This is a genomic window from Sphingomonas humi (assembly GCF_039536725.1).
GTDB classification, from domain to species: Bacteria; Pseudomonadota; Alphaproteobacteria; order Sphingomonadales; family Sphingomonadaceae; genus Sphingomicrobium; species Sphingomicrobium humi.
In genome coordinates, this window is the sequence record NZ_BAAAZD010000002.1 from 892,007 (window position 1) to 948,086 (window position 56,080).

At 67.5% G+C, this 56,080-nt stretch carries 52 protein-coding genes, 3 tRNA genes and 2 other RNA genes (2 of these 57 cut by a window edge); 29 read left to right on the forward strand and 28 right to left on the reverse strand.

Annotated elements, in window-relative coordinates; all coding sequences use genetic code 11:
* Window positions 1-225 carry the beginning of a phage shock protein operon transcriptional activator gene (gene pspF, locus ABD729_RS12315; protein ID WP_344710696.1) on the reverse strand. The gene continues 831 nt to the left of window position 1, outside the view, so the window shows 225 of its 1,056 coding nt (coding positions 1-225); it begins with the start codon at window positions 223-225; the stop codon falls past the left edge of the window.
* Between the two features lie 165 nt (window positions 226-390).
* Here pspF and pspA point away from each other — a divergent pair, with 165 nt between their 5' ends.
* The 8 genes from pspA (at window position 391) to ABD729_RS12355 (ending at window position 3,581) form a co-directional block, all read left to right on the forward strand.
* Window positions 391-1,059, forward strand: a complete 669-nt coding sequence (gene pspA / locus ABD729_RS12320; protein WP_344710698.1) for a phage shock protein PspA — start codon at window positions 391-393, stop codon at window positions 1,057-1,059.
* Window positions 1,060-1,062: 3 nt separating this feature from the next.
* Window positions 1,063-1,386 (forward strand): envelope stress response membrane protein PspB, encoded by a 324-nt coding sequence (gene pspB, locus ABD729_RS12325; RefSeq protein WP_344710700.1) that lies wholly within the window; start codon window positions 1,063-1,065, stop codon window positions 1,384-1,386.
* On the forward strand, window positions 1,386-1,775 hold the full coding sequence (pspC, locus tag ABD729_RS12330) for an envelope stress response membrane protein PspC (RefSeq protein WP_344710702.1): 390 nt from the start codon (window positions 1,386-1,388) through the stop codon (window positions 1,773-1,775). Before pspB ends, pspC begins: the two co-directional genes overlap by 1 nt.
* Before the next feature lie 34 nt (window positions 1,776-1,809).
* A complete protein-coding gene (locus ABD729_RS12335; RefSeq protein ID WP_344710704.1) occupies window positions 1,810-2,097 on the forward strand; it encodes a hypothetical protein in 288 nt (95 codons plus the stop codon).
* Window positions 2,094-2,342 carry a hypothetical protein gene (locus ABD729_RS12340; RefSeq protein WP_344710706.1) on the forward strand — a complete coding sequence of 83 codons (249 nt, stop codon included), beginning with the start codon at window positions 2,094-2,096 and terminating at the stop codon, window positions 2,340-2,342. Before ABD729_RS12335 ends, ABD729_RS12340 begins: the two co-directional genes overlap by 4 nt.
* 40 nt (window positions 2,343-2,382) lie before the next feature.
* Window positions 2,383-2,664, forward strand: a complete 282-nt coding sequence (locus tag ABD729_RS12345) for a hypothetical protein (protein WP_344710708.1) — start codon at window positions 2,383-2,385, stop codon at window positions 2,662-2,664.
* A 66-nt stretch (window positions 2,665-2,730) separates the two neighbouring features.
* The gene (locus ABD729_RS12350) at window positions 2,731-3,141 is read left to right on the forward strand and encodes a SufE family protein (RefSeq protein ID WP_344710710.1); all 411 of its coding nucleotides are present in this window, start codon (window positions 2,731-2,733) and stop codon (window positions 3,139-3,141) included.
* Complete coding sequence (locus ABD729_RS12355; RefSeq protein ID WP_344710712.1) at window positions 3,138-3,581, forward strand: PaaI family thioesterase; 444 nt, start codon at window positions 3,138-3,140, stop codon at window positions 3,579-3,581. Before ABD729_RS12350 ends, ABD729_RS12355 begins: the two co-directional genes overlap by 4 nt.
* Here ABD729_RS12355 and ABD729_RS12360 read toward each other — a convergent pair.
* From ABD729_RS12360 to ABD729_RS12380, 5 genes are all read right to left on the reverse strand, one after another.
* A complete protein-coding gene (locus ABD729_RS12360; protein ID WP_344710713.1) occupies window positions 3,578-4,114 on the reverse strand; it encodes a J domain-containing protein in 537 nt (178 codons plus the stop codon). The genes ABD729_RS12355 and ABD729_RS12360 overlap by 4 nt on opposite strands.
* A 120-nt stretch (window positions 4,115-4,234) precedes the next feature.
* Window positions 4,235-4,614, reverse strand: an RNA gene (rnpB, locus tag ABD729_RS12365) — RNase P RNA component class A.
* 23 nt (window positions 4,615-4,637) lie between these two features.
* A complete protein-coding gene (locus tag ABD729_RS12370) occupies window positions 4,638-6,245 on the reverse strand; it encodes a long-chain fatty acid--CoA ligase (RefSeq protein ID WP_344710714.1) in 1,608 nt (535 codons plus the stop codon).
* Window positions 6,246-6,304: 59 nt separating this feature from the next.
* The gene (locus ABD729_RS12375) at window positions 6,305-6,628 is read right to left on the reverse strand and encodes a YbaB/EbfC family nucleoid-associated protein (RefSeq protein WP_344710716.1); all 324 of its coding nucleotides are present in this window, start codon (window positions 6,626-6,628) and stop codon (window positions 6,305-6,307) included.
* Window positions 6,621-8,303 (reverse strand): DNA polymerase III subunit gamma/tau, encoded by a 1,683-nt coding sequence (locus ABD729_RS12380; RefSeq protein ID WP_344710717.1) that lies wholly within the window; start codon window positions 8,301-8,303, stop codon window positions 6,621-6,623. The genes ABD729_RS12375 and ABD729_RS12380 overlap by 8 nt, the downstream gene beginning before the upstream one ends.
* Before the next feature lie 133 nt (window positions 8,304-8,436).
* Here ABD729_RS12380 and ffs point away from each other — a divergent pair.
* Window positions 8,437-8,534, forward strand: an RNA gene (ffs, locus tag ABD729_RS12385) — signal recognition particle sRNA small type.
* Between the two features lie 18 nt (window positions 8,535-8,552).
* On the opposite strand, the gene ABD729_RS12390 is transcribed toward ffs, so the two are convergent.
* The 3 genes from ABD729_RS12390 to ABD729_RS12400 are packed head-to-tail and all read right to left on the reverse strand — an operon-like array spanning window position 8,553 to window position 11,016.
* Window positions 8,553-8,858, reverse strand: coding sequence for a 2Fe-2S iron-sulfur cluster-binding protein (locus ABD729_RS12390; RefSeq protein WP_344710718.1), 306 nt, complete (start codon window positions 8,856-8,858; stop codon window positions 8,553-8,555).
* On the reverse strand, window positions 8,855-9,946 hold the full coding sequence (locus ABD729_RS12395) for a cysteine desulfurase family protein (protein ID WP_344710720.1): 1,092 nt from the start codon (window positions 9,944-9,946) through the stop codon (window positions 8,855-8,857). Before ABD729_RS12395 ends, ABD729_RS12390 begins: the two co-directional genes overlap by 4 nt.
* Window positions 9,943-11,016, reverse strand: coding sequence for a cysteine desulfurase family protein (locus ABD729_RS12400; protein WP_344710722.1), 1,074 nt, complete (start codon window positions 11,014-11,016; stop codon window positions 9,943-9,945). Before ABD729_RS12400 ends, ABD729_RS12395 begins: the two co-directional genes overlap by 4 nt.
* 82 nt (window positions 11,017-11,098) lie before the next feature.
* Here ABD729_RS12400 and ABD729_RS12405 point away from each other — a divergent pair, with 82 nt between their 5' ends.
* The gene (locus tag ABD729_RS12405) at window positions 11,099-11,740 is read left to right on the forward strand and encodes an alpha/beta hydrolase (RefSeq protein WP_314444770.1); all 642 of its coding nucleotides are present in this window, start codon (window positions 11,099-11,101) and stop codon (window positions 11,738-11,740) included.
* A gap of 4 nt (window positions 11,741-11,744) precedes the next feature.
* Here ABD729_RS12405 and ABD729_RS12410 read toward each other — a convergent pair whose 3' ends face one another.
* Entirely contained in the window at window positions 11,745-11,912 is a 168-nt protein-coding gene (locus tag ABD729_RS12410; protein ID WP_344710725.1) for a hypothetical protein, read from the reverse strand.
* 52 nt (window positions 11,913-11,964) lie between these two features.
* Between ABD729_RS12410 and ABD729_RS12415 the strand changes: the two genes are divergently transcribed.
* Window positions 11,965-12,219, forward strand: a complete 255-nt coding sequence (locus ABD729_RS12415) for a hypothetical protein (RefSeq protein WP_344710727.1) — start codon at window positions 11,965-11,967, stop codon at window positions 12,217-12,219.
* Here ABD729_RS12415 and ABD729_RS12420 read toward each other — a convergent pair.
* Window positions 12,216-13,163: a threonine ammonia-lyase gene (locus tag ABD729_RS12420; protein WP_344710729.1), complete on the reverse strand. Its 948-nt coding sequence runs from the start codon at window positions 13,161-13,163 to the stop codon at window positions 12,216-12,218. The genes ABD729_RS12415 and ABD729_RS12420 overlap by 4 nt on opposite strands.
* A 188-nt stretch (window positions 13,164-13,351) precedes the next feature.
* On the opposite strand from ABD729_RS12420, the gene ABD729_RS12425 reads away from it, so the two are divergent.
* The 3 genes from ABD729_RS12425 (at window position 13,352) to ABD729_RS12435 (ending at window position 16,324) form a co-directional block, all read left to right on the forward strand.
* A complete protein-coding gene (locus tag ABD729_RS12425) occupies window positions 13,352-14,605 on the forward strand; it encodes a type III PLP-dependent enzyme (RefSeq protein ID WP_425564895.1) in 1,254 nt (417 codons plus the stop codon).
* Window positions 14,606-14,765: 160 nt separating this feature from the next.
* Window positions 14,766-15,821: a 1,9-bis(guanidino)-5-aza-nonane synthase gene (locus ABD729_RS12430; RefSeq protein ID WP_344710731.1), complete on the forward strand. Its 1,056-nt coding sequence runs from the start codon at window positions 14,766-14,768 to the stop codon at window positions 15,819-15,821.
* Window positions 15,822-15,889: 68 nt separating this feature from the next.
* Window positions 15,890-16,324, forward strand: a complete 435-nt coding sequence (locus ABD729_RS12435; protein ID WP_344710733.1) for an MAPEG family protein — start codon at window positions 15,890-15,892, stop codon at window positions 16,322-16,324.
* Here the strand turns inward: ABD729_RS12435 and ABD729_RS12440 are convergent.
* From ABD729_RS12440 to ABD729_RS12460, 5 genes are all read right to left on the reverse strand, one after another.
* Window positions 16,321-17,493 (reverse strand): class I SAM-dependent RNA methyltransferase, encoded by a 1,173-nt coding sequence (locus ABD729_RS12440; RefSeq protein WP_344710735.1) that lies wholly within the window; start codon window positions 17,491-17,493, stop codon window positions 16,321-16,323. The genes ABD729_RS12435 and ABD729_RS12440 overlap by 4 nt on opposite strands.
* Window positions 17,490-18,782 (reverse strand): NAD(P)H-hydrate dehydratase, encoded by a 1,293-nt coding sequence (locus tag ABD729_RS12445; RefSeq protein WP_344710737.1) that lies wholly within the window; start codon window positions 18,780-18,782, stop codon window positions 17,490-17,492. The genes ABD729_RS12440 and ABD729_RS12445 overlap by 4 nt, the downstream gene beginning before the upstream one ends.
* Window positions 18,783-18,808: 26 nt before the next feature.
* A complete protein-coding gene (locus ABD729_RS12450) occupies window positions 18,809-19,621 on the reverse strand; it encodes a 4-(cytidine 5'-diphospho)-2-C-methyl-D-erythritol kinase (RefSeq protein WP_344710739.1) in 813 nt (270 codons plus the stop codon).
* Window positions 19,618-21,198 carry a tetratricopeptide repeat protein gene (locus ABD729_RS12455; RefSeq protein WP_344710741.1) on the reverse strand — a complete coding sequence of 527 codons (1,581 nt, stop codon included), beginning with the start codon at window positions 21,196-21,198 and terminating at the stop codon, window positions 19,618-19,620. The genes ABD729_RS12450 and ABD729_RS12455 overlap by 4 nt, the downstream gene beginning before the upstream one ends.
* Before the next feature lie 61 nt (window positions 21,199-21,259).
* Window positions 21,260-22,912: an electron transfer flavoprotein-ubiquinone oxidoreductase gene (locus ABD729_RS12460; RefSeq protein WP_344710743.1), complete on the reverse strand. Its 1,653-nt coding sequence runs from the start codon at window positions 22,910-22,912 to the stop codon at window positions 21,260-21,262.
* Window positions 22,913-22,975: 63 nt separating this feature from the next.
* On the opposite strand from ABD729_RS12460, the gene ABD729_RS12465 reads away from it, so the two are divergent.
* Together ABD729_RS12465 and ABD729_RS12470 are read left to right on the forward strand one after the other, a co-directional pair.
* Window positions 22,976-23,743, forward strand: coding sequence for a uracil-DNA glycosylase family protein (locus ABD729_RS12465; RefSeq protein ID WP_344710745.1), 768 nt, complete (start codon window positions 22,976-22,978; stop codon window positions 23,741-23,743).
* The gene (locus ABD729_RS12470) at window positions 23,740-25,554 is read left to right on the forward strand and encodes a lytic transglycosylase domain-containing protein (RefSeq protein ID WP_344710747.1); all 1,815 of its coding nucleotides are present in this window, start codon (window positions 23,740-23,742) and stop codon (window positions 25,552-25,554) included. The genes ABD729_RS12465 and ABD729_RS12470 overlap by 4 nt, the downstream gene beginning before the upstream one ends.
* Here the strand turns inward: ABD729_RS12470 and ABD729_RS12475 are convergent.
* Entirely contained in the window at window positions 25,551-25,700 is a 150-nt protein-coding gene (locus ABD729_RS12475; protein WP_344710749.1) for a hypothetical protein, read from the reverse strand. The genes ABD729_RS12470 and ABD729_RS12475 overlap by 4 nt on opposite strands.
* Window positions 25,701-25,799: 99 nt before the next feature.
* On the opposite strand from ABD729_RS12475, the gene ABD729_RS12480 reads away from it, so the two are divergent.
* From ABD729_RS12480 to ABD729_RS12495, 4 genes are all read left to right on the forward strand, one after another.
* Window positions 25,800-26,870: a PA0069 family radical SAM protein gene (locus ABD729_RS12480; protein ID WP_344710751.1), complete on the forward strand. Its 1,071-nt coding sequence runs from the start codon at window positions 25,800-25,802 to the stop codon at window positions 26,868-26,870.
* Between the two features lie 177 nt (window positions 26,871-27,047).
* Entirely contained in the window at window positions 27,048-28,439 is a 1,392-nt protein-coding gene (locus ABD729_RS12485) for a M28 family peptidase (protein ID WP_344710753.1), read from the forward strand.
* Window positions 28,436-28,666: a hypothetical protein gene (locus ABD729_RS12490; RefSeq protein WP_344710755.1), complete on the forward strand. Its 231-nt coding sequence runs from the start codon at window positions 28,436-28,438 to the stop codon at window positions 28,664-28,666. Before ABD729_RS12485 ends, ABD729_RS12490 begins: the two co-directional genes overlap by 4 nt.
* Window positions 28,663-28,995 carry a hypothetical protein gene (locus ABD729_RS12495; RefSeq protein WP_344710757.1) on the forward strand — a complete coding sequence of 111 codons (333 nt, stop codon included), beginning with the start codon at window positions 28,663-28,665 and terminating at the stop codon, window positions 28,993-28,995. The genes ABD729_RS12490 and ABD729_RS12495 overlap by 4 nt, the downstream gene beginning before the upstream one ends.
* A 4-nt stretch (window positions 28,996-28,999) precedes the next feature.
* Here the strand turns inward: ABD729_RS12495 and ABD729_RS12500 are convergent.
* A tRNA-Ile gene (locus tag ABD729_RS12500) sits at window positions 29,000-29,074 on the reverse strand.
* Between the two features lie 58 nt (window positions 29,075-29,132).
* Between ABD729_RS12500 and ABD729_RS12505 the strand changes: the two genes are divergently transcribed.
* Window positions 29,133-29,209, forward strand: a tRNA-Pro gene (locus ABD729_RS12505).
* A gap of 6 nt (window positions 29,210-29,215) precedes the next feature.
* On the opposite strand, the gene ABD729_RS12510 is transcribed toward ABD729_RS12505, so the two are convergent.
* Entirely contained in the window at window positions 29,216-30,667 is a 1,452-nt protein-coding gene (locus ABD729_RS12510) for a histidine kinase dimerization/phospho-acceptor domain-containing protein (protein WP_344710759.1), read from the reverse strand.
* Window positions 30,668-30,824: 157 nt separating this feature from the next.
* Between ABD729_RS12510 and ABD729_RS12515 the strand changes: the two genes are divergently transcribed.
* Window positions 30,825-32,000 (forward strand): vWA domain-containing protein, encoded by a 1,176-nt coding sequence (locus tag ABD729_RS12515; protein WP_344710761.1) that lies wholly within the window; start codon window positions 30,825-30,827, stop codon window positions 31,998-32,000.
* Window positions 32,001-32,105: 105 nt separating this feature from the next.
* Here the strand turns inward: ABD729_RS12515 and ABD729_RS12520 are convergent, their stop codons facing one another.
* Together ABD729_RS12520 and ABD729_RS12525 are read right to left on the reverse strand one after the other, a co-directional pair.
* On the reverse strand, window positions 32,106-33,308 hold the full coding sequence (locus tag ABD729_RS12520) for an exo-beta-N-acetylmuramidase NamZ family protein (RefSeq protein WP_344710763.1): 1,203 nt from the start codon (window positions 33,306-33,308) through the stop codon (window positions 32,106-32,108).
* A gap of 10 nt (window positions 33,309-33,318) precedes the next feature.
* On the reverse strand, window positions 33,319-33,855 hold the full coding sequence (locus ABD729_RS12525; protein WP_344710765.1) for a DOMON-like domain-containing protein: 537 nt from the start codon (window positions 33,853-33,855) through the stop codon (window positions 33,319-33,321).
* Between the two features lie 44 nt (window positions 33,856-33,899).
* Here ABD729_RS12525 and tyrS point away from each other — a divergent pair, with 44 nt between their 5' ends.
* Window positions 33,900-35,135, forward strand: coding sequence for a tyrosine--tRNA ligase (gene tyrS, locus ABD729_RS12530; RefSeq protein WP_344710767.1), 1,236 nt, complete (start codon window positions 33,900-33,902; stop codon window positions 35,133-35,135).
* Here tyrS and recG read toward each other — a convergent pair.
* Complete coding sequence (recG, locus tag ABD729_RS12535) at window positions 35,132-37,183, reverse strand: ATP-dependent DNA helicase RecG (protein WP_344710769.1); 2,052 nt, start codon at window positions 37,181-37,183, stop codon at window positions 35,132-35,134. The two genes, tyrS and recG, sit on opposite strands and share 4 nt — an antisense overlap.
* 33 nt (window positions 37,184-37,216) lie before the next feature.
* On the opposite strand from recG, the gene ABD729_RS12540 reads away from it, so the two are divergent.
* Window positions 37,217-37,513: an FAD assembly factor SdhE gene (locus tag ABD729_RS12540; protein WP_344710771.1), complete on the forward strand. Its 297-nt coding sequence runs from the start codon at window positions 37,217-37,219 to the stop codon at window positions 37,511-37,513.
* Window positions 37,510-40,989, forward strand: coding sequence for a transcription-repair coupling factor (gene mfd, locus ABD729_RS12545; RefSeq protein WP_344710773.1), 3,480 nt, complete (start codon window positions 37,510-37,512; stop codon window positions 40,987-40,989). The genes ABD729_RS12540 and mfd overlap by 4 nt, the downstream gene beginning before the upstream one ends.
* Here mfd and ABD729_RS12550 read toward each other — a convergent pair whose 3' ends face one another.
* Window positions 40,990-41,814 carry an EAL domain-containing protein gene (locus tag ABD729_RS12550; RefSeq protein ID WP_344710775.1) on the reverse strand — a complete coding sequence of 275 codons (825 nt, stop codon included), beginning with the start codon at window positions 41,812-41,814 and terminating at the stop codon, window positions 40,990-40,992.
* Window positions 41,815-41,943: 129 nt separating this feature from the next.
* Between ABD729_RS12550 and ABD729_RS12555 the strand changes: the two genes are divergently transcribed.
* From ABD729_RS12555 to ABD729_RS12565, 3 genes are all read left to right on the forward strand, one after another.
* Window positions 41,944-42,759: an NAD kinase gene (locus tag ABD729_RS12555; RefSeq protein ID WP_344710777.1), complete on the forward strand. Its 816-nt coding sequence runs from the start codon at window positions 41,944-41,946 to the stop codon at window positions 42,757-42,759.
* 67 nt (window positions 42,760-42,826) lie between these two features.
* Window positions 42,827-42,901: transfer RNA gene (locus tag ABD729_RS12560), tRNA-Asn, on the forward strand.
* 124 nt (window positions 42,902-43,025) lie between these two features.
* The gene (locus ABD729_RS12565) at window positions 43,026-43,721 is read left to right on the forward strand and encodes a VIT1/CCC1 transporter family protein (RefSeq protein WP_344710779.1); all 696 of its coding nucleotides are present in this window, start codon (window positions 43,026-43,028) and stop codon (window positions 43,719-43,721) included.
* Here the strand turns inward: ABD729_RS12565 and putA are convergent.
* From putA to addA, 4 genes are all read right to left on the reverse strand, one after another.
* Window positions 43,718-46,837 (reverse strand): bifunctional proline dehydrogenase/L-glutamate gamma-semialdehyde dehydrogenase PutA, encoded by a 3,120-nt coding sequence (putA, locus tag ABD729_RS12570; protein WP_344710781.1) that lies wholly within the window; start codon window positions 46,835-46,837, stop codon window positions 43,718-43,720. The genes ABD729_RS12565 and putA overlap by 4 nt on opposite strands.
* Window positions 46,838-46,943: 106 nt before the next feature.
* Window positions 46,944-49,664, reverse strand: a complete 2,721-nt coding sequence (gene secA, locus ABD729_RS12575; RefSeq protein ID WP_344710783.1) for a preprotein translocase subunit SecA — start codon at window positions 49,662-49,664, stop codon at window positions 46,944-46,946.
* A gap of 133 nt (window positions 49,665-49,797) precedes the next feature.
* A complete protein-coding gene (gene trxA, locus ABD729_RS12580; protein WP_344711449.1) occupies window positions 49,798-50,118 on the reverse strand; it encodes a thioredoxin TrxA in 321 nt (106 codons plus the stop codon).
* Window positions 50,112-53,540, reverse strand: a complete 3,429-nt coding sequence (gene addA, locus ABD729_RS12585) for a double-strand break repair helicase AddA (RefSeq protein WP_344710785.1) — start codon at window positions 53,538-53,540, stop codon at window positions 50,112-50,114. Before addA ends, trxA begins: the two co-directional genes overlap by 7 nt.
* A gap of 79 nt (window positions 53,541-53,619) precedes the next feature.
* Between addA and ABD729_RS12590 the strand changes: the two genes are divergently transcribed.
* Window positions 53,620-53,763, forward strand: coding sequence for a hypothetical protein (locus tag ABD729_RS12590; protein ID WP_344710787.1), 144 nt, complete (start codon window positions 53,620-53,622; stop codon window positions 53,761-53,763).
* A gap of 5 nt (window positions 53,764-53,768) precedes the next feature.
* Here ABD729_RS12590 and addB read toward each other — a convergent pair whose 3' ends face one another.
* Window positions 53,769-56,080: the 3' portion of a double-strand break repair protein AddB gene (gene addB / locus ABD729_RS12595; RefSeq protein ID WP_344710789.1), read on the reverse strand. Its footprint extends 613 nt past the window's final position; only the last 2,312 of its 2,925 coding nucleotides appear in the window; the start codon falls outside the window, past its right edge; its stop codon occupies window positions 53,769-53,771.

The following is a 56,080-nucleotide window of genomic DNA, read 5'->3' on the forward strand; positions in this document are numbered from 1 at the left end:
TTCGGCCTCGATCAGATTCTCCGGCAGCGCGGCACAATTCATGGTGACCAGCGGCCCTGCCCAGCGCCCCGACAGGTGGTGGAGGCGCTCGGCGATCAGCTCCTTGCCGGTGCCGCGCTCGCCGATCACCAGGACCGGTCGATTGAGCGGCGCGGCGCGGCTTGCACGCTCGACCGCATCAAGGAACGCGAGGCTCTGGCCGATGAAATTCTGGGTCCGTGCCACGGGCCAGAGTTGGTGTGATTTTCCAAGGCTTGGCAAGTTTTTTCCGATGAGCGGACAAGCGGCGGAAATCGGATTTGCGCGCTTTTCTGGTTTTCGGGAATTTGGCACGGACCGTGCATGGTTGGTGCACAGACAGGGCCCCACTCTCGTGAGGTACGATTACAAATGAGCATCTTTTCCCGCACCCGGGACATCATGGCCGCCAATTTCGCCGAGCTTCTCGATCGGGCCGAAGACCCGTCGCGGATGATCCGCATGATCATCCTCGAGATGGAGGAGACGTTGGTCGAAGTGCGCGCCTCCGCTGCCCGTTCGATCGCCGACGCCAAGGAAATGCGCCGGGCGATGGTTCGCCTCGAAGGGTTGACCGACAGCTGGACCGAAAAGGCCGAACTGGCGCTCTCAAAGGGCCGCGAGGACCTGGCCAAGGCCGCGCTGATCGAACGCCAGAAGGCTGCCGACATGGCCAAGAGCCTCGAGACCGAGGTCGCCGTCATCGACAGCACCCTCAAGGCCTACGAAGCCGATATCGCCAAGCTTCAGGGCAAGCTGCGCGAAGCCCGCGCTCGCCAGAACGCCATTTCGACCCGCATCGAAAGCGCGGTGACCCGTGCCAAGGCGCGCGAGATGCTGAACGGCAGCCGCACCGAGGACGCCTTCAGCCGCTTCGAGCTGCTGGAGCGCCGGGCCGACTTCGCCGAAGGTCGCGCCGAAGCGCTCGGCATGACCGGCCCCAAGAGCCTCGAAGAAGAGATCGCCGACCTGCGCGCCGAAGAGCAGGTCGACAAGGAATTGGAAGCGCTGAAAGCGCGCCTCGCGAACAAGGGAGAGTAAAGCGTGGACTGGGAACCGGTAGTTGCAATCCTCGCGCTGTTCATCGGCCTGCCTTGGCTGATCATGCACTACATCACCCGCTGGAAGACGGCGGCGACGCTGACCGGCGGCGATGAGAAACTGCTGGAGGACCTCCACGATCTCGCCCGCCGGCTCGATGACCGGATGTGCTCGATCGAGCGGATCATGACGGCCGAGAATCCCAATTGGCGCCAGCAGTGCGCGCCCGAGCAGAGCGCGCTTCCGGCCCGTGACAATCTCGACATGGACCTCGACGCCGAATTCGCCCGCCTGGCCGAACGCAGCCGCATCCGGGAGTCGCGCTGATGAGCGTCCAGCCCGCGACCCGCACGCGCTTCTACAAGGACAAGCGCGCCGGTAAGGTGATGGGCGTGTGCGCCGGCATCGCCGACTACACCGGGGTCGATGTCACGGTGGTCCGAATCCTCATGTTCATGGCACTGTGGCTGAGCGGCTTCTCGATCCTTCCGGTCTATTTCATCGCCGGCTGGATCGCCGAGGATCGCCCGCGCGAACTCAGCTATTCCAGCAAGGAGGATCAGCGCTTCTGGCAGCAGGTCCGCGCCTCTCCGGCGCGCACCGCGCGCGAGATCCGCGCCAACCTCAAGGGCATCGACCGCCGCCTCGCCGACGTCGAAAGCTACGTGCTCACCAACAACCGCAGTCTTGCTCGCGAAATCGACGAACTGCGCTAGTATCCCTCTCCGTTTTCAAGAGGTTTTCCGACCCATGTCGCCACTGATGATCCCCATTATCGGGATGATGATCCCGATCATCGCCATCCTTGCCAAGGTCTACATGCGATCGATGGAGATGAAGGAACGGCAGCTGACCGCCATGGGCGAGAACACGGCCGAGAAGGCAGCCCAATATGCCAGCCGCGTCGCCGAGCTTGAACAACGGGTCCGGGTTCTCGAACGCATCGCAACCGATGGCGGGATCCAGACCGCCGCGCAGATCGAAGCGCTCCGCGACAGCCCTGTCAGCTTTTCCGCCGAGCGGGAGAAGGTGCGGTGAATCCTTTTGAATTCGTCCTCATCCTGATGGCGCTGATCTTCGTCTTCCAGATCATCAAGCACAAGATGGGTGTTCGCACCAACGCCAAAGGCGAGGTCCTCGCGCCGGCGGAAGACAGCGTGGAAACCCGCTATCTCCGCGACGAGGTCCGCCAGCTCAAGGAGCGCATCCAGGTGCTCGAGCGGATCACCGTCGAAAAGGAAAACAGCCTGGCCCGCGAAATCGAGGATCTTCGCGGTCGCTGACTTCAGGGGAGCGTAAAATATCGTTTCCGAAGAAGAATTCGTGACTGCGATGGTATTCGCCCTCCTGTTCGGGGCCTGGACCATTTATCTCCTGATCCGCACCTCGGCGCTCAAGCGGCGGCTTCGGCTCCAGTCCGAACGGCTCGCGCAGACCGAAAAGCTGGCCCAGTTCACGCAGGCGCCCACGGCGGCGCTGACCGCCGCGCCGCAGCGCGACGAGGAGATCGTCGAACTTCGCAAGCGCGTGCAGGTGCTCGAACGGATCACCGTCGACCACGAACACAGCCTCTCGCGCGAAATCGAGGAATTGCGCGTCCGCTAGTCACTTTGGCGGGGAAGCTGCGCGCGCTTCTTCCCCGCACGGACGGCATGGCCTATCAGCCGCGCGATGCCCCTGCCCGCCCTTGCCGACATCCGTGACGACTATGAACTGCTCGAAAGCGAGGATCGCTATCGGCTGCTGATCGATCTCGGCCGCGAGCTCGAGGCGATGCCCGACGCGCTGAAGACCGACGCGACAAAGGTGCGGGGCTGCTCGGCAAGCGTATGGGTCTATCCGACGCGGCTGGACGACGGCCGGCTGCATTTCCTCGCCGACAGCAACGCGGCGATCACCAAGGGCATCGTCGCCCTGGTGCTGAGCGCCGTTCAGGACCGCGCGCCCGGAGAAATCGCCGCAACCGACATCGCAGCCGAGCTTGCCCCCTTCGACCTGTCGCGCCAGCTCTCCTCCAACCGGACGCAGGGCATACCCAACATGATCGCGCTGGTGCAGGAAACGGCGCAGCGCCTCGCATGAGCGACTTTCGCGACGGCATCGCCGCACCGTTCGATCCGGGCCTGTTCTTCGCCATGGCCCGCAAGGTCGGTCACGGCCGCGCCCTGGGGCTCGAATATCGCGCGCATGGCGACAATTGGGTCGAGCTTGCCCTTCCCTGGCGGCCTGAACTGGTGAGCTTCCCTGATGACGGCATCATGGCAACGGGCGCGATCGTCAGCCTGGTCGATACCTGTTCCGGCACATCGGTGTGGACCGCGCTCGGCGGCTTCAGGCCGGCGGTGACCCTCGACCTCCGCCTTGACTATCTGCGGCCAGCGGCGCGGGGCGAAACGGTGATCGCCCGCTGCGAATGCTACAAGATCACCCGCAAGGTCGCCTTTGTCCGCGGGGTCGCCCACGGTGGTGACGAAAGCCGCCCGATCGCGCACAGCGCCGCCACCTTCGTCAGCGTCGACTAGGCCGAAGCCGTCTTGCGCTCCTCGGCCTTGCGCAGGACGTCATAGGCCGCCTGGACCGCCTGGAAGCGCTTGGCGGCCTCAGCATCGCCCGGCTTCAGGTCTGGATGGCTTGCCTTCGCCAGGCGGCGATGCGCGGCCTTAATCTCGTCGAAGCTGGCATCGGTCTCGACCTCTAGCACCGCTAGGGCGCGCATCTCCTCGCGGCTGCGGGTGCCGTCGCCAGGACCGGCCCAGGCATAATGCGAGCTTTGCTTGTAGCCGTTGGCGCCGCGCCGCTCGTTCGCCTCGCGCTCGGCCGCTTCTGCCGCGGTGAGATTGGCGAAATAGTCCCAATTCTTATTGTATTCGGCGGCATGGGCTTCGCAGAAGTGCCAGCGTTCGGGGCTGTTCGGGGCCTTGGGCGCGGGCCGGTCGCCCGGATCCATACACCCCTCGCGGTCGCACAGGCGCACCTTCGCCGCATCCCGGCCCTTGTCGGCATAGGAGCGCCAGCGGGGAAAGCCCCAGTCGTTGGAACGGGTGTAACGAGCCATCTTCAGTTATCTAATCTCTACCACGGTCATTGCGAGGAGCGGAGCGGCGAAGCAACCATTGTTGGCGCGCTGCTGCGGATTGCTTCGCTTCGCTCGCCATGACGCTTGAGCGAGCGTGAAAGTGCCAGAGGGCCTGTAAGCCGGGTTCTGTCCTCTGCGGTGAAGCAGATGTGCGACCATTCCTCTCGGCCTGCCGTTACCGGCAGGCTCCAGCGACCAACCCGGGCGACGGGCCGGAACAAGGCCCATATGCCGCCCCTATTCGGTCTTGCACCCGGTGGGGTTTACCATGCCGTTGCCGTTGCCGGCCGCGCGGTGCGCTCTTGCCGCACCCTTTCGCCCTTACCGTTCCGAAGAAACGGCGGTTTGCTTTCTGTGGCACTGTCCCTCGCCCCGCCCGAAGTTGGGACGGCCGGGCGTTACCCGGCACCGTATGTTCCGTGGTGCCCGGACTTTCCTCGGCAGGGACAAATCCCTGACGCGGTCGCCCGGCCCTCTGGCGAAAAGCGCCCTAGCAGAGGCTTCAGCGCCCGACCATCTCTTGCGCGGTCGGCAGCTTGTAATGCTTCCACTGTTCGCGAAGCGTCTTCTTGCTGAGTTTGCCGGTGGCGGTGTGGGGAAGCTCTTCCACGAACTCGATCGCGTCGGGCATCCACCAGCGCGCGACATGCTTGGCAAGGTGCTCGCGGATGGTCTCCTCGTGGACGATGGCGTCGGGGTGCTTCACCACCAGCAGCAGCGGCCGTTCGTCCCACTTGGGATGCGCGATTCCGATCGCCGCCGCTTCGGCCACGCCGGGCACGCCCACCGCCGCATTCTCGAGCTCGATTGAGCTGATCCACTCGCCGCCCGACTTGATCACGTCCTTGGCGCGATCGGTGATCTGCATCGTCCCGTCGGGGTGCAGCGCGGCGACGTCGCCGGTGTCGAACCAGCAGTCGGCGTCGGTCGCCGATTGCTCTTCCTTGAAATAGCGTTCGACGATCCAGTGCCCGCGGGTCTGCAACCGGCCCGAGGCGATGCCGTCGCGGGGCAGCTCATTGCCTTCATCGTCGACGATCCGAAGCTCGACCCCGAACGGGATGCGGCCCTGCCGGCAGGTGAAGTCGATCTGCTCCTCGTCGGTCATGTCGTCCCAATTGGCCGGCGGATTGCCGCAGGTGCCGATCGGGCTCATCTCCGTCATGCCCCAGGCGTGGCCGATCCGAACGCCCTTGCCGCGGAACCACTCGACCATCGCCCGCGGTGCCGCCGATCCCCCGATGGTGACGCTTTCGAGCGAACCGAGCTTGTCCCCGGTCCGCTCGATATGATCGATCATGCCGAGCCAGACCGTCGGGACCCCTGCGCTGTGGGTCACCCCCTCGTCGCGGAACAGGTCGCACAATTGCTTGGGCCGATAGTCGGCCGACAGCACCAGCTTCGCCCCCACCATCGGCGCCGCCCACGGCACGCCCCAGGCATTGGCGTGGAACATCGGCACGATCGGCAGGCAGACCGAGCGGGCACTGAGCTGGAAGACGTCGGGACCCACCTCGACCATGGTGTGGAGCATGGTGGAGCGATGCTCGTAGAGCACGCCCTTGGGATTGCCGGTCGTTCCCGAGGTATAGCAAAGCCCCAGCGGCTCGCGTTCGTCGCCTTCGACCCAGGCGAAATCATCGTCCTCGGCGTCGATCCACTGGCGGAACGCGCCATCGTCCATGCAGACGTAATGTTCGATCGTCTTCCACTGCGGCTTCATCTTCTCGACGACCGGCTCGAACGCCTTGTCATAGAGCAGCACTCGGTCCTCGGCATGGTTCGCGATATAGCCAAGTTGGTCGGGAAACAGCCGCGGGTTGATGGTGTGGAGGATGCCCCCCATCCCGATCGCCCCATACCAGCTGGTCAGGTGATGCTGGTGGTTCATCGCCAGCGTCGCGACCCGGTCGCCGCGATTGATGCCGAGCCTGGACAGCGCCTTGGCCATCCGCCGCGCGTCCTGCGCCACACCGCGCCAGGTGGTCCGGGTGACCGAGCCGTCGGCCCAGGCGCTGACGATCTCGCGTCCGCCATGCTCGCGCTCGGCATGATCGACCAGCCGCATGACCCGCAGCTGGTGGTGCTGCATCGCGCCGAGGTAACTCATCTCATCTCCTCCGTTGGCAAGGAGAGTGACGTCGCCCGGGCACGAGTCAAGCGAACCGCTTAGAACGGCATCTGGAAGCCCGGCGGCATCGGCAGGGTCGAACTCATCTTCTGCATCTCGGCGGCCGCGGCCTGGTCGGCCTTCGAGCGCGCATCGTTGAGCGCCGCGGCGATGAGATCCTCGACCATCGTCTTCTCGGCCGGGACCAGCAGGCTCTCGTCGATCGACACCCCGATGATCCGGCCCTTGGCCGAAGCGCGGATCTTGACGAGGCCGCCGCCCGACTGGCCCTCGACCTCGATCTTGTCGAGATTGTCCTGCGCCTTCTGGAGTTCGGCCTGCGCATTTTGCGCCATCTGCATGATTTCTTCGAGGCTAGGCATGTTGAGCGTCCTTGGGGTTTACGGTTTCAAGCTTGGTTTCGGGAAAGGCGGAAAGCACGGCGGCGACCGAAGGCTCCGCCAGGATCGCATCGCGGGCCCGCTCCTCCTCCATCCGCTCCTGGGCGGCAAGCGAGGGCTCGGCCTCGCCGTCGGACAACGTGACCTGCCAGCTCGCCCCGGTCACCGCGCGAAGGTCGGCTTCGAGCTCGCGCGCGAAATTGGCGCCGAGCGGCTGCAGCGGCTTCAGGGCGATATCGCCCGCAGCAAAGCGGATCAGGCCGACCTGCCCGGTCAACTGCACGGCACGCAGCGGCTTGCCCTTGGCTTCGAGCAGGCTGACGAGATCCCGGAAACTGCCGGGCAGCGAGGAGGTGGCTTGCGGCTGCGGAGCCGGCGCCTCGGCCCGCGGCGCAGCAGGGGGCGGAGCTGCACGCGGCGTGGGCGCGGTGACCGTTCCCTCGCCTTGCCCCTGCAGGCGCGCGATCAGCGCTGCCGGATCGGGCAGGTCGGCGGCATGGACCAGGCGCAGCAGCACCATTGCCGCCGCCTCGTTTGGATCGGGCGCGAGGCTGACGTCGGACAGCCCCTTCAGCAGCAATTGCCAGAGCCGGTGGAGCTGCGACCAGCCGAGGCTGGCGCCAAGCTCCTCGCTCGCCGCGCGTTCCTCGGCGCTTGCCAGCGGATCACCGCCACGCCCGGCCTTTGCCCGCGAGGCGGCATGCAATTGCTCCATCAGGCCGCGCAGCAGCGCCGCCGGATCGATCCCCAGCGCCTGCGCCTCGTCCAGTTCGGCGAGGCTGCCCGACGCATCGCCTGCCAGCAGCAGTGAAAGCAAGCGCCGAATGCGACCGCGGTCGGCCAGCCCCAACATGTCGCGCACCGCCTCGGTCTTCACCTCGCCGCCACCGTGGGCGATCGCCTGGTCGAGCAGCGACAAACCGTCACGCGCCGAGCCCTCGGCCGCCCGCGCGATCATCAGCAGTGCGTCAGGCTCGATCGAGACCTGCTCGATCTCGGTGATCCGACGGAAATGGTCGACCAGCGCTTCGGCCGGGATACGGCGCAGGTCGAAGCGCTGGCAGCGCGACAAAACCGTCACCGGAACCTTGTTGACCTCGGTCGTCGCGAACAGGAACTTGACGTGCGCCGGCGGCTCCTCGAGCGTCTTCAACAACGCGTTGAAGGCGTTCTTCGACAGCATGTGCACTTCGTCGATGATGTAGATCTTGAAGCGCGCGCTGACCGCCGAATAGCGCACTGCCTCGATGATCTCGCGCACGTCGTCGACGCCGGTATGGCTCGCCGCGTCCATCTCGGTGACGTCGATATGCCGCCCCTCGGCGATCGCCCGGCATGGCTCGCACACGCCGCACGGGTCAATCGTCGGGCCGCCCTGCCCGTCGGGGCCGATGCAGTTCAGCGCCTTGGCGACCAGCCGCGCGGTTGAGGTCTTGCCCACCCCGCGCACACCGGTCAGCAGGAAGGCATGGGCGATGCGCCCGGTCGCGATCGCATTGCCGAGCGTGCGTACCATCGCGTCCTGCCCGATCAGCTCGCCGAAGCTCTGCGGACGATATTTGCGCGCCAGCACGCGATAGGGCGAGGCAGCCGCGCTCTTCTCCAGCGGCTGCGCAGGCAGGTCGAGGCCCAATCCAGGCGATTCGTCGTCAGTCATCACGAGGAGTTGTAGGGTTTGCCGCTCGTCATTGCGAGCAGAGCCACGCAATCATAGGCGCGAAGATCAACAGCTTCGCTGCGCCCGCAACCGACGGGGAGTTGCATGACGACGTTCGCCCCGCCATATGCGCCGCGGGAGTCGGGCGGACGGGATTGTCGCCAACCTGGTCAGGTCCGGAAGGAAGCAGCCACAACGATTTCGTCCCGGGTCGTTCCGGCTCCCACCGCCCAAGCCTTGCGGGCCTTCTCAGCCAGGCATCCTCACCGTCATCGTCGCACCGCTCACCCGCAGCTGGCAGGCCAGCCGGCTGGTCCGTTCGACCCCGTGCGCGAGGTCGAGCAGATCCTCTTCCTCCTCGCTGGCCGCCGCCACCCGCGCAAAATCCTCGGGAGAAAGAATGACGTGGCACGTCGAACAGCTGATCGACTTGTCGCACGTTCCCTCGAGCGGCTGGTCGGCCACCTGCGCAACGTCGAGGAGGTTGGCGCCCTCGGCCGCCTCCACTTCCCTATCGAGCGCTCCGTCGCACTTCAGGAATCGTATCAGGGTCATGCCGCAAACCGTTGCTGTGCTTCGCTTGCATCCCGGATCAGGGTGCAAGCCTCCTCTACCTCTTCAGGCGTGGTGTAGCGCCCGAAACCAAGCCGGATGCTCTGCCGCGCCTCCGCCGCGCTCAACCCCAACGCGCGCAGGACGTGGCTCGGCCGCCCCGATCCGCTGGCGCAGGCCGATCCGAGCGAGAAGGCGATCTTACGGCATTCCGCCAGCAGCCGTGCCGCGTCGAGCCCGTCCCGCCGGAGGTTGAGGTTGCCGCGATATCGCTGGCCGGTGCTGCCGTTGATCGTCCAGCCCGGCCCCAGCGCGTCGATCGCCCCATGCCACAATTGATCGACATGCACATGGTCGGCTTCCTGCCGCTCGGCCGCCAGCGCCGCCGCAACGCCGAAGCCGGCACAAAGCATCGGCGACAGCGTTCCCGAACGCAGACCCTGCTCCTGCCCCCCGCCATGGAGCAGCGGGGTGACGGTCACGCCATCGCGAACCCACAGGCCGCCGATCATCTTGGGCCCATGGATCTTGTGCGCGGAACAGGCGATGAAATCGGGTCCGTCCGAGACCGGCATCCGCCCGAAGCCCTGCACCGCATCGCACAGCATCAGCGCGCCGGCCTCGTGGGCGAGCTCGGCAATCGCCCCAACCGGCTGGATGACGCCGATCTCGTTGTTGACGAGCATCACCGCGACCAGCGCCGTCGGGACCCGCAGCGCCGCGCGCAGCCGGTCGAGGTCGAGCAGGCCATCGCGCCCGACCGGCAGCACCTCGACGTCGCGCCCCTCGCCCCTCAGCCATTCGGCGGTGTCGAGCACCGCGGCATGTTCGCTGGCGACCGTGACGATCCGCCCGGACACGCTGCGCAGGGCCATGTTCAGCGCTTCGGTCGCGCCCGAGGTGAAGAGGAAGCGCCCCCCCTGCGGCATCAGCGCCGCCACCTGCCCGCGTGCATGCTCGACGGCCGCCGCTGCCTCGCGCCCGGCCCGGCTGGCGCTGTGCGGATTGGCGAAGCGGTCGAGCCACGGCAGCATCGCCGCTTTCACCTCCGGGGCGAGCGGCGTGGTGGCCTGGTAATCGAGATAAATCATGCCGCGCGTCGCCGTCCGGCAATCACTCCGAACGCGGCGAGGAAGGCATCGATATCGCCCGCCTGGGTCTGAGGCCCGAAGCTCAGCCGCAACGCGCCTGCCGCAAGCGACTCGGGTACGCGCATCGCAGACAGGACCCGGCTGGCCTTCATCTTCCCGCTCGAACAGGCCGAACCGGCGCTGACCGCGATCCCGGCGAGGTCGAGCTGCACCAGCAGGCTGTCCTTCGACGCCCCTTCGAGCGCGATGGCGCTGATCGCCGGTATCCGATCGGCCCCCTCGGCAATGACCGTTCCCCCAGCGGCACGCACACCTGACTCGAGCCGTTCGCGCAACTCGGCAAGGCGAGGCATGGCCGCGCGGTGCGCCCCGCTCGTCAGGGCCGCCGCCATGCCCGCTACCGCCGGAAGGTTCTGCGTGCCCCGCCGATAGCCCTTCTCCTGCCCGCCCGTCGGCGCCAGCGTTGCAAGGTCCCTGACCAGCAACGCGCCGATCCCCGGCGGTCCGCCGAACTTGTGCGCGGAAATGGCGATGAAGTCGGCATCGGGAAGCGCAATCTTGCCCGCCGACTGCGCGCAATCGGCCAGCAGCAACCCGCCGGCCGCCCTCACTCGTTCGGCCACCTCGTCGAGCGGCTGGATGACCCCGGTCTCGTTGTTGACGTGCTGCAGGGCAACCAGCGCCGGCCCGTCCGCCAGCGCCACGTAGAGTGCCCCCATGTCGATCACGCCGTCCTCGCCGACCGGAAGCACCGTCGCTTCCTCGCCCATGTGATAGGGCACGACATCATGCTCGGTCGCGCCGACCACCCGCCGCGGTACCAGCGCGCGGGCTGCGACCATCCCGACCGCCTCGCTCGCACCGCTGGTAAACAGGATGTCGCCCCGCCAGCCGAGCGCGCCCGCAATCTCGCTCCGCGCCCGCTCCAGCGCCGCCTTCGCCGCGCGTCCCTCGCCATGCGGGCTCGACGGATTGGCCCAATGCTCGAGCGCCTGCGCCATCGCCGCGCGGGCTTCGGGCAGCACCGGCGTGGTCGCGGCATGGTCGAGGTAAATTCGGTTGCGGGACACGGATACCTTGGCAATTGCTGTTTGTTGGCTCGGCTCTATATAAGCGCGCCGCCTGCACCCGTCAGCTAAACAAAAGAGACCCATGCCCGAAGTCATCTTTCCGGGGCCGGAAGGCCGCCTCGAAGGCCGTTTCCATCCGGGCCTGCGTCCGCGCGCGCCGGTGGCCCTGATCCTGCACAGCCATCCGCAGGCAGGCGGCACGATGAACAACAAGATCGTGCAGCTGCTCTATCAAACCTTCGTGAAGCGCGGCTTCGCGACCCTGCGGTTCAATTTCCGTGGGACGGGCAAGAGCCAGGGCGTGTTCGACAATGGCATCGGCGAACTGTCCGACGCCGCCAGCGCGCTCGACTGGGTGCAGCAGATCCACCCCGAGGCCGAACAGACCTGGGTCGCCGGCGTCAGCTTCGGCGCCTGGATCGGCATGCAGCTGCTGATGCGCCGCCCGGAGATCAAGGGCTTCATCTCGATCGCCCCGCCGGCCAACATGTACGACTTCGGCTTCCTCGCCCCCTGCCCGTCCTCGGGCATCATTATCCAGGGTGAGCAGGACGAGGTGGTCAGCCCGGCGAGCGTCCAGAAGCTGGTCGACAAGCTGCGCACCCAGCGCCACATTACCATTCATCACGACACGATCCCGGGCGCGAACCACTTCTTCGCCAACGAGCTCGACCTCTTGATGAAGAGCGTCGACGGCTATCTGGACATGCGCCTCGGCCGCTGAGGCGCTACAACACCCAGATCAGCACGTTGGCGACCAGGATCACGGCCACCAGCACCATCATCAGTCCCTGCTTGCGATAGGTGCCGGCCCACGCGAATCGTGCGCCGAACACCATCAGCACGAAGGCCGCCAGCATGACGATGGACATGAGGGTCGATGCGGTCTGGTTCATTATTGCTCCCGAAACGGCTTCTTAACTGCTGCTACACTACATCGGCACCGCCATGATCGGAGCCGACCAGCAGCAAAAGCTCGCCGATGCGTTCGAGCGCATCGAAGGGACCATCCTTCCGTGCATCGCAATGATGCTCGAAACCCTGTTCGATGCGTCGCGCGACCTCGACCAGGCCGATCCGAAGGTGCTGGTGGCGGAACTTCAGACCCTCGCCGCCGAATTGGAAGAGCTGACCCGCAGCGTTGAGCTCTTCTCGCCGACGCACCTCGATCCCGGCAGCTATCGGACAGCCTCGGGGTCCTAAGCCACCCACGCCGCGTGAAGCGCGGGATCGACGTTGCCGCCGGTCACCATCACCACCGTTCCCGGTACCAGTTCGACCTTGCCCGCCAGCACCGCCGCAAGCGCCGCCGCACCGCCCGGCTCGACTTTCAGCTGACATTCCTGCCAGGCAAAGCGCACCGCCGTCCTTACCTCCGCTTCGCTGACCGCAAGCCCGCGCGCGCCGCGTTCCTTCAGCACGCCAAATGTCAGCGGCGATACCAGCGGGGTCTGCAGCGCGTCGCAGGAGGTCGACGGCGCATCCGCCTCGACCGGCACGATATGGCCAAGCTCGAGGCTGCGCCGCATGTCGTCCCAGCCCTCCGGCTCGGCCAGCACGATCCTTGCGTCCGGACAGGCCAGCGCCAGGCCCGCGGCCAGCCCGCCGCCGCCGCAGCAAACCACGATCTGCCGCACCGGCTCGGGACATTGCGCGACGATCTCGAGGCCTGCGGTGCCCTGCCCGGCAATGATGTGCGGGTCATCGAAGCTTGGCACCACCACCGCGCCGCGTTCGGCTGCCAGGGCATGGGAAATCGCGATCCGGTCCTCGCTGCGCCGATCGAAGAAGACGATCTCGGCGCCCTGTGCGCGGGTCCCGTCAACCTTGGGCGCCGGCGCATCGGCCGGCATGACGATCGTTGCCGGAACGCCCAGGCGCTTAGCCGCGATTGCCACCCCTTGCGCATGATTGCCGCTCGAAAAGGCGACCACCCCCGCCCGTCGCTCGTCCTCGCTCAGCAGCGCCAGCCGGTTGCTCGCCCCGCGCAGCTTGAACGACCCGCCGGTCTGCAGCGATTCGCATTTCAGCCACAGGGCGTGACCGTGAAGCCGCACCGGACGAAGCGGCGTTACCTCCACCTGTCCGGAGATCCGCTCGGCGGCCTTCAGCACGTCGTCGCGAGTGGGAAGATTTTCCTTGCTCATCAAAACCTTGGCCAGTGCGTGCCGGGCGTGCGCCGAGCCGCGTCAAATGTGGTCCCCAACGCCTGCAAAAAAGATTGCGTTAAGGTGACCCCCTCCATATATCGCCGCTCTCGCTGCCCCATGGGACTTCCAACCGCAAGGCAGCTGTTCGTCAACTGTCGCCGAAAGGCACTTGGAGGTCCCTTGCATTGGCTGAGCACCCCTTCGCGCTGGGGCTAGCGCCCCTTTCCGATCGCACCGAGTCCTTTGTCGCCTCCGGTGCGTCCGAGATTGCCCGACTGAAGCCGGTCCAGCCGGTGACCTTGCTGCGTCCCCACGCTGCCAAGGCTGCTGCCCGCTTCTTTGTCGAAAAGTTTCCCGGCAAGTCGCTTTATGCGGTCAAGGCGAACCCCTCGCCCGACCTCATTCGCGTGCTGTGGGAAGGCGGAATCACGCACTACGACGTCGCCTCGATCGGCGAAGTCCGGCTGGTCCGTGAAAACCTGCCACAGGCAACGCTCTGCTTCATGCATCCGGTGAAAGCGGTCGAAGCGATCGCCGAAGCCTATCACGATCATGGCGTGCGCACCTTCAGCCTCGACAGCCTCGAGGAACTGGAAAAGATCGTCTCGGCCTGCGCCACCGATGGTGTGGCGGCGAGCGACCTCAACCTCCTGGTCCGCGTCCGCGTCTCGTCCGAGCATTCGAAGCTCAGCCTCGCGTCCAAGTTCGGTGCCGATCCGTCGGAGCTCAAGGCGCTGCTGATGGCCGCCCGCCAGGCGTCCGACGCGCTCGGCCTGTGCTTCCACGTCGGCAGCCAGGCGATGACCCCGGCCGCCTACGCCGAAGCGATGGCCCGCGTCCGTGACGCGATCGTCGAAGCGGCGGTCACCGTCGACATCGTCGATGTCGGGGGCGGCTTCCCTTCGTCCTACCCGGGCATGGAGCCGCCGCCGCTCGAGGCCTATTTCGCGGTCATCCACGAATCGTTCGAAAAGCTGCCGATCAGCTACTCGGCCGAACTGTGGTGCGAGCCGGGCCGTGCCCTGTGCGCCGAATATGCCTCGGTCCTCGTCCGCGTCGAGAAGCGCCGCGGTGACGAGCTCTACATCAACGACGGTGCCTACGGGACGCTGTTCGACGCCGCGCACATCGGCTGGCGCTTCCCCGTCCGGCTGGTCCGCGACGAGGAAAGCGACACCCGCCCGCACGGCTTCAGCTTCTACGGGCCAACCTGTGACGACCTCGACCACATGGTCGGGCCGTTCGATCTGCCCGGCGACGTCGGTCCCGGCGACTATGTCGAGATCGGCATGCTCGGCGCGTATGGCGCGGCGATGCGGACCCGCTTCAACGGGTTCGGTTCGGCCAGCGGCTGGGCGGTGGCGGTCACCGACGCGCCGATGGCCAGCCTCTACGGCGAAGCGGCCGAGCCCGCCCGTTCCAACGTGGTGAAGCTGTAACAGGAGTTCGGCACGGCTCAGCGCCGTGCCGCCACCTTTCGTCATGCCGGGCTTGACCCGGCATCCGCCTTCTTCTTGCTCGATCGAAGAAAAGGCAGACCCCGGATCCAAGTCCGGGGTGACGGCTTGATGACGGGCGTTTTCATCAAGGAAGACGATCATGACCACCGAGACCAAGATCAACGACACCCGCAAGGCGGAGCTGCTGTCCAGCACCGTCGAACATATAGACATCACCAAGTTCGATGCCCGCCCGATCGTCGAGGCGATGGGCAAAATGAGCTTCACCAGCCGCGACCTTGCCCGCGCCACCGACATCTACAACCAGATGCTGAGCGATCCCGATTGCTCGGTCATCCTGGTGATCGCCGGCTCGACCTCGGCCGGCGGCTGCATGGACCTCTATGCCGAACTGGTCCGCTCCAACATGGTCGACGCCATCGTCGCCACCGGCGCGTCGATCGTCGACATGGATTTCTTCGAAGCACTTGGCCACAAGCACTATCAAGCGCTTGAAATTCCTGACGATGATACGCTGCGCTCGCTCTACATCGATCGTATCTACGATACCTACATCGACGAGATCCAGCTGCAGGACACCGACTTCACCATCGGCAAGATCGCCGACACGCTGGAGCCGCGCCCTTATTCGAGCCGCGAGTTCATCAAGGAGATGGGCAAGTGGCTGATGGAAAACGGCAAGAAGGACAACAGCCTAGTCAAGCTCGCCTACGAGCATGACGTGCCGATCTTCTGCCCGGCGTTCACCGACAGCTCGGCCGGCTTCGGTCTCGTCAAGCATCAGGTCGACGCGATGAAGGCGGGCCGCCGCTACATGACGATGGATTCGATTGCCGACTTCCGCGAACTGACCGACATCAAGATCAAGGCCGGCACCACCGGCCTGCTGATGATCGGCGGCGGCGTGCCGAAGAACTTCACGCAGGACACCGTCGTCTGCGCCGAGATCCTCGGCCACGAGGACGTCGAGGTCCACAAGTATGCGGTGCAGATCACCGTCGCCGACGTGCGCGACGGCGCCTGCTCCTCCTCGACGCTTCAGGAAGCCGCCAGCTGGGGCAAGGTCTCGACCGCGCTCGAGCAGATGGTCTTCGCCGAGGCGACCTCGGTGCTGCCGCTGCTGGCGTCCGACGCCTACCATCGCGGCCACTGGAAGACCCGCGCCAAGCGCGCGTTTGCAAAGCTGTTCGATTAAGTTCGGATTGCTTACCGAAGCGAAATGAACGACCCTCCTCCGCTCACACGGGGGAGGGTTTTTCATTGGTGCAGCCAAGTCCATTGCTCGGGCCGATCGTCGCTCTGGTCGCCTGGTCGCTCGTCATGCTGGTGTGGATGGCGATCGCGCGTCGCGGGGCGTTCAAGCGGCTTGGCGTGTCGCTCCGTACCATCCCGCCCGGATCACGCGGGGCCGCGCTCGACGCCAGCCCCGAAGCCAAGGCGCAGTGGAAGGCGCACAATTACAATCACCTGATGGAACAGCCGACGTTGTTCTACGCCATCGTCCTCGCGCTGGCGGTGATGGGCTTCGACCATCCGGTGAACGTCATGCTGGCCTGGGCCTACGTCGCGCTGCGGGTAATCCACAGCATCGTCCAGGCGACGATCAATGTGGTGGCGATCCGCCTCAGCCTGTTTGCGCTGTCGACCTTCTGCCTCGCCGCGCTGACCTTCCACGCCGCAATGGCGCTCTGGCACTAACGGGCGAAGGAGGCTGCCAGCTCGATATGGGTCGACCAGCGGAATTGCCCGACCGGGCGCACCCATTCGAGCCGGTAGCCGCCTTCAATCAGCACCGCCGCATCGCGCGCGAAGGTCGCGGGGTTGCAGCTGACATAGGCGATCCGCGGCACCGCTGACCTCGCCAGCTCGGCGACCTGCGCCTCCGCGCCCGAGCGCGGGGGATCGAGCACTACGGCCTCCAGTCCCACCATCTCTTCCGCCATCAGGGGCCGCCGGTAGAGGTCGCGGTGCTGCGCGGCGATGCCCGGCACCGCGCGCTTCAGCGCCAGCACGGCGTCACGGCTTGCCTCGGCGGCCAGCACCCGTCCGGGCAGCGCAAGGGCAAAGGTCCCGATCCCCGCGAACAGGTCGGCCGACGCCGACGCCTTGCCCACCGCTTCCCGCACCGCTTCGACCAGCGCTTCCTCGCCGTCGGCGGTCGCCTGCAGGAAGGCCCCGACAGGTAGCGGCACCGGGCGTCCCGACAGGGTCACGGTCGCCGGCTGCGGCTCCCACCTGACCTCGGGCCCCAGCCCCTCGTCGAGGCTCAATCGGGCGAGGCCATGCTGTTCGGCGAAATCGACCAGCCCCTGCGCCGCTTCGAAGCCGTCGGCCCTGACGCCCTTCAGCATCAGGTCGACGCCCTGGTCGGCAAGGGTCATGTGCACCTCGCCCCCGCGCTTGGCAGCAAGCAGCAGCGACAGCAGCTCGCGCAGCGGCGCCACCAGCGCGAACAGCTCGGGCCGCAGGATATGGCATTCGGCCATGTCGATGATGCGGTTCGACTTTTCGGCGTTGAAGCCGAGCACCACCTTGCCCCCGGCCTTGAGCGCCCGCAGCGTTGCCCGGCGCCGGCTGCGCGGCGGCGACAGGTGCGGAGCGCGCAGGACTGTTGTCAGTCCCTGCTGCGCCAACGCGCCTTCGACCCGCGCGGTCAGGAAATCAGTGTAAGCCGCATCGTCGACATGCTGGAGCTGGCACCCGCCGCACGCCGGAAAGTGACGGCATGGCGGCAATTGCCGATGCGGCCCGGGCGTGACGGTCCCGTCTTCGGCGACCAGGTCGCCGGGCGCGGCAAAGGCGACATGCTGCCCGCTGGCGGTCACGCCATCGCCGCGCGCCGCAATCCGCAAAATCGTCTCCCTCACAGCCACTCCAGCAGATCGTCTGCAATCATGTACGGTCCAGCCCGCTCCGCCGCCCGTCCGTGCAGCCACACGCCAGCGCAGGCGGCCTCGAACGCCGGCATTCCCCGCGCCCGCAGCGCCGCGATCATCCCCGCCAGCACATCGCCGGTCCCTGCCGTCGCCAGCCACGCCGGGGCGGGCGGAGCAAAGCCCAGGCGCCCGTCCGGAGCCGCCACCAACGTGTCCGCGCCCTTGTAGACCACCACCGCGCCCGACGCCGCCGCCGCCGCCAGCGCCTGCTCCGCCTTGCTGCCGGGGAGCTCGCCGAACAAGGTCGCGAACTCGCCCGAATGCGGCGTGATGACCGCATCCTGCCCCTTCAGCCGGGCAGGATCCCCGACATGGCCGATCGCTTCGGCATCGATCACCTTGGGCCGGTGGCTGGTCAGCGCAAGCGTCAGAAGCTGGGGCAGCTTGCCGAGGCCGGGACCGACCAGCAGGCAGCCGATCCGCGGGTCGGCGAGCGGTGCGTCCCCGACCTGCACCACGCTGCGCGGCAACCCGGCGATCGGCGCCGAGGTCGACACCCGCACATAGCCTGCCCCGCTCCGTGCCGCCGCCGACGCCGCCAGTGCCATCGCGCCTGGCATCTCGCCGGTCAGGCAATGCACCAGCCCGCGGCTGTACTTGTGCGCGTCGGGCGCCACCGGCGGTAGCGCTGGCTCCCCGATCTCGAACCACGGGCCGTCCGCCGTGATCCCGATATCGGCCAGCACGACCCGCCCCATCCGCGCCATCGCCGGCATCAGCCGGTGTGCCGGCTTCAGGGCGCCGAAGCTCACCGTCAGGTCGAACGCCGGCACCTGCGACAGCAACCCCCCGCTGTCCGCCTCCACCCCGCTCGGCAAATCCGCCGCGACCGCCCACTGCGCGCTCTTCACCAACCCGGAAAGTCGTTCGGAAACAGCATCTTCCAGGCCGCGCTTGAGGCCGGTTCCGAACAGGCAATCGATCACCAATGGCGCGGGCGCCGCATCCTCGATCGGCTCGATCGCCCCGCCCCAGGCCGCCCGCGCGGCGCGGGCAAGGTCGGTCTGCGCTTCGCCCAAGGCCGCCACCCGTACCTCGACCTCGCGCTGGTGCAGGTAACGCGCCGCGACAAAACCGTCGCCGCCATTGTTGCCCGGCCCGCACAGCAGCAATGCCGGCACCGGCCCGGCAAAGCGCAGGGCTGCTTCGGCGAGGCTCTGTCCGGCCCGCTCCATCAGTTCCGAAAGCGCGACCGGCGCCGCGGCTTCGGCGCTGCGCATCTCGGAGGCGCTAAGGATTGGCCGGCTCACCGGACAAAGCTCGCCATCTGCCACCATTCCTCCGGGCAAGCGGCGGCGGCGGCATCGCGCGCATCCTCGGTTTCGAACAGGGCGAAGCAGGTCGCGCCCGAGCCCGACATCCGGGCAAGATCGACGCCGTCCTGCTCCTCGAACCAGTCGAGCACCTCGCCGATCGCGGGCACCAGCCGCCGCGCCGGCGCTTCGAGGTCGTTACGTCCCTCGCGCCAGTCGCCAAGCGGCCCACGGTCGACCCCGTCCCAGCCGGCAAAGACATCGCGGGTCGACAGCGGCAACATCGGATTGACCAGCAGCACCGGGGTGTCGGCAACGCCGGCATCGACCAGTTCGAGCGCGTCGCCCGCCCCCGTCCCGCGCGCGGTCATGCTGAGCAGGCATGCGGGCACGTCGCTGCCGAGTTCCGGAGCCAGCCGCTGCGCCAGTGCCGGGTCGGTGCCCCAAAATCGCGTCAGCAGCCGCAGCGCCGCGCCCGCATCGGCCGAACCGCCGCCGATCCCGCTCGCCACGGGCAAATTCTTCTCGAGCGTCAGGGCGACGCCCTTTCCGACCCGGGCCTCGGCGGCAAGGGCGCTTGCCGCGCGGTGGACGAGGTTGCCGGGCCCATCGTCGAGCATTGCGGCGAACGGACCGGTGATCGTCAGCGACAGATCGTCGGATTCGAGCGCGGTCAGTTTGTCGCCATCGGTGCAGAAGGCGAATATCGTCTCGAGGTCGTGGCGGCCGTCGGCCCGGCGGCCGCGGACGTGGAGCGCGAGATTGAGCTTGGCCGGCGCGACCTCGACCAGGGGCGGCCTGCTCACGGCGCGGCGGTGGCGGGGGTCAGCCCGGCCCCGATCTTGGCGGATACACGCGCTGACACGTCGTCCTCGGCACTGACCAGCGCGGCGGCCCAGGCGAACCGCGCCTCATATTTGCGCCCCGCCGTGTAGAGGGCATCACCCAGATGCTCGTGGATTTCGGACAGGCCGGGTTCTGCCGCCGCCGCCCGCTGCAACGTCGCGATCGCCTCGGTAACCTTGCCGCGCTTGAACTGCGCCCATCCCAGCGAATCCGTGATCGACGCATCGTTGGGCGCACGGCGGCTGGCTTCCGCGATCATCGCTTCGGCTTCGGCCAACTTCTCGCCACGCTCCAGCCGCGCATAGCCAAGATAATTGAGGACGGTCGGGTTCTCCGGCGCCATCCGGTAAGCAAGTTCGAGCGCGCTTTCGGCCTGCGGCCACTTTCCTGCCTGTTCGAGCGCCGCGCCGCGAAGCAGGTGGACGGTCCACGGCTCGGGCCCGGCTGCGCCGGCGGCCATCACCTGCACTGCGCCGCCATAGGCCACCGCCGCTTCCTCGTGCCGCTTCATCGCATCGAGCACATCGCCCAGCCGCAGCCAATCCGAAGGCTGCTGGCCATCCTCGGCGACGAAGGCCTTGGCCCGGGCCAGCGCCTCGTCCTTGCGCCCGGCGGCAAGCAGGGTGCGGATCTCGCCATCGCGCGCTTCGTCGATGAAGGGCGAGCGTTCGGCAAGCGTCCGCTGCAGCATGATCGCATCGTCGAAACGCCCGCTCCGTTCGAGCAGCACCCCGAGCAGGAGCACCGCCTGCTCGTTGGCGGGATCGGCGAAGCGCGCGACTTGGGTCAGCGCAAGCGGGAGCGCCGGCTCCTCGTCCTCGTCGAGGTTCAGGACCAGCGCGGTCAGCAGTTCGGACAGGCCCTGCGCCGCCGTCGTGATGAGGGGGCGCGGGCGGCGCTCGGCGGCCAGGCTGGCCGCAGCATTGTGAAGGGTGACGTCGCGCCCTCCAAGCAGCGCCATTCCGGCGTCGCGCTCGCCCTTCGCCGCAAGCCCGGCGGCAAAGGCGATCCGCAATCGGTTGGACCGGCCCCGCGCCGCGGCGATAGCAGGCTCCAGCAGCGGCTTGGCTTCGCTTGTCCGTCCCGCCGCCAGCAGGATCAGCGCCTTATGCTCAGGGGCAAGCCCCGCCAGCATGTTGTCGCGCCCGATCGCGTCCAGCACGGCGACGCCATCGCGCCACCGGCCCCGCTCGGCCAGTGTCCAGGCCTTGAGGAACGGCTCGAGGAACCTGAGCTCGGTCGGAAGGCCGCGCTCGACCAGCGCCGCGCCCTTGCCGCTGCGCAGTGCATCGGCGGCCAGCAACATGCGGGCATCGACCCCAAGGGTCTCGCCCGGCTGCGCCCGGGCGAGCCGAAGCGCCAGCGGCATGTCCCCGGCGAGGATCGCCTGACCCAGCGCCCGTTCGCCGACGAAGCGATTGGCTTCGGGGTCGCTTGCCAGGCTGGCATAAAGGATCGCCGCCCGCCGCGGATCCCCCGCACTGGCGGCGGCCCGGGCAGCGACGAAGGTCGAGGCGGAAGAACGAAGGAAATCCACCCGCGCCTGCCCCGGCGCGGCAACCGCCGCGGGAGCTACAAGCGCAAGGGCAAGGGCAACGCTACATGTTCGGGTAATTGGGCCCACCGCCGCCCTCCGGGGTCACCCAGTTGATGTTCTGGCAAGGATCCTTGATGTCGCACGTCTTGCAGTGGACGCAGTTCTGCGCGTTGATCTGCAGCCGCGGCGCGCCATTCTCGACCACATATTCGTAGACGCCCGCCGGGCAGTAGCGCTGCTCAGGGCCATCATAGTCGGGCAAATTGACCCGCGTCGGGATCGTCGGGTCCTTCAGCTGGAGGTGGATCGGCTGATCCTCCTCGTGATTGGTGTTCGACAGGAAGACGCTCGACAATTTGTCGAAGCTGATCACCCCGTCGGGCCGCGGGTAGTTGATCGCCGGGGCGATATCGCGCCGCCACAGCGTCTCGTGGTCGGGATGATGCTTCATCGTGACCGGCAGGCCGATCTTCAGATGCTGCATCCACAAGTCGGCGCCCGCAAGGATGGTGCCGATGGTCGCGCCGAACTTGGCGACGGCCGGTTCGGCATTGCGGACCTTGCGCAATTCCTCGCCAATCCAGCCATTTCTGACCGACGGCTCATAATCACTGAGAACATCGCTGCGACGATCGGCGCCGACCGCGGCGAAGGCGGCCTCGGCTGCCAGCATGCCCGACTTCATCGCCGTATGCGTGCCCTTGATCCGCGGCACGTTCACGAACCCCGCCGAACAGCCGATCAGCGCCCCGCCCGGGAAAGCGAGCTTGGGAATGCTCTGCCACCCACCCTCGTTGATCGCGCGAGCGCCGTAGGAAACGCGGCGGCCGCCTTCCAGCAACGGCCGGATCGCCGGATGCTGCTTGTAGCGCTGCATCTCGTCAAACGGCGACAGGTGCGGGTTCTTGTAATTGAGCGCGACCACGAAGCCGATCGACACCTGGTGATTGTCCTGGTGATAGATCCACCCGCCACCCCATGCGTCGTCAAGCGGCCAGCCCTGGGTGTGGATCACCGTGCCCGGCTTGTGCTTCTTGGGATCAACGTCCCACAATTCCTTGATCCCGATGCCATAAACCTGCGGCTGGCACTCGGCTTCGAGGTCGAACTCCTTCTTCAGCTGCTTGGTCAGGCTGCCGCGCGCGCCCTCGGCAAAGAAGGTGTAGCGGGCGTGTAGCTCCATCCCGGGCTGATAGTCGCCCTTGTGGCTGCCATCGCGCGCAACCCCCATCGCCCCCGTCGCGACGCCCTTCACCGAGCCGTCGTCATTGTAGAGCAGTTCGGCTGCCGGAAAGCCGGGGAAAATCTCGACCCCCAGCTCCTCGGCCTTGCCGGCCAGCCAGCGGCAGAGGTTGGCAAGGCTGCCCGTGAACGTCCCCTTGTTGTCGAGGAAGCCCGGCATCATCAGGTGCGGCAGGTTGTACTTCTTGGTCTTGGTTAGCACCCAATGGTGGTTGCTGGTGACCGGCACCCGGTTCAGCAGGCACGAATTGTCCTCGCGCCAGTCGGGCAGCAGTTCGTCGAGGCTCTTGGGATCGATCACCGCGCCCGACAGGATGTGCGCGCCGACTTCCGAGCCTTTCTCGAGGATGCAGACGCTCAGCTCGCGGCCGGCTTCGTTCGCCAGCTGCTTCAACCGGATCGCCGCGCTGAGGCCAGCCGGCCCCGCGCCCACGATCACGACGTCATATTCCATCGACTCCCGGTCGCTCATCGCCTCGCTCAAGTCCTTCTTTTCTCTCGGGCAGGGACTTGGCCTCCACCGCCACTTCCGTCAATGGCCGCAAGGGCTATGCTGCAGGCGATGAGCGAGGGACCAGAGGTGGGCGGGCTGACCCGGGCGGAGGCGATGAGCCTGCTCGCCTGGTGGGTCGAGGCGGGCGTCGACGTCGCGGTCCAGGACGAGGCGCGAGACTGGCGCGTGCGCGCTGCTCCCCTCCCGTCATCGTCACTGCCCGAAGATGTCTCGCAGCAAGCAGAACCGATCCCGCAGGCGGTTCGGGAAAAGCCCGCCACCCTTGAAGCCTTCCACGCCTGGCTCGCCGAAAGCGCCGACCTTCCCCTGTTCCGCGCCGGCGCCGCCCGCGCCCTTCCCCACGGTCCGGCCAATGCCGAACTGATGCTCCTGACCGGAAGCCCGGCGCCCGAAGACACCGCCGAAGGCAAGCCGATCGGCGCCGCCGCCTGGGTGCTGACGACACGCATGCTCCGCACCATCGGCCTGGCGCCCGACCAGGTCTATGTCGCGCCCCTGACCTGCTTTTCGGCCGGCGGGACGCGCTTCTCCGAAGCCGATACCGAGGCTTGCCGCGACACGATCCTGTCCCAGATCGCGCTCGCCGCGCCGAAGCGGCTGCTGCTGCTCGGCGACCAGCCGTCCAAGCTTCTCCTCGGGCGTCCGATGGCAAGCGCGCGGGGCAAGCTCCACCGGGTCGCCGGAATCCCCGCCGCCGTCACCTTCCCGCCCCGCCAGCTCCTCCAGAACAACGGCCACAAGGCGCTCGCCTGGGCCGACCTCCTCCTGATCATGGGTGCCCAATCGTGATCCTGTCTGCTTTTACCCTTCTGCTTTCCGCCCAGCCCCAACCGGCCCCGCCGCCGCCCGACGATCCCCTCGCCCCGATCGAGGAACCGCACGAGGCGCAGGCCCCGACGCCCGTCGCGCCCCCGACGCCGACCCTGGTCGTTCCCAAGAACTGGCCCGAGGTATTCGCCGCCATCCGCGGCAGCCAGTGGGCGGCCGCACAGGCCGGCATCGCTGCGCTGCCCGCCTCCCCGCTCGCGCCGCTCGCCAAGGCCCAGCTCTACACCGCCAAGGGTTCGCCCCCGGTCTCCGCCGAACAGCTGCTCGCCCTCCTCGCCCAGGCGCCCGAGCTGCCCCAGGCCGAGCAGCTTCAGCGCATGGCCGTGGCCCGCGGCGCGACCGCCTTCCCGCCGCTCCCCCGCCGTGCAGCACTGGTGCCGATCGGCGCCACCCCCCGCCGCGGCCGCGCCAGCCCCGTCGTGGGCGAGCCCGCGGTCGACAAATTGCGCAAGGCGCTCGAACCCCTCGTCAAGGTGGATGACGCGGCGGGCGCCGAGGCGATGCTTCTCGCTGCCCTGCCACAGATCAGCGCCGAAGCCCGCGCCGAGCTCGGCCAGCGGGTCGCATGGATCTATTACGTCCGCGGCCAGGATGCAGACGCGCGCCGCCTCGCCGATCTCGCCCGCGGGCCCTACACCCCGCCCCCGCCGCCACCGGCCCCGTCGCTTCCTCCCGAGGACGTCGCGGAACGGCTGCAGCCGCTCGCCCCGCCCCCGCCGCCCTCGCTGTCGGTGACCCGCGCGCCGACCGGGCCGTGGGCGCAGCAGGCCGAATGGGTCAGCGGCCTCGCCAGCTGGCGGATGAACGATTGCGAGACCGCGGCGCGCTCCTTCCGCGAAGTCGGCGCCCGCTCTGCCGAACCCAGCCTGTCGGCCGCCGGCAACTTCTGGGCCGCGCGCGCCGAAATGGCATGCCGCCGCCCGGGCGCGGTCCAGCCGCTGCTGCGCGCTGCGGCCGCCAATCCGGAAACCTTCTACGGCCTCCTCGCCCGCCGCTCCCTCGGCCTCGAAACCCGCCTCCAGCCGCTCGACCGCAATGCCGCGAGCAGTATCGCCCGCCTTCCCAACGTCACCCGCGCCGAAGAGCTGGTCCGGATCGGCGAGCGCGACCTGGCGGGCGAACTGCTTCGTTACCAGGCGCGCATCGGCACCCCGGCCGAACAGACCGCGCTTGCCGCCACCGCCGCCCGGCTCGAGCTTGCCGCCACCCAGCATTTCCTCGCGCATTTCGGCCAGCCCGGCGCCCGCGTTCCCGCCGCCGCCCGCTATCCAGCGCCCAGCTGGACCCCGCGCGAAGGCTGGCGGATCGACCCCGCGCTGGCGCTCGCCCACAGCCTCCAGGAAAGCTCGTTCCGTTCAGAAGCGGTCAGCCAGGCCGGGGCGGTCGGGCTGATGCAGGTCCTGCCCTCGACCCGCGACCTCATCGTTCGCGCCCGCGGGCTTGCCCCAGGGGACCTCAAGGACCCCACGGTGAACATGAGCTTCGGCCAAGCCTGGATCGAATGGATGCGGACCCACCCCGCGACCGGCGGACAGCTGCCCAAGGTCATCGCCAGCTACAATGCCGGCCCGCTTCCGGTCGGCCGCTGGCAGGTCAACGATCGCGGCGACCCATTGCTGTGGATCGAAAGCATGCCCTTCTGGGAAACCCGCTTCTACGTGCCCGCGGTGATGCGCAACCTGTGGGTCTATCAGGGCTTCGAAGGCCAGCCGACGACGACGCTGAGCGAGCTTGCCCAGCACAAATGGCCGAGCTTTCCCGTCAGGCGCTAATTGCGGAACAGGAATTCTAAGAAGCGCGTGGTGCCCGGACGGACGCCGCGCTTCTGATCTTCCTCGAACGCCAGCCGTTGCTCCTCGGCCAGGCTGAGCCGCGGCTTGTGCGGTGGTTCGGAAGGAGAAAGCCGTTCCTTGTCCATGGCTTGGGCAATAGCCGGCCAAGGTGACAGCGCGCGCTCACTTATGTTGCAGAACCAAGTCGTTCTTGTTCTGTTCTTTGGTGCTGGTATATTTCCCCCATGCCAGTCGAGTCGATCCCGGGCCGCGGCGCCACCCGCAATGCTGTGCCGACGCGCTTCAACCTGCCGGAGCGCTTGGTTGAAGGCGACTGGCTGGACGAGGTAGAGGCGCTCGACGGGGTCAGCCAGCGCCGCACCACTGTGACGGTTGAGCGGCCCAAATCCATCCTCACCCGCAATCGCTCGCCCGACATCGGTTTTGATCGCTCGATCAATCCCTATCGCGGGTGCGAACATGGCTGCATCTACTGCTTTGCGCGGCCGACCCACGCCTATCACGACCTATCGCCCGGGGTGGATTTCGAAAGTCGCCTGTTCGTGAAGCCCGATGCCGCCAAGCTGCTCCACGCGGCGCTGTCGCGTCCGGGCTATGACGTCGCGCCGATCGCGCTTGGCACCAACACCGATCCCTATCAGCCGATCGAGGGGCGTTATCGCATCACCCGTTCGATCATCGAATTGCTGACAGAAACCGGCCACCCCTTCACCATCACCACCAAGTCCAACCGCGTGCTGCGCGATCTCGACCTGATCGCCCCCGCCGCGCATCGCGGGCTGGCCGCGATCGCGCTGTCGGTGACCTCGCTCGATCCGTCGATCAGCCGCACGCTCGAACCGCGCGCCCCCGCGGGCGCCAGGCGCATCGACGCGATCCGCCAGCTGAACGATGCCGGGGTTCCGACCCTGCTCGCCGTTGCCCCGATCATCCCGCAGGTTACCGATCACGAACTCGAACGCATCGTTGCGGCCGGGGCGGCGGCCGGAGCGCGCGCCGGTTTCTACCTGCCCGTCCGCCTCCCGCACGAGGTCGCGCCGCTGTTCCGCGCCTGGCTCGACGAGCATTATCCCGATCGCGCGGCCAAGGTGATGGCGACCATCAAGTCGATGCGCGGCGGCAAGGACAATGACCCTAACTTCTTCACCCGCATGCAGGGCGAAGGGCCGTGGGCCGATCTCCTCCGCACCCGCTTTGCCGCCGCGGTCCGCAAGAGCGGCCTTGGCACGACCCGCCTCACCCTCCGCCGCGACCTCTTCCGCCCGCCCGAAGGCCGCCAGATGCGCCTGCTCTGACCGCCGAACGCCTTGCAATGTAGGATTTGCACTGACTGGGTTGTCGGCGTGCAGCCTGGTGTAAATTTGCCTCCCACGACCGGCCAGGCGGTCCGCGGGGGCGAAGTGGACAAAGTGAAATTCAAGGCAGTTTCACTTTTCCTTGCCCCTGCCACCGACCGGCCTACAGCCGCAGCCATGCGCACTCTCCTTGCCGGCCTGCTCGCCGCCGTCGCCCTTCCCGCCCTCGCTCAGCCGACCGCGTCGCCCGATCCCGACCAGGCCATCGCCGCGCTTCGCACCGCTGCGCTCGAGGACGATCATGCCTGGCGCCTCACCGAAGACCTCACCACCGAGGTCGGCCCGCGTCTTGCCGGCACCGAAGCCGAAGCCCGCGCCCGCGACTGGGCGGTCCGCCGGCTCACCGCCATGGGGTTCAGCAACGTGCGGGTCGAACAGTTCGACATGCCCGTCTGGCAGCGTGGCCGCGAACAGGCGGAACTGCTCGGCCCCTACCCGCAGAGGCTCGTCGTCGCCGCACTCGGCAACAGCGCCTCGACCCCGGCCGGCGGCGTCACCGGCGAAGTGGTCGCCTTCGCCAGCGTCGATGCGCTTCGGGCCGCGCCGCCCGAGCAGGTCCGCGGGAAGATCGTCTATATCGGCCATGACATGCCCCGCACCCAGGACGGCAGCAGCTACGGCGTCTTCGGTGCCCCACGCCGCCAGGGTCCGACGGTCGCCTCGCAGAAGGGCGCGATCGCCATTGTGGTGCGCTCGATCGGCACCGACCGCGACCATCGCAATCCTCACGTTGGCACCATGTCCTTTGCCGACGGCGCGACCCCGATCCCTGCCGGTGCCCTCGCCAATCCCGATGCCGACCAGCTCGAGCGGATCTTCGCCCGCGGCCAGCGCCCGACCCTCCGCCTCACCCTCGAATCGAAGGTGACGAAGGGCCAGTCGGGCAATGTCATCGCCGACGTGCCAAGCCGGGACCCGGCCGCCCCGGCAGTGCTGGTTGGCTGCCACCTCGACAGCTGGGACCTCGGCACCGGAGCGATCGACGATGCGGCGGGCTGCGGGATCGTCACCGCCGCCGCCAAGCGCATCATGGACGCCGGACAGCCTTCGCGGCCGATCCGCATCGTCTGGTTCGGCGCCGAGGAGGTCGGGCTGTTCGGCGGCCTCGACTATCGCAAGCGTCACGGCAAGGAACCGCATCACGCGCTGATGGAAAGCGACTTCGGCGCCGACCGCGTGTGGCGCGTCGACAGCCGCCTCGGTGCCGGCCGCGAGGCCGAGGGCAAGCGCCTCCAGCGTCTGCTCGCCCCGCTCGGCATCGTTCCGGGCAGCCTGGCCGAGGCCGAAGGCTCCGACATCGGCCCGATGCTCGGCGACGGCCTGCCGGGCGCGTCGCTCCAGCAGGACGGCACGCGCTACTTCGACGTTCACCACACCCCCGACGACACGCTGGCGATGATCGACCGCAAGCAGCTGCAGCAGAATGTCGCCGCCTGGACGACCAGCCTTGCCGTCCTTGCCGGCCCGGTCGAGCCGCGTCCGGTCGGTCCGCGGAAGCGGCGGCGGTGAAGGCAGGCGGTCTCCTCCTCCTTTCTGCGGCCCTGCTGGTGACGGCAGGCTGCTCGGCTTCGGACACTGGCGACGATGTGCCGCCGCTGCCCAATCAGACCGCCGAGACCGCCAATGCCCTGATGGCACAGGCCGAGAACGCCGCGGCCGATGCGTCGATCGAGGCGGAAACCCGACGCGCTCCGGCTCGTTCTGGGAGCGCAACCGTCAACAAGGATACGCCATGAACCGTCTGCCACTCCTGATCGCGCTCCCGCTGGCGCTTGCTGCCTGCAACGTCGAGCGCGACCCCGGCAACGACACCACTGCGATCACCATCAATGACCAGAAGGTCGACCGCACGATCGATCGCGCGGGCGCCATCGCCGAAAATGCCGCGGCCGAGGTCAAGGATGCTGCCGACAAGGCTGCTCCCGCGATCAAGGATGCCGCCAAGGACGTCGGCGACGCCGCCAACCGCGCCGGCGACAAGATCGAGGCCGGTGCCGACGGCGCTGCCCGCGGTATCCGCGAGGAAAGCCGCGACAACCCGCCGCCGCCGGAAAACAAGCAATAAGGGTTGGTGGGCCCGGAGGGATTCGAACCCCCAACCTGGCCGTTATGAGCGGCTGGCTCTACCGTTGAGCTACAGGCCCCGGGCCGCCCTTAGACAGGTGTGGCGCGACCGCCAAGCACCTGCTAGGCGGCTCGCGTCGGGGAGTGGCGCAGCCTGGTAGCGCGTCTGCTTTGGGAGCAGAGGGTCGCAGGTTCGAATCCTGTCTCCCCGACCACTTCGCTCAATCGGAAAGCGGCAGCAGCAGGACCAGCCGGTCCGACGCGATGTCCAGCCGCCCGCCGGTCATTGTCGCCAGCCCCTGCACCAGCCGCAGCGCAAAGCGCATTCCTGCCCGTCCGCGGTCGGCCAGGATCTGCTGTTCGGACAGGCCCCGCAGCGCGGTCGCCCGCTCGATCCCGATCGCGAGGCTCGAACCCATCTTGTCGACCACGATACCGAGGCGCTCGCCCGCGACGGCCGGCTCGATCATCGCCATGGCGAACTGCCGCACGACCCGTTCGACCAGCATCGGCGGCAAGGCGATCCTCGCCGCACTGCTGCGGTCCTCGGTCACCGCCGTCACTTGCCGCTCCCCGGCAACCTCGGTCACTTCGCGCAGTACCTTGCGGATGACGTCAGCTCCGCTGCTCGCCTCCCCCTGCAAGCGTCCCGAGCGCAGCCGTGCGGCAAGGTCGAGGTTGTCGACCGCATCGGACAGGTTGCGCGCCTGCCGCACGATTTCGGACGCTCGGTCGCGATAGGCGCGGTGCGCGGGCCCAAGATACTGGCCCTCGATGATCTCGCCAAACCCGATGATCGCGTTGAGCGGCGTACGCAGCTCGTGCATCAGTTCGCGCAGCCCATCGTCCGCCGCCGGAGCGGCCGCCTCGACCGCGGCGGTCGCGACGTCGGCCGAAACGCCTTCACGGCGCGCGATCCCGCGATAACCCGCAAACCGCCCGGTATCCGCGAAGAAGGCAGGCGCCCCGCTCCACCGCCATTCACCGGCGAGGGCGCCCTCGTCGCCGATCACCAGCGGCTCATCGGCAAACGGCAGGCGTGCGACGAACGGTTCGGCAAAGCTTTCGGCGACGCTCCGCCCGACCAGCGCTGCGCGCGGCGCACCGTCGACCCAGTCGATCTCACCCGTCGGTCCTGTCTCCCATCGAAACAGCGAAGGCGAGGAAGTGACAAGGCCGCGCGAACTTGCTTCCGGTCGAGGCTCGGGGGGTGGTGATACGGGTTCTGGCAAACGAGCCGGGACCGCAACCGCGACCTCCTCCGCAGGTGCATGGGAAGCCGGCGCAACGTCATGGCGCGCGGGCTCCAGCGCATCGAGGAGCGGCAGTACGTCCTCCGCAGCGGCGCCCCGCACTTTCGCCCAATCCTCGGGGCTGAGGTCGGCCGCGGCAAGGAGGGCCGCCGACGCCGCAGCTCCGCGCGCAGCGAAAAGGGCCATCAACTCCGCGGGAACCTGAAGCCCGGCGATTGCGCGCGCAGTTGCGGCCAGCAGGTCAGGACTGACGTCACGCATCAGCTGCGCTGTCCGGGCGAGCGCGCGTTCGCCAAGATCGGGGCTGACCTCTTGGCCATGCGCGAGCAGCTCAACGAGCTGACGCCATTGCACCGCCCGCCCGCGCGCATCGGCGGCGGGCTGGCCAAGAACGGTCGCAAGGCGATCGTCGTAGCGCAAAGGTCAGGATTTCGGCGCGCAGTTGAACACGATGCAGGAGATGGCGTGTCGTTTACCGCGAGGGAAGCGCCAACGCGTTAAGCATCCCATAACGGGACGGGAAGGCGCTTGATCGTAACGCCTACGCAGCCCCGCCCCTCTGTGCTAATTCCGCCCCATGTTCATTTCCTTCGTCGAAGCGCTTCGCCGGGGCGGCATCCCGGCAAGTCTCAAGGAGCATCTGCTGCTTCTGGAGGCGCTGGACGCCGGCGTGATCGAGCAATCACCCGAGCAATTCTATTATCTCGCCCGCTCCGTCTTCGTGCACGACGAGACCAAGCTCGACCGGTTCGACCGGATTTTCGGCGAGGTCTTCAAGGGATTGATGAGCAGCGGTGAGGAAGCGCCAGCCATCCCCGAGGAATGGCTGCGTCTGGTCGCCGAGAAATATCTGACGGCCGAGGAGATGGAGCAGATCAAGTCGCTCGGCTCGTGGGACGAGATCATGGAGACGCTGAAGAAGCGGCTCGAGGAGCAGCAGGGGCGCCACGAAGGCGGCAACAAGTGGATCGGCACCGGCGGCACCTCTCCGTTCGGGCATGGCGGGTATAATCCCGAGGGGGTTCGGATCGGCGGTCCGGGGAAGCATGGCCGGGCCATCAAGGTCTGGGAGAAGCGCGAATTCCAGGATCTCGACGACCGGCGCGAGATCGGGACGCGGGCGATCAAGGTCGCCCTGCGCCGCCTCCGCCGCTTCGCCCGGGAAGGCGCGGCGGACGAGCTCGACCTTGAAGGGACGATCGACGGCACGGCGCGCCGCGGGTGGCTCGACGTCAGGATGCGGCCCGAGCGGCACAATGCGGTGAAGCTGCTGCTATTCCTCGATATCGGCGGGTCGATGGACGGGCATGTGCGCCTGGTCGAAGAGCTGTTCAGCGCCTGCCGAAGCGAGTTCAAGCACCTTGAACATTACTACTTCCACAACTGCATCTATGAGGGCGTGTGGAAGGAAAACCGGCGGCGGTGGGCCGAGCGGACCAACACCATCGACGTCATCCACAAGTTCGGGGCCGACCATAAGCTGGTGATCGTCGGCGACGCCGCGATGAGCCCGTACGAGATCACCCATCCGGGCGGTTCGATCGAGCATATGAACGAGGAAGCGGGCGCGGTGTGGCTGAAGCGGCTGACCGACGCTTATGCCAGCGCTGCCTGGATCAACCCCACGCCGGAGCCCTATTGGGGCCACTCGGCTTCTACCTCGATCATCCGCAAGCTGATGGACGACCGCATGTTTCCCTTGAGCCTTCAGGGACTTGAAGCGGCGATGCGGACACTCAGTCGCAAGCGGTAGCAGTTCACGAAGTTGTCGAAGTTGTCGGGGTCCGCACCCCTCGCGCACCCCCTCCCTGCCCGCTCAACGAACCTCCCCGGTTCTTAGAGCAGAGCAAATCCTACATCACAAGTAGAGCCGGTGGCGCGCCGTCTGCTCTTCCCAGGCCTGCTCGTCGGGGCGGGTACGGACATCGAGGTCGTCGGCGGTCGCTGCGGCATCATCGACCCAGGCGCGCAGCGCCGGCCCGCCGTTGATGACGTCGATCGCAAGCTTGTCGAATTCATATTCGTAGGGAAAGTCGCGCCACAGGTCGTAGTCCGGCCGGAGGTTGCGGATCGCCTTGAAGGCGAGCGCCTGAAGCCGCCACGGCTGGAAGGCATGGTGGCCGTAGCCCGGCCCCTCGGCATGGATGAACAGGCCCGAGCAAAGCGATCCCGAATGCTTGTGGAATGTAGGCTCGACGAAGATTTCGCGCAGCGTGCAGCCGGTGAGCCAGTGCGGCGCGATGCGTTTCATCTCGGCATGGATGGCGCGGGCGTCGAGGCCGGGCGCCGCGAACAATTCCAGCGCGCGCGTGGTGCCCCTGCCCTCGCTGAGCGTGGTGCCTTCCAGCATGACGGTGCCGGCATAGGCCCGCGCCATGTTCAGGGTGGCGGCATTGGGGCTGGGATTGATCCAGATGCGGTCCGCCGGCCAGCCGAAGCCCGGTGCCGCTTCGGGCTCCCAGCCTTCCATGGCGATGACGCGGTAGGCGACGTCGAGCTTGAAATGTTCGATGAACCACTGACCCATCTCGCCCATCGTCAGGCCGTGGCGCATCGGCACCGGGCCGGCACCAACGAAGCTTTCCCAGCCGGGTTCGAGGAGCGTGCCTTCGACCGGGCGGCCGGCGGGGTTGGGGCGGTCGAGCACCCACACTTCCTTGCCGCTCTCGGCCGCGGCTTCGAGCAGGTAGAGCAGGGTCGTGACGAAGGTGTAGATGCGGCAGCCGAGATCCTGCAAGTCGAACAGGAACACGTCGGCGGTGCTCATCATCTGGCCGGTCGGGCGGCGAACCTCGCCGTAAAGGCTGAACACCGGAATGCCGAGGCGCGGATCGGTCTCGTCCGCGGTTTCGACCATATTGTCCTGCTTATCGCCCTTGAGGCCATGCTGCGGGCCAAAGGCCGCAGTGACGTTGAGGCCGACAGCGATCAGCGCATCGATGCTGTGGGTGAGGTCGGCGGTGACCGAGGCGGGATGGCCGACGAGCGCGACGCGGCGCCCTTCGAGTGGGCGGCGAAGCGCGGGGTCGGCGAGCAGGCGGTCGATACCAAACAGGGTCATGGGCCCCGTCCTACGCCAGTCGCGCGGTGAAGCAATCCGGATGGTGGAAGTCGGGCTGATCCGACGGATGATGGAGCGCGAAGAAGTGGCGGGCGCCGCTCTGTTCCTCGATTACGGCGCTGAGCGCGATGGTGAAGCGGGGTTCGGCGGGGATCGAGAGCGTCGCGCCAAGCCCCCACCAGGTGAGATTATCCTCGGTCCGGATGTAGGGCGGACTGGTGACTTCGGCGGGCGCCATGTCTTCCCGCTCGGCCGCGAAGTCATAGGCCGCCCAATCACCCGACGGCGCAAAATTCCATTCCTGGTAAGCGTCTTGCCCTTCTTCCTTGAGGAAACATTCGAAGCAGGTCGATTGCCACAGATTGTCGCGGCGCGTGGGCTCGTGATCGGCCAGGGGAACACGGAAGCGCCCGATCGGCGCGCTGATCCCGAACCACAGGTTGAGGGTCGCGGTGCTGCCGAACGCGGCGCTGCGTTCCGCCGATGCCCAGAGGGAGAATGGCGGGTTTGGGACCGTGCCAGGGTGCGGTGCGAGTTCGAAGCGCATGGCCCACCTTACGTCATTGCGGCCGGTAAGCTAAGCGCTGCGGCATGACGACCTACTCTTCCTCGCTTCTCCGCGTCCTCGACGAGCGCGGCTATGTGCACCAGATGACCGATGCGGCCGGTCTCGACGCGCTGGCCGGCAAGGAGGTCGTCACCGGCTATATCGGCTTCGACGCGACGGCGCCCAGCCTGCACGTCGGCAGCCTGGTCCAGATCATGCTGCTTCGGCGCCTCCAGCAGGCGGGCCACAAGCCGATCGTGCTGATGGGCGGGGGTACCACCAAGGTCGGCGATCCGAGCTTCAAGGCCGAAGAGCGCAAGCTCCTCGACGAGGAGGCGATCGCGGCCAATATCGCGGGCATCCGCCAGGTGTTCGAACGCTTCCTGACTTTCGGCGATGGGCCGACCGACGCGATCCTGGTGGACAATGCCGAATGGCTCGACCGGCTCGAATACCTCCCCTTCCTGCGCGAGGTTGGGCGGCATTTCTCGGTCAATCGCATGCTGACCTTCGACAGCGTGCAGCTCCGGCTCGAGCGCGAGCAGTCGCTGTCCTTCCTCGAATTCAATTACATGATCATGCAGGCCTACGACTTCCTCGAGCTGTCGCGGCGGCATGGCTGCCGGCTGCAGATGGGCGGGTCGGACCAGTGGGGCAACATCATCAACGGCGTCGAACTGTGCCGCCGAGCCGACGGGACGGAAGTGTTCGCGGTCACCACGCCACTCATCACCACGGCGGACGGCGGCAAGATGGGCAAGACGGCGCAGGGCGCGGTGTGGCTGAATGCGCAAGGGCCCGACGGCTATCGCCTCAGCGCCTATGATTACTGGCAGTTCTGGCGGAACACGGCGGACGCCGACGTTGCGCGCTTCTGCAAGCTGTTCACCGACCTGCCGCTCGGCGAAGTAGCGCGGCTCGAGGCGCTCGAGGGTGCCGACATCAACCAGGCCAAGATCGTGCTGGCGACCGAGGCCACCGCCATGCTGCACGGGCGCGAGGCTGCCGAGGCGGCGGCGGCGACCGCAGCGGCGACCTTTGCCGGCGGGGGCGCGGGCGAGGCGTTGCCGAGCGTGGAGACTGGCGGCGAAATCGGGCTGCTGGCGGCGCTGGTGCAACTGGGCTTCTGCGCGTCCAACGGTGAGGCCAAGCGCAAGGTCGCCGAGGGCGCGGTGAAGCTGGACGGCGAAGCGGTGAGCGATATTTCCGCTGTTCTGTCCGTGACTTCCGAGCGAAAGCTCAGTCTTGGCAAGAAGAAGCACGGGCTACTTCTCCCCTAACCCGAACGGAGCAAATCCACTGCCTGGTCGCGCTCGAACAGGTAGAGGCAGAGCCTTGCCGCTTCACCGCGCGGACCGCTGAGCCCGCCGTCGCGGTCGAGCAGCAGGCGGGCGTCCTGCGTCGCCATGGGCGCGAGTTCCTGAACCTGTTCGGGCCCGGCGAGGCGGAACTGCGCTTCGCCGCTTTGCCGGACCCCGAGGATTTCGCCCGGTCCGCGCAGCCGCAGATCCTCCTCGGCGATCCGGAAGCCGTCATTGGTTTCGCGCATCAGGGCGAGCCGCGCCCTCCCTGTTTCGCTGAGCATGCTTCCGCGCAGTAGCAGGCAGGTCGATTTGGCGGCGCCGCGACCGACCCGTCCGCGCAGCTGGTGGAGTTGCGCGAGGCCGAAGCGTTCGGCCCCCTCGATGATCATCAGTGCGGCATTGGGAACGTCGACGCCGACCTCGATCACCGTCGTCGCGACCAGGATCTTCAGGCGGTCGGCCGCGAATTCGGCCATCACCGCGTCCTTTTCGGGGCCTTTCATGCGACCATGGACCAGGCCGACCTGGCCGGGGAAGCGCAGGGCCAGGGACGCCGCGCGATCTTCGGCCGCGGCGGCATCGCTGTTCTCGCTTTCGGCCACCAGCGGGCAGACCCAATAGGCCTGACCACCCGCCGCGACATGTCGTGCAAGGCCCTCGACGACGTCGCCGATCCGCTCCTCGGCGATCACGCGGGTCTCGACCGGGGTCCGGCCGGGCGGCATCTCGTCGAGGCGGCTGACATCCATCTCGCCATATTGGGTCAGGGTCAGCGTGCGCGGGATCGGTGTCGCGGTCATCGCCAAGAGGTGCGGCGTGCTCGACCCCTTGGCGGTGAGCAGCAGCCGTTCGGACACGCCGAAGCGATGCTGTTCGTCGATCACCACGAGGCCGAGGCGGCGGTAGGCGACCTTGTCCTGGAAGATGGCGTGGGTGCCGACGAGGATGTCGATCGTCCCGTCGGCAAGCCCCATCAGGATCGAATCGCGGATCTTGCCCTTTTCGCGGCCAGTGAGGATCGCGACCCGAACACCGAGCGAATCCAGTTGCTTGAGCAGGGTTGCATGATGTTGCCTGGCAAGGATTTCGGTCGGCGCCAGCATCGCTGCCTGTGCCCCCGCCTCCACCGCTTCGAGCATGGCGAGCAGCGCTACGAGGGTCTTGCCCGAACCGACATCGCCCTGCAGCAGCCGCAGCATCGGCGCTTCCTGGCCCATGTCGTCGCGGATTTCCTGCACCACGCGCCGCTGCGCCCCGGTCAGCGTGTAGGGGAGCTTGAGCGCGTCGGTCAGCCGCCCGTCGCCACGCAGCGCGACTCCGCGCCGCCTCCGGCTGACCTGCCGCAGCAGGGCGAGCGCCAGCTGATTGGCGAAGATCTCGTCATAGGCGAGGCGCTGGTGGGCGGCATTGTCCGCCGGCTCGGCATGGACCGTGGCAAGGCTCGTGCGCCAGTCGCGCCAGCCGTGGCGGTCGAGCACCGACGGCTCGATCCATTCGCTCAGCGCCGGTGCTCGGTCGAGCGCCGCCGTCACCAGCTCGCGCAGCCGGCGCGACGTCAGGCCTTCGGTCAGCGGGTAGACGGTTTCCTTGAGCGCAGGCCCCGCCTTGCCGGGCTCGGTCACTTCCGGGTGGACCATCTGCCATTCGTCGCCATAGGCTTCGAGCTTGCCGGTGACGGTGCGCGTCTCGCCGAGCGGCAGCTGCTTGGCCGCCCAGCCGCCATTGTTGAAGAAGGCAAGGGTCAGCATGTTGCCCTCGCCGTCGACGGCGTGGACGCGGGTCGGCCCGCGCCCGCGGCTCTGCCGGATCTCGCGGGGGGTGACGTCGAGGATCACCTGCCTTCCGAGCAGCACTGGCGAGGCACCGGGCGCGCGGACCCGCTCGATCGCCCCGGTCGGCAGGTGGAACAGGAGGTCGACCGCGCGGGTGAGGTTGAGCCGGGCAAGCTGCTTGGCGACCTGCGGGCCGACCCCTTTCAGGGTCTCCACCTCGGAGAACAGGGGGTTGAGGAGATCGGGCCGCATACCGCTCTTCTACTTAAGGCCCCGCCGCTCGCAATGCGCGCGCGCTTTGACTACATGGCGGCCATGCTCGACGATCCGACGACCAAGCGCCTGCGGTGGCGCGCGCACCATCGCGGCACCAAGGAAGCCGACCGGATGATCGGCGGCTTCTTTGACCGGCACCACCAGCAATGGGACGCGCAGGAAAAGGCGCTGTTCGAAACACTGCTCGAGGAGCAGGACGTCGACATCATGGCGTGGGCGATCGGGACCCAGCCCGTCCCTGAACGGTTTCAGGGCGAGATGATGATTGCCATGCAGCGCCTCGACTATCTGCCGATCGACCGGTGAGCGACCTCCAGCGCATCCTCAAGGCGTCGGCGCCGCTGACGCTGGCGTCCGTGCCGGCGGGCTTCCTGCCGTGGCTGGCGGCCGATCTCGCTCGCGCTGCGACGGGCCGTGCCGTGGTGATTGCCTCGGACGAGGTCGCCATGCGGGCGCTGGCGGAAAATGCCCCGGCGTTCGCCCCCGAGCTTGAAGTGCTGACCTTTCCGGCGTGGGACTGCCTGCCCTACGACCGCGCCTCCCCCGCGCTGCGCGTCATGGCCGAGCGGCTGGCGACGCTCAATCGTCTGCAGGAAAAGGCCGACAAGCCGCAGCTTCTGGTGACCACCGCCAATGCCGCGACCCAACGGACGCTGACGCCGTTCCGGATCCGCCAGCTGACCCGCCGCCTGGCGCCGGGCGAGCGGATCGAGCGCGACAAGCTGATCACCCTGCTGACCGCCAATGGCTATCACCGCACCGACAGCGTCGCCGATGCCGGCGAGTTCGCGGTGCGCGGGGGTCTTCTCGACCTCTATCCCTCCGGCCTGCCGCACGCGATCCGGCTCGATTTCTTCGGCGATGAGATCGAGACGATGCGCGCCTTCGATCCGGCGGACCAGCGCACCATCGGCACGGCCGAGCCCTTCACCCTGATGCCGGCCAGCGAAGCGCTGCTCGACGAGGACAGCATCAAGCGCTTCCGCGCCCGCTACCGCGAGCAGTTCGGCGCCAATGCGACCGGCGATCCGCTGTACCAGGCGGTCAGCGACGGGCGGCGGCTTGCCGGCATGGAGCATTGGCTGCCCCTGTTCGAGGAGCGGCTGGAAACTCTGTTCGACCATCTGGGCGAGGGCGACATCATGCTTCGCGACGGCGGCGTCGATGGCGCGATCGCCAGCCGGCGCGAGGCGATCCAGGATTATTTCTCCAACCGCGAGCGGGCGATGGTCGCCGAGCCCGGCAGCTACCGACCGCTTGCGCCTTCGTCGCTCTACCTGTCGTCGAAAGAATGGGACGGCCTGCTGGCCGAGCGGCCGGTGCATCTCGCGACCGCCTTCCCGGAACCGGCGTCGGACCGGGTCATAGACTTCGGCGTGACCGGCGCCCGCGACTTCGCGCCGGAGCGGGCTCAGAACGAAAATATCTACGAAGCGGTCGTCAAGCACGTCGCCAAGCTGCGTAGAAACAAGCAGAAAGTCATTCTGGCAAGCTACACCACCGGCGCTCGCGAGCGGCTTGCCGGACTGCTGAAAGACCACGGCCTTACTGGCCAGAAGATGGTCGCGGACTGGCAGGAGGCCCTGGGCGCACAGGACGTCACCGCCCTGCTGGTGCTCCCGCTCGACCATGGTTTCACCACCCCGCAGGTTGCCGTCCTCACCGAACAGGACATGCTCGGCGACCGGCTGGTACGGCGGCGCAAGCGCAAGAAGAGTGCCGACGCCTTCCTGTCGGAACTGGCGACCCTCACCCCCGGTGACCTGGTGGTGCACGCCGAACATGGCATCGGCCGCTACGAGGGCCTAACCCAGGTCCAGGTCGGCCGCGCGCCCCATGATTGCGTCGCGCTGGAATATGCCGGCGGCAACAAGCTGTACGTGCCGGTCGAGAATATCGACGTGCTGTCGCGCTATGGCAGCGGCGAGGACGGCGTCGCGCTCGACCGCCTTGGCGGCGAGGCGTGGCAGCGCCGCAAGGCCCGGATGAAGGAGCGGATCCGCGAAATCGCGGGCGAGCTCATCAAGACCGCGGCCCTTCGCGCGATGCGCCAGGGCGTCGTCGCGGAGCCCGACAGCGCCTACCCCGCCATGGTCGACCGTTTCCCCTACGAGGAAACCGACGACCAGAACCGCGCGATCGGCGACGTGCTCGAGGATCTTGCCGCCGGACGCCCGATGGACCGCCTGGTCTGCGGCGACGTCGGCTTCGGCAAGACCGAAGTGGCGCTGCGGGCCGCCTTCGTCGCGGCGATGGCAGGCTATCAAGTGGCGGTAGTCTGCCCCACCACCCTGCTTGCCCGGCAGCATTATTCGAACTTCGTCGACCGCCTGAAGGGCTTCCCGATCGAGGTCGGCCGCCTGTCGCGACTGGTTGCGGCCAACGAGGCCAAGCGCACCAAGGAATTGCTTGAGGAAGGGCAGATCGACATCGTCGTCGGCACCCATGCAATCCTCGCAAAGGGTGTGAAGTTCAAGAAGCTAGGCCTTGTCATCGTTGACGAAGAACAGCGCTTCGGGGTCACCCACAAGGAACGGCTGAAGGCGCTCAAGGCGGACGTCCATGTCCTGACCCTGACCGCCACGCCCATCCCGAGGACACTGCAGATGGCGATGAGCGGGCTTCGCGAACTGTCCGTGATCCAGACCCCGCCGGTCGACCGGTTAGCGGTGCGGACCTACGTCACCCCGTGGGATCCGGTGGTGATCCGCGAAGCCCTGCTGCGCGAACATTATCGCGGCGGGCAGAGCTATTTCGTGGTGCCGCGCATTTCCGACCTTCCCGACATCGAGGAATGGCTGCGCGAGGAAGTGCCCGAGGTGAAGCCGATCGTTGCCCACGGCCAGCTTGCCCCGACCGAGGTCGAGGAGCGGATGAGCGCCTTCTACGACCGCAAGTATGACGTGCTGCTGTCGACCACGATCGTCGAGAGCGGGCTGGATATTCCGTCGGCGAACACCCTGATCGTCCACCGCGCCGAGCGGTTCGGGCTGGCCCAGCTGTATCAGCTGCGCGGCCGAGTCGGGCGTTCGAAGACCCGGGCATATGCCTATATGACGACCCCGCCCGACCGGCAGATCACCGAGACCGCCGAGAAGCGCCTGACGGTGCTGTCGAACCTCGATAGCCTTGGCGCCGGCTTCCAGCTTGCCAGTCACGACCTCGACATCCGCGGCGCGGGCAATCTGCTAGGCGACGAACAGTCGGGGCACATCAAGGAAGTCGGGTTCGAACTTTACCAGTCGATGCTGGAAGACGCGATCCTCGACATGAAGGCGGGCGGGCAGCGCGAGGACAAGCCTGACGAATTCTCGCCGCAGATCAATGTCGAAGCGCCGATCATGATTTCCGACGACTATGTCCCCGACCTCGACCTGCGGATGGGCCTGTATCGCCGCCTTGGCGAACTGGAGAGCCCGCGCGAGGTCGAGGAGTTCGCCGCCGAGATGATCGACCGCTTCGGCAAGCTGCCGGAGGAGACCAGCAATCTCTTGCAGGTGGTGGAAACCAAGATCCACTGCCGCGCGGCGGGGATCGCCAAGCTGGATGCGGGCCTGCGCGGCGCGGTGGTGACGTTCGCCCCGTCGGGCTTCCCCGACGTCAAAGGCCTGTTCGATTATATTGCCCGGCTGAAGGGCACGGCGAAGCTGCGTCCCGACCAGAAACTGGTGGTCAGCCGCGACTGGGCGAGCCCGTCGCAGCGATTGAACGGCGCGCTGCAATTGAGCCGCGGGCTGGCGCGGGTCGCCGCGGCCGGCAAACGGGAGAAGGTCGCCGCCTGATCAGGCGAGGAAGGCGGCCAGTTCGTCCTGGGCCATCGCCTTGGCGCCGAGGAAACCCTGGTAATAATCGCAGTTCCAGGCCTGCAGCAGGGTCAGTTGCTCGGGATCTTCCACCCCTTCGACCAGCACCTGCAGGTCGAGTTCGCGGGCGAGCGCGATCAGGGCCTTGACCACGATCTGCGCGCGGCGTCCGCCGACGAGGTCGAGGATGAGCCCGCGGTCGATCTTGATCATGTCGAGCGGCAGGGTCGTCAGCCAGGCGAGGCTCGCGTAGCCAGTTCCGAAATCGTCGACCGCGATCCTCACCCCCGCGGCGCGCAGGCAGGCCAGCCGGGCCGCGGCCGCGACGGGATCGGCGATCAGGCTGGATTCGGTGATTTCAGCCGTGACCCGTTCGGGCGCCAAGCCGGCAGCCGCAATCTCGTCCAGCAGCCAGCGTTCGTAGCCCGGACGCGCGAGGTCTTCGGGAAGGAGGTTCAGCGACAGCCGGAGCTCGCCCAGCCGGCCGGTCCAGCTGCCCATCGCCCGGAGCGCCTTGCGCTGCACGGCGCGCGACAATCGCTCGCCAAGTGCGGCGGCGGCGGCCCGTGCGAACATCGTATCTGGCGTCATGCCGCCAGGGTCACGGGCCAGCGCCTCGACCCCGACGACTTCGCCCGTCGCGACGCTAATCTGCGGCTGATAGGCGAGCGTAATCTTGTCTTCGGCAAGCAGCGCTTCGAGCGCCAGGTCGATGCGCGCGACGGCGGGGACGGGCTCGATAGCGGCGTCGCTGCCACGGCGGGCAGGCGCAAGCGCTGGAGAAGAAGCTGGTGGAACCATCATCCTGCCCTAAGGCATAGCACGACCGGATACAGGACGTCGCCTACCGCTTGCTCCACATCGGGACGGTGGCGGCACGGCGGACGAGCCGCTATGCTTGCCTCTTGAGGGCGCAACAGGAGTGCCGGAAGCTTGAGCGCCGAACTGCCGCAGCAACGCCCCGAGCGCCAGGACCTGAGGGACGCCGGCATCGCGCTGGTCGCCAGCCGCGGTGAGGCGGCGCAGGCGGCCGCGGCCATGCTTCGCCGCCGCTACCATTTCGCCGAGGAGCGTAATGCGACGACCCTGGTCGCCTTGGGCGGTGATGGCTTCATGCTGCATACGCTGCACCAAATGCTCGACGGCGGGGAAGCAAGGCCGGTGTTCGGGATCAATCGCGGCACCGTCGGCTTCCTGATGAACGAATGGCGGCTCGACTGCCTGCTCGAACGGATCGAAGGCGCCAAGGCGGTTAGTATTGCCCCGCTGACCATGCGGGCCCGGACGGTGCATGGCGATGAATGGACCCACGCCGCGATCAACGAAGTGTCGCTGCTTCGCGAAACCCGGCAGGCGGCCAAGATCGAGGTTTCGGTGAACGGCCGCGTCGTCCTTCCAGAACTGGTCGCCGATGGCGTGCTGGTTGCCACCCCTGCAGGCTCGACGGCTTATAATTTCTCCGCGCGGGGACCGATCTTGCCGCTGTCAGCCCCCCTTCTCGCGCTTACCCCGATTGCCCCGTTCCGTCCGCGGCGCTGGAGCGGCGCGATCCTTCCGGACGAAACCAAGGTGACGTTTCGCGTCCTAGAACCCGCCGATCGGCTGGTTTCCGCGGTTGCCGACCAGTTCGAGGTGCGTGACGTCGAGGAAGTCGAGATCGCGCTCGACCGCAGCCAGTCGTTGACCCTCCTGTTCGATCCCGAGCAGGCGCTCGACGAACGGATTGCCGCCGAACAATTTGCCACATGATTTGCCGCGCTTGAGGCTTGCCAAGCGCGGATCGCTGCGCCATAGGCCCGCTCGCCCAAGGCATCGTTCCCCGATAGCTCAGCGGTAGAGTAGGTGACTGTTAATCACTTGGTCGTTGGTTCGAATCCAACTCGGGGAGCCATCTTTTAGAAAAGCGCGCGGCATGATGGGCGTAACGCCCTGCCCGCTTTTCGCTTCTATCAGCATCGGTTGCACGCTGACCGCGCCTGTCCCATGCTCGCGCGGCAGTCAGGAAGGCAGGAACGATGCGGTCACATGTCGAGCGGCATCTGGTGGAGCGGATCGGCTGGCTGCGCGCGGCCGTCCTTGGTGCCAATGACGGGATCGTCTCCACCGCAAGCCTGATCGTCGGGGTTGCCGCTGCGGCATCGGGCAAGGCCGAGGTGCTGCTGGCCGGGGCCGCGGGGCTGGTCGCGGGCGCGATGTCGATGGCGGCGGGCGAATATGTCTCGGTCAGTTCGCAGGCCGACACCGAGACCGCCGACCTCGCCCGCGAGCGCGCCGAACTCGAGCAATCGCCCGAGCTGGAGCTGCACGAGCTGTCGCGTATCTATCAGCAGCGCGGCGTGACGGCGCAGACCGCCGACGAGGTCGCACGGCAATTGATGGCGAAGGACGCGCTCGGCACCCATGCCCGCGAGGAGCTCGGAATCAGCCATGTCACTTCGGCGCGGCCAGTGCAGGCGGCGCTGACGTCGGCCGCGACCTTTACCGCGGGCGCGAGCCTCCCGCTGCTGATCGCCTTCCTTACCCCGATCGGCCAGACGATGATCGTCGCCGTGACCGCCGCCTCGCTGCTGTTCCTCGCCCTGCTCGGCGCGTTGGGCGCGAGAAGCGGCGGCGCGCCGGTCGGCAAGGCCACCTTCCGGGTGTTCTTCTGGGGCGCGCTGGCGATGGCGATTACCGCCGGCATCGGCAAGCTGGTCGGAACCGCGGTCTAGTCGATCGCCGCCATCAGCGTTGCGTTGCCGCCGGCCGCGGTGGTGTCGACGCAGGTCACCCGCTCGGTCCCGAAGCGCGCCACATAGTGCGGTCCGCCCGCCTTGGGGCCCGTGCCCGACAGGCCTTCGCCGCCGAACGGCTGGCTTTCCACCACCGCGCCGATCTGATTGCGATTGATGTAGAGGTTGCCGACGCGGGCGCGTCGGGCGACGTGCTCGGCGACGGTGTCGATCCGGCTCTGGAGGCCAAGGGTCAGGCCGTAGCCGGTGGCGTTGACCTGGTCGATCACGCGGTCGAGCTCGCCCGACTTCCAGCGGATGACGTGGAGGATCGGCCCGAAATGCTCGTCCTTCAATTCGGCGAGGCTCGGCAGTTCGGCGATCACCGGCGCGACGAAGCTGCCGTTGTTCTCGGGCAGCGGAAGCTCGGCGACGATCCGTCCGGCGGCGCGTAATTCGGCGACATGGGCGTCGAGCGAGCGTTTTGCATCCTCGTCGATGACCGGGCCGACGTCGGTATCGGGCATCCGCGGATCGCCGATGGTGAGCGCTTCCATCGCTCCCCTGATCATCGTCAGCATGGTGTCGGCGACGTCGTCCTGGACGAACAGGACGCGAAGCGCCGAGCAGCGCTGGCCGGCCGACTGGAAGGCCGACGCGACGACGTCGCGGGTGACCTGTTCGGGCAGGGCCGAGCTGTCGACGATCATCGCGTTCTGCCCGCCCGTTTCCGCGATCAGCGGGACGATCGGCCCGTCGCGTTCGGCAAGCGTGCGATTGATCGCCTTGGCGACCGCGGTCGAGCCGGTGAAAGCCACGCCCGCAGTCAGCGGATGCGCGACCAGGGCCGCGCCGACCTTGCCGTCGCCGACCGCTAGCTGGACGACGTCGGCGGGAACGCCGGCTTCGTGCATCAGCCGGATCGCGAGGCCGCCGATCAGCGGGGTTTGTTCGGCCGGCTTGGCGATCGCGCAATTGCCGGCGGCAAGCGCAGCGGCAACCGGGCCGATGAAAATGGCGAGCGGGAAATTCCACGGGCTGATGCAGGTCCATGTGCCCCGGCCGTGCAGGCGAAGCTCGTTCAGCTCCCCCGTCGGTCCGGGCAAGCGTACCGGCTGCGCCAGGCGGCGACCCTCGGCCGCGTAATAGCGGAGGAAGTCGACCGCCTCGCGCACTTCGAGCACCGCGTCGGGAAGCGTCTTCCCTGCTTCGCGAATGCACAGCGAGTAGAATTCATCCCGATGTGCCTCGAACAGGTCGGCGGTGCAGTCGAGCAGGTCGGCGCGTGCTTCGCCGCCAAGCGCGTCCCAGCCCTGTTGCGCGGCATGGGCGCGGGTCAGCATGGCATCGATGTCGGCCGAGGAGCTTTCGATCACTTCGCCGACCAGGATGCTGCGGTCGAACGGCGCACGGATCTCGCCGCGCGGGCCGTTCCCCTGCCCTGCGGTCCAGCGCTGGCGCTCGAGCTCGGCAAGGCGGCGCAGCAAGGGCTCACGCACACCGACGTCGGTGAGGTCGCAGCCCGCGCTGTTGTGGCGGGTCGTTCCGAACATCTCTCCCGGCAGTGCGATGGCGGGATTGCGCCGGGGTGTCATAGCCGAAAGCTGGGTGACGGGATCGCGGATCAGATCATCGACCCCGATCTCGGCATCGGCAATGCGGTTCACGAATGAGCTGTTGGCGCCATTTTCGAGCAGGCGGCGGACGAGATAGGCGAGCAGTTCTTTATGGCTGCCGACAGGCGCGTAGATGCGAACCGGGGTCTGCGGCACGCCAAGTTCGCGCTCGAGCTTCGCGAGTCCTTCGAACAATTCCTCGCCCATGCCGTGGAGGCGCTGGAATTCGAAGGGAGTGGTTCCGGCAAGCGCCTTGATCGCCCCGATGGTGGTCGCATTGTGGGTCGCGAAGGCCGGATAGATGCAGTCCGGCGCGCCGAGCATGACCTTGGCGCAGGCGAGATAGGAGACATCGGTCGCCACCTTGCGGGTGAAGACCGGATAATCGTCGTAGCCGCCGACCTGGGCGACCTTGATCTCGCTGTCCCAATAGGCGCCCTTGACCAGCCGGACCATCAGCGTGCGGCGATGGGCGCGGGCAAGCCCGACCACCCATTCGGTCACCGGACGCGCTCGCTTGGCATAGGCCTGGAGGGCGATGCCAAGCCCGGTCCAGCCGTTCGCGAACAGGCTGTCGTCGGCGACCAGCGCCTCCAAGCAGTCCATCTGCAGTTCGAGCCGGTCGGCCTCTTCGGCATCGATGGTGAGATGTACGTTGGCGGCGCTGGCGGCAGCAGCGAGTTCGCGCAGGACCGGGAGGATATAGGCCTTGGCTTCCTCGGCGTGCAGCGCCTCGTAACGCGGATGGAGTGCCGACAGCTTGACCGAGATGCCGGGCGAACTGACGAGGTTGCCGTCGCTCTCCCTCGCGATGCGGGCGATCGCGCTTCGATAGGCCTCGGCATAGCGATCCGCGTCAGCCATCGTCCGTGCCGCTTCGCCGAGCATGTCGAAGCTGTGGCTTAGGCCGCGCTTGCGTTCGGGAGCGGCGCGCTCAAGCGCCTCGTCGATGGTGCGGCCGAAGACGAACTGGCCGCCGAGAATCTTCATCGCCTGGCCAACCGCGGTGCGGATCACCGGTTCGCCAAGGCGGCCGACCGCGCGGCCAAGGGCGGCGCTCCAGGTGCCGCGGTTGTCGTGCCCGGCATCCAGCACCTTGCCGGTCAGCAGCAGGGAGAAGGTCGCGGCGTTGACGAAGGGCGAATGGCTCTCGCCAAGCTTTTCCTTCCAGTCGGGACCGGACAATTTGTCGCGGATCAGTTCGTCCGCGGTCTGGGCGTCCGGAATGCGCAGCAATGCCTCGGCAAGGCACATCAGCGCTACTCCTTCTTCGGAGCCGAGATCGTAGGCGTGAAGGAAGGCGTCGAGGCCTGCGGGCTTCGACCCGCGCACGTGGCTGACGAGGGTCCGCGCAACCGCTTCAGACTCGCGAGCCTGCGAAGGGTTCAGGCGCGCCTGCTCGAGCCGTTCGGCAACGACCTGTTCTTCATCGCGGCGATAGTCGCGGCGGACGCCCGCGCGATCGAGGGCGGAGCTGACTTGCGGGTAATGCGCGTTCATCTTGGACACTCGTCATTGCGAGCGCAGCGAGGCAATCCATCTTGCGGCGCTCTGGATTGCTTCGTCGCTACGCTCCTCGCAATGACGAGGAAAGGGTCCGAAAGCCTCAGGCCAGTTGCCCGTGGCAATGCTTGAACTTCTTGCCCGACCCACAGGGGCACGGCGCGTTGCGGCTGATCGGTTCGGCCATCGCGCCTTCCGGAAGATCCGGCTGCGGAATGTTGAGGCCCGGCCCGACCCCGCCCAGCAGACCGCGCGCCGCAGCGTCGAGGTCGGCGGTGTCGTCCAGCCCCGACAGGGGGTCGAGATGCTGGGTCAGGAAGGCCGGCAGTTCGGGCAGCGGCGGCGGCGCAAGCGAAACCTGCGCCCGCATCAGCGTCTTGGTCACGTCCTCGCGGATCGCGACGAGCAGCCGCTCGAACAGCGCAAAGGCTTCGGACTTATATTCGTCGATCGGCTTCTTCTGCGCGTAGGAGCGCAGGTGGATGACCTGGCGGAGCGCGTCGAGGGTCGCCAGATGCTCCTTCCAGTGATGGTCCAGCGTCTGGATGAGGACCGTCTTTTCGACCTCCTGCCAGCGGTCGGGTTCGAGTTCGGAGGTCTTGGCGACCATCACCTCGTCGGCCTCGGCACCGATGCGCTCGATCATCAGCTCCTGGTCGACGCCGTCTTCCTTGAACCAGTCGGCGATCGGCGGCTGAAGCCCGAGTACCTCGTCGAGGCTTTCGCGGAGCCCCTCGACGTCCCACTGCTCGGGGTAGGTGCCCGGCGGGCAGTGCGCGTTGACCAGCGCGTCGATGGTGTCGGCGCGCATGTCGGTGACGACGTCGGAGACATGCTCCGCGTCCATGATCTCGGCGCGCTGCTCGTAGATGACCTTGCGCTGGTCGTTCATCACGTCGTCGAATTCGACGACCTGCTTGCGGATGTCGTAGTTGCGCGCCTCGACCTTCTTCTGCGCGGTCTCGATCGCCTTGGAGATCCACGGGGAGACGATCGCTTCGCCATCCTCGAGGTTCTTTTCCATCAGGCGCGAGAAGGTCGTCTGCTGGCCGAAGATGCGCAGCAGGTCATCGTCGAGGCTGAGATAGAAGCGCGACAGGCCCGGGTCGCCCTGGCGCCCCGAGCGGCCGCGGAGCTGGTTGTCGATGCGGCGGCTTTCGTGCCGCTCGGTCCCGAGGACGAACAGGCCGCCGACTTCGCGCACCTTTTCGCGTTCGGCGAGGACTTCCTCACGGATCTTCGCCTCGGCCGCCTCGCGCTCGGGGCCCGCAGGCATGTCGCGGAGCTCGTCCTCGACCCGGAATTCGATGTTGCCGCCAAGCTGGATGTCGGTGCCGCGGCCGGCCATGTTGGTGGCGATGGTCACCTTGCCGAGCCGTCCGGCCTGCGCGACGATGTGCGCCTCGCTCTCGTGGAAGCGGGCATTGAGGACGGCGTGCTCGACGCCTTCCTTTTCGAGATATTCGCTGAGCAGTTCGGACTTCTCGATCGAGACGGTGCCCACCAGCACGGGCTGGCCGAGCTGCTGCTTTTCCTTCAACGACTTGGCAATTGCCGCGAACTTGTCGTTGATATTCTTGTAGAATTCATCCTCTTCATCGACCCGGCTGATGTCCCGATGGGTCGGGATGGTGACGACGTTCATCTTGTAGATGTCGAAGAATTCGGGCGCTTCGGTAAGCGCGGTGCCGGTCATGCCCGAGAGCTTCGGATACATGCGGAAATAGTTCTGGAAGGTGATCGAGGCGAGCGTCTGGTTCTCGGGTTCGATCGCCACGCCTTCCTTGGCTTCGACCGCCTGGTGGAGGCCGTCCGACCAGCGCCGTCCGTCCATCATCCGGCCGGTGAATTCATCGATGATGATGACCTTGCCGTCCTTGACGATGTAATCGATGTCGCGGCGGAACATGGTGTTCGCCTTGAGCGCCTGGTTGAGGTGGTGAACCACCTGCGTGTTGGCGATGTCGTAAAGGTTCGCGCCCTCGATCAGGCCGGCTTCCTCGAGCAGCCGCTCGGCCTTTTCGGTGCCTTCTTCGGTGAGGACGACGCTGCGCTGCTTCTCGTCCTTTTCGTAGTCGCCCTCGCCCAGCTGCTTCACCAGCGCATCGACCGAGATGTAGAGCTCGCTCTTGTCGTCGGTGGGACCGGAAATGATCAGCGGGGTGCGCGCTTCGTCGATCAGGATCGAGTCCACCTCGTCGACGATCGCATGGTTGAACGGCCGCTGGACCATCTGGTCGCGGCTGTATTTCATGTTATCGCGCAGGTAGTCGAAGCCGAGCTCGTTGTTGGTCGCGTAGGTGATGTCGGCGTCGTAGGCGGCGCGGCGCTCGTCCTCGTTGAGGTTCGGCACGATCACGCCGACCGTCAGGCCGAGGAAGTTGTGGACCTGTCCCATCCATTCCGCGTCGCGGCGGGCGAGATAGTCGTTGACGGTGACGACGTGGACGCCCTTGCCCGGAAGCGCGTTGAGGTAGGTCGCGAGCGTCGCAACCAGTGTCTTGCCCTCGCCGGTGCGCATTTCGGCGATTTCGCCGCGGTGGAGCGCGATGCCGCCGATCAGCTGGACGTCGTAATGGCGCTGGCCGAGCGTCCGCTTGGCCGCCTCGCGCACCGTCGCGAAGGCTTCGGGCAGCAGATCGTCGAGCTTGGCACCATTCTCCAGCCGCTGGCGGAAGATCGCCGTCTGGCCGCGCAGCTCCTCGTCGGTGAACGCCGAGATGGACGGTTCATACGCGTTGATCGCCTCCACGATCCGACGGAGCTTGGCGACGTAACGGTCGTTGCTCGAGCCGAAGAGCGACTTGGCGAACGATTGCAGCATGGAACATCCTTAAGGGCGCGGGGCAACAAGATACGCGCCCGCACACGAGCGTTTTTCAGGTGCCGGGCGATGTAGGTTCGGGGTGCCGCCTAGTCAATTGACAGGGCAGGCGAACACCCCGTGAGGCGCGTGCCTAGAGAACGCCGTCGAGCCAGGCCGCCAGCTGGCTCTTGGGCATGGCGCCGACCTTCTGCGCGACCGGTTCGCCATTCTTGAACAGCAGCATGGTCGGAATGCCGCGCACGCCATATTTGCCCGGCGTATCCGGATTCTCGTCGATGTTGAGCTTGGCGATGGTCACCTTGTCGGCATGGCTCTGGCTGAGTTCCTCCAGCGCCGGGGCAATCATCTTGCACGGCCCGCACCATTCCGCCCAGAAATCCACCAGCACGGGCTTGTCGGCGCCGAGAACGTCGGTGGCAAAGCTCTGATCGGTAACGGTCTTGGTCATGATGAAAGTGGCTCCTGATTCGGGTTTCCACCCATATGGGTCTGCGCCTGACGGTCCTCAAGCGGGACCGGCACAAGTAAGGGCGCTTCGGTGTAGAGAAGTGCCAGTTCGATACGGTGATCAGGGAAGATCACCTGCAGGGCCTGGCCGTAGGCGCGCATCTGGCGGACGTGGCCGGGAAGAAGTGCGTCGGCGCCCTTTGGCACCTGCCGCCCCGTCTTGAAATCGACGACCCGGACGATCCCGTCGGCAACCAGCAGGCGGTCGACGGTGCCGGCGACCACCGTTCCGTCGGGCAGGGTCGCCGCGATCGGCGCTTCGGCAAGGGCGGCGGACGAGAAGATGTCCGCATGTTCGGGCGCCTCGATGATCGTGAGGGCGCTGTCGACCAGTTCGGTCCGAAGCGCGCCGTCGGTCACCCCGGCCGACTGCTGAAGCCAGGCAAAGGCCGCGCCCTTGCGTTCTTTCGGCGGGGTCGCTGGCAGGCGCTCGAACAGGGCATGGAGAAGCCGTCCCCGCTCGGCCGCTGCGGCCAGCGCAGGGCTCGGCGGCGGACGGCTGTCGGTGTCGGCGGCGATCTGCGAGGGCGCGAGCGGACGCGGCGGGCGCGCTTCGACCGGTGCCGCCATCCGCGCCCATTCGGGCACCTGCAGAGCAGCGGTGCCCCGCGCTTCGCTTTCGATCGGCAGAGCATGCGCTTCCCCGCCGCGATCCAGCACGAGGTTCCCGTCGGTATCGGCGGCCGCGCCAAGGGCACGAAGCGCGTCGCCCACCACCCGGTGCCAGCATTGGTCGGGCAGCCGGCCGTCCTTGTTGTTGGGCCGCAGCCCGGCCACCACCAGCCGTTCGGCCGCGCGGGTCAGGGCGACATAGCCGAGCCGGTGATATTCGCGCAGGTCCGCTTCTTTCTCCGCCGCGACGATCTCGGCGAAGGGCGAGCAGAGTTCGGGCTTGCGGGGACGGATCAGCGGCACCTTGCCGGCATCCTGCTTGTACCACAGCGGCGGACTGAAGCCGCCGCTCTTCCCCGGATCGCTGGTGGCGTCGATCAGGAAGACGACCGGCGCCTCGAGCCCCTTGGCGCCGTGCACCGTCATGATCCGCACGGCATCGCCGCTCGCCTCGGGATCGCGCTTGACCTCCACCTTGCCGCTTCCGAACCAGTGGAGGAAGCGCTGAAGACCACCGCTCTCCTGCCCTTCGAAGGTCAGTGCCGCGCCCAGCAGTTCGTTGATCGGGTCGCGTGCCGCCTTGCCGAGCCGGCCGAGCAGCTTGCGCCGTCCGTCCATCTCGCCCGACAGGATCCGCTCGAGAAAGGCGTAGGGACCGACGAAGTCGGCCTGGGCCAGCAGCCCTTCAAGCTTGGCGCGGGTGGTGGAGAAGAGCGGATTCTCCTCGCGCCGACGGCCAAGCTCCGCCCACAGCCGCATGCCCTTGTCCCGCCGGGCAAGGCTGTAGAGCTCATCCTGGCTCCAGCCGACGAGGGGGGACACGAGCAGGTTGGCGAGCGACAGGTCATCGAGCGGCTGCACCGCAAAACGCATCGCCGCGATCAAATCCTGCACGGCCAGCGGCTCGGACAATTCCAGCCGGTCGAGCCCGGCGGTGGGTACGCCCAGTTCGAACAGTCGTCCGACCAGCAGGCCGGCAAGCCCGTTCGCGCGACTGCGCACCAGGACCAATATGTCCCCGGCCGTCAGCGGCTTGCCGGTCGACGCCAGCAGCGGCGCTTCGTCGATCAGGGCCCGGATGCGTTCGGCGAGGTGCCGGGCGAAATGCCTTCGTTCCTCATCCTCCCAGCCCTCTTCACCCGCATCCCCGGGCTCTTCGATGGCGCGGGCATAGGGCTGCCACAGTTCGACCCGGCCCGGGCGGCGTGCATGGAACGCACGGTGCGGAGGCGGCGGCGCGGGAAGGCCGAGCGCTTCGTGGCCAAGGTTGTCGAGCACCGCGTCCACCGTGTCGAGGACGACCTGGCTCGACCGGAAACTGGCGCTGATCGACAGGTCGCGGAAGGCCCGGGGACCGCCTTGCGAAAGCAGTCGGAAGTCACCCTGCGCGCTGGCGAACTCGGCCGGATCGGTGCCCTGGAAACCGTAGATCGCCTGCTTGAAATCGCCGACGATGAATAGGGTGCGGTGTTCTGGCCCAGCCCCCTGCCCTGCCCAATATTCCTCGGCCAGCGCCTTCACGATGTCCCATTGCGCGGCGTTGGTGTCCTGCGCCTCGTCGACCAGCAGATGGTCGGTGCGGCGGTCGAGCTTGAAGCGGACCCACTCGGCAATGCCCGGCTGCTGGAGGAGGTCGCGCGACCAGCGGATGAGGTCGTCGAAATCGGCCACGCCCGCCGCGCTTTTGGCATTGGCGTAGGCCTTGGCGAATTGCGCGCCGGCACGAAGGCCGGCAGCCTGCAGGCGGATCAGCCGGTCAGTCCGCTGCCAGCCGAGGAGTTGCGCCACCCGATCCGCCAGCGCCAGGCAATCATCCTCGGCGGTCGGCAGCGCCTTCACCAGGCCGGCGCTGGCGCCGCGCGGAAGCCCGTCAGTCTTGAGAACGATCCTGGCAAGTTGCGGCAAGGTCCGGCAGCGCTCCTCGGGCGAAGCGGCGAGCCAGCGGTCGATCGTGTCGGCATGATCGGGCGCGGTCTTCGATCCTTTCCACCCGCGATGCCCCGCCGCCAGCCGCGCCAGCAGCGCGCAATCCATCCGGTCGTCATGGCATTCGGCGAGGATCAGCGCGGCCATGTCGCCCTGCGGAATGCCCGTTTCGCGCCGGAGCCATGGGTCGATCGCATCGAGGGGCAGTTCGCGAAGAAGCTCGCTGCTGGCGCAGTCCTTCAGATAATCGCGAACCCCGCTTTCATCCTTGCGCTCGGCAAGCACCTCGAGGTCGGCAAGGAACGCGCGGTCGCCCGCTGCCGATTGCTCGGCCAGTGCGGCCAGCGTGCGCTCGATCAGCGCGGTCTCCTCGCGTCCTTCGATCGGCCGGAAGCCCGGCGTGATTCCGGCCTCGGCCGGAAAGGTCGACAGCAGGGTCTGGCAGAAGCTGTGAATGGTCTGGACCCGGAGGCCACCGGGACAGTCGAGCACCGCGGCGAACAATCGCCGCGCCCGCGCCAGCGCCGCCGCGTCGGCCGCAGCCCCGATCGCCTGGAGCTCTGCCGCAAGCTCCCCGTCATCGAGCCGGACCCACCGCGCAAGGCGCAGGTTGATGCGCTCGGCCATCTCTGCCGCGGCGGCCTTGGTGAAGGTGAGGCACAGGATGCTTTCGGGAGCCGCACCCGACAGCAGCAGGCGCAGAACGCGTGCGGTCAGCACCTGCGTTTTGCCGGTGCCCGCACTTGCGCTCAGCGTGGCGTGGATTTGCGGGTCGACCGCCGCCGCCTGATCGGGTTGGAGCGGCTTCAGGGCGGACAAACGCGACATGCTGCCCTGCTCATAACGCTTCCGCTTCCCTGCGCCATGCGTTTATGAGGCGCGGAAACGAACAGCGAGGGAGTGCAAGGTGGCGGACGAAGGCAAGAAGTCGGGCAATGCCGGCAAGGACGGCGACCGCAACTTCAAGGCTGGCATCGCCGTCGGGGTCGGCTCGGCCGCGATCGTCGCCGCCCTGCTCTACGCGCGCTCGAACAAGCCCAAGAAGAAGTAGCGCGGCTACTTCCGCCCGATCCATTCTTCCAGCCGCATCAGCTGGTCGTAATCGCGGTAGGGCGCGAAGGCGGGCGCAAGCTTTGCGGTGAATGGTTCGCTGCCGGTCAGCCAGCGTTCCACCGCGTCGGCGAATACCGCCCGCGCATGCTCGCGAAAGGCATCGCCGTCGCCTTCGTCCATGGCGTTGACGAAGCCGAACCGGTCCGCGCCCTGCTTCCTGGCCAGCGACCAATATTCGTGTGCCCCGCTGCGCGCGGAAATGCCCTGGAACCCGCCCTTTTCGGCGATAAGGCCGAGCAGTCCGAGCTGCAGCGCGAACCCCGCGTCGACCTGCTTCCTGCTCGGCGGCTGGCCGGTCTTGTAGTCGAGAATGGCGACCCGCCCGTCGGGCATGGCATCAATCCGGTCGGCGCGGCCATGCAGCGTCACGCCCGCGACCTCTGCTTCGCCTTTCAGTTCCGCCGCGATCGGGCGCCGCCCCTCGCCGCGCTTGGCCGCCTCGATCTCGCTCAGCGTCGCGAACGCCTCTATCAGCCGCGGGCCCCAGAGCGCGCGCATCACCGGGTGAATGTCCTCTTCCTCGAGCAGTTCGCGGGCAAGCCCGCTCAACGTCGCAGGATCGCAGCGATCGCGCTCGTACCAGCGTTCCAGCAAGGCGTGGACGAGGTTGCCCTTCCACCGCGCGTCCTGCTCGCTTTCCAGCGGATCGAGCAGCGACAGCCCAAGCATCTCGCGGGCATAGAAGGCGAACGGATCGGCCTTCAACCGGTCGAGCGCGGTGACCGCGATCCGGGTGGGCCGGTCGGCCACCGGCGGACACGGCGCCGGCTGCTGGCTCGGCCGCACCTCCGCCGGTTCGTCGAGCGCTAGTGCCAGCGCTTCCAGCTGGGCATCGCGCCTCAGGCCGCCAGTCAGCGCTTCCAGCCGAAGCAGGAGCCGCGAGCTGACCGTGGGCGAGCGCCCGTCCCGCCGCGCGCGGGTCAGCAGCACATCCTCGGCGCAGAGCAGCCCCGCAAAGTCGTGCGCCGAAAGCCCGATTCGCATGTCAGGCCCCGGAAGGCCGAGCTGACGGCGTACGCTGACGGCAAGCCAGGGATCGGGGCTTGGCGGCGCCGGCCAGACCCCTTCGTTCAGGCCGGCGAGTACCATCAGGTCGGTCTTGATCAGACGCGCCTCGATCAGGCCGAGGATGCGGATCCGCGGATGCTGGCCGAACGGCGGGCGGATGGCGATCCCGTCGAGCAAGGAGCGGAGAAGCGGGACGACATCCTCCGCGCTCAGGGTCAGCGCGGCCGTTGCGGGCGAGGCCTCGATCGCGGCCAACAGGTCCGCCGCCGCCCGGCCCGCCGAGCCACTCCACGCGGCGTCGCCGGCGAGCGTGTGCGCGATATCACGGAGCCCAGCCGCGAGCCTTGCGAGGGTGATTCCCGGCTCGAGCAATTGCTCCAGCGGTTCCGCGAAGGGCCTCAGCCGGCGCCACTGGGCAGGGAGGTCGCGATAGCGGTTCGCATTCTCCCTGACCTTTTCCTCGATCACGCGCCCGAGCCCGTCGACGCCCGGAAGCGGCCGCGGTCCGCGCAGCGCAAGATCGAGCGCACGGACATCGTCCAGCCATTCCCGCCGACCCTCCCCCGCCTCGACGAGCGGATGACCGAGCAGCGCCAGGAGCGATACCGGGGCGAGGCGATCGGCGGCGGCGGCGGCAATCCCCAACAGCAGGCTGCCGGGCGGGAGCAGCGACAAGGGCGTTCCCGCACTGTCGTCGGCCTCGATCCCCCACCGCCGCAGGTGCGCCGCGACCCGCCGCGCAAGCTGCCGGTCAGGTGTTACCAGCGCCGCGGTCCGCCCCTCGGTTTCGAGCGCCTGGCGAAGCGCCAGGGCAATCGCCTGCGCTTCGGACGCGGGATCGGGCAGGACGGCGAGCCGCACCGGCCCGAGTGAGCGCTCCTCCGCGGGCAGCCTGCTCCAGGCCTCGCTGAAGGAGGCGGCGGTCAGCGCATGCGCTGCGGCACGGCTTCGCTGCGGCCCGTCCGGAGCCGCGCTTGCGGACGGCCACGGCCGGACCGAGGCGCGATCCACCCGCATCCGGCTGAGCAGCAGTTTCAGGTGATATTGCGGGTGGGTGGGTTCGGGCCGGAAATCCTCTTCCCGCTCTCCGCCGAGAGCCTGCCACTGGTCTTCGTCAAGCAGCGCTTCATCGGCCAGCCCCGGCAAGACGACCTCGCCCCCGGGCATGAAGGCGATCACGCGCAGAAGCTCGGCCACCGCCGGCGCTGACGTCGTGATGCCGGCTACCACGGTGAAATCGGGCGGCG

Coding starts and splice junctions, on each gene's coding strand:
- pspA (WP_344710698.1), top strand. CDS start 391: ATGAGCATCTTTTCCCGCACCCGGGACATCATGGCCGCCAATTTCGCC.
- pspC (WP_344710702.1), top strand. CDS start 1,386: ATGAGCGTCCAGCCCGCGACCCGCACGCGCTTCTACAAGGACAAGCGC.
- ABD729_RS12335 (WP_344710704.1), top strand. CDS start 1,810: ATGTCGCCACTGATGATCCCCATTATCGGGATGATGATCCCGATCATC.
- ABD729_RS12350 (WP_344710710.1), top strand. CDS start 2,731: ATGCCCCTGCCCGCCCTTGCCGACATCCGTGACGACTATGAACTGCTC.
- ABD729_RS12355 (WP_344710712.1), top strand. CDS start 3,138: ATGAGCGACTTTCGCGACGGCATCGCCGCACCGTTCGATCCGGGCCTG.
- ABD729_RS12360 (WP_344710713.1), bottom strand. CDS start 4,114: ATGGCTCGTTACACCCGTTCCAACGACTGGGGCTTTCCCCGCTGGCGC.
- ABD729_RS12370 (WP_344710714.1), bottom strand. CDS start 6,245: ATGAGTTACCTCGGCGCGATGCAGCACCACCAGCTGCGGGTCATGCGG.
- ABD729_RS12375 (WP_344710716.1), bottom strand. CDS start 6,628: ATGCCTAGCCTCGAAGAAATCATGCAGATGGCGCAAAATGCGCAGGCC.
- ABD729_RS12380 (WP_344710717.1), bottom strand. CDS start 8,303: ATGACTGACGACGAATCGCCTGGATTGGGCCTCGACCTGCCTGCGCAG.
- ABD729_RS12390 (WP_344710718.1), bottom strand. CDS start 8,858: ATGACCCTGATACGATTCCTGAAGTGCGACGGAGCGCTCGATAGGGAA.
- ABD729_RS12395 (WP_344710720.1), bottom strand. CDS start 9,946: ATGATTTATCTCGATTACCAGGCCACCACGCCGCTCGCCCCGGAGGTG.
- ABD729_RS12405 (WP_314444770.1), top strand. CDS start 11,099: ATGCCCGAAGTCATCTTTCCGGGGCCGGAAGGCCGCCTCGAAGGCCGT.
- ABD729_RS12410 (WP_344710725.1), bottom strand. CDS start 11,912: ATGAACCAGACCGCATCGACCCTCATGTCCATCGTCATGCTGGCGGCC.
- ABD729_RS12415 (WP_344710727.1), top strand. CDS start 11,965: ATGATCGGAGCCGACCAGCAGCAAAAGCTCGCCGATGCGTTCGAGCGC.
- ABD729_RS12420 (WP_344710729.1), bottom strand. CDS start 13,163: ATGAGCAAGGAAAATCTTCCCACTCGCGACGACGTGCTGAAGGCCGCC.
- ABD729_RS12430 (WP_344710731.1), top strand. CDS start 14,766: ATGACCACCGAGACCAAGATCAACGACACCCGCAAGGCGGAGCTGCTG.
- ABD729_RS12445 (WP_344710737.1), bottom strand. CDS start 18,782: ATGCGCAGCGCCGAAGCCGCGGCGCCGGTCGCGCTTTCGGAACTGATG.
- ABD729_RS12460 (WP_344710743.1), bottom strand. CDS start 22,912: ATGAGCGACCGGGAGTCGATGGAATATGACGTCGTGATCGTGGGCGCG.
- ABD729_RS12465 (WP_344710745.1), top strand. CDS start 22,976: ATGGCCGCAAGGGCTATGCTGCAGGCGATGAGCGAGGGACCAGAGGTG.
- ABD729_RS12475 (WP_344710749.1), bottom strand. CDS start 25,700: ATGGACAAGGAACGGCTTTCTCCTTCCGAACCACCGCACAAGCCGCGG.
- ABD729_RS12480 (WP_344710751.1), top strand. CDS start 25,800: ATGCCAGTCGAGTCGATCCCGGGCCGCGGCGCCACCCGCAATGCTGTG.
- ABD729_RS12485 (WP_344710753.1), top strand. CDS start 27,048: ATGCGCACTCTCCTTGCCGGCCTGCTCGCCGCCGTCGCCCTTCCCGCC.
- ABD729_RS12495 (WP_344710757.1), top strand. CDS start 28,663: ATGAACCGTCTGCCACTCCTGATCGCGCTCCCGCTGGCGCTTGCTGCC.
- ABD729_RS12515 (WP_344710761.1), top strand. CDS start 30,825: ATGTTCATTTCCTTCGTCGAAGCGCTTCGCCGGGGCGGCATCCCGGCA.
- ABD729_RS12520 (WP_344710763.1), bottom strand. CDS start 33,308: ATGACCCTGTTTGGTATCGACCGCCTGCTCGCCGACCCCGCGCTTCGC.
- ABD729_RS12525 (WP_344710765.1), bottom strand. CDS start 33,855: ATGCGCTTCGAACTCGCACCGCACCCTGGCACGGTCCCAAACCCGCCA.
- tyrS (WP_344710767.1), top strand. CDS start 33,900: ATGACGACCTACTCTTCCTCGCTTCTCCGCGTCCTCGACGAGCGCGGC.
- recG (WP_344710769.1), bottom strand. CDS start 37,183: ATGCGGCCCGATCTCCTCAACCCCCTGTTCTCCGAGGTGGAGACCCTG.
- ABD729_RS12540 (WP_344710771.1), top strand. CDS start 37,217: ATGCGCGCGCGCTTTGACTACATGGCGGCCATGCTCGACGATCCGACG.
- ABD729_RS12550 (WP_344710775.1), bottom strand. CDS start 41,814: ATGATGGTTCCACCAGCTTCTTCTCCAGCGCTTGCGCCTGCCCGCCGT.
- ABD729_RS12565 (WP_344710779.1), top strand. CDS start 43,026: ATGCGGTCACATGTCGAGCGGCATCTGGTGGAGCGGATCGGCTGGCTG.
- putA (WP_344710781.1), bottom strand. CDS start 46,837: ATGAACGCGCATTACCCGCAAGTCAGCTCCGCCCTCGATCGCGCGGGC.
- secA (WP_344710783.1), bottom strand. CDS start 49,664: ATGCTGCAATCGTTCGCCAAGTCGCTCTTCGGCTCGAGCAACGACCGT.
- addA (WP_344710785.1), bottom strand. CDS start 53,540: ATGTCGCGTTTGTCCGCCCTGAAGCCGCTCCAACCCGATCAGGCGGCG.